Source organism: Alteromonas sp. DYW1, assembly GCF_059752595.1.
In genome coordinates this window covers 1,989,901-2,047,268 of sequence record NZ_CM186038.1, presented here as the reverse complement: position 1 = coordinate 2,047,268, position 57,368 = coordinate 1,989,901, and the positions used below count along the sequence as shown (strand labels likewise).

At 45.0% G+C, this 57,368-nt stretch carries 59 protein-coding genes (2 of these 59 only partly in view); 37 read left to right on the top strand and 22 right to left on the bottom strand.

Annotated elements, in window-relative coordinates; all coding sequences use genetic code 11:
• Positions 1–110 carry the start of a bifunctional ornithine lipid synthase OlsF gene (olsF, locus tag AC121Z_RS09095; protein ID WP_498123720.1) on the bottom strand. 1,627 nt of this gene lie to the left of the window's left edge, so 110 of the gene's 1,737 nt are visible here — the first part of the coding sequence; the start codon lies at positions 108–110; its stop codon lies beyond the left edge, outside the window.
• Between the two features lie 14 nt (positions 111–124).
• Complete coding sequence (locus AC121Z_RS09090) at positions 125–925, bottom strand: UDP-2,3-diacylglucosamine diphosphatase (RefSeq protein ID WP_498123719.1); 801 nt, start codon at positions 923–925, stop codon at positions 125–127.
• Positions 926–1,102: 177 nt separating this feature from the next.
• On the opposite strand from AC121Z_RS09090, the gene lolD reads away from it, so the two are divergent.
• The 9 genes from lolD (at position 1,103) to AC121Z_RS09045 (ending at position 8,541) form a co-directional block, all read left to right on the top strand.
• Positions 1,103–1,783 (top strand): lipoprotein-releasing ABC transporter ATP-binding protein LolD, encoded by a 681-nt coding sequence (lolD, locus tag AC121Z_RS09085; protein ID WP_498123718.1) that lies wholly within the window; start codon positions 1,103–1,105, stop codon positions 1,781–1,783.
• Entirely contained in the window at positions 1,783–3,018 is a 1,236-nt protein-coding gene (locus AC121Z_RS09080) for a lipoprotein-releasing ABC transporter permease subunit (protein WP_498123717.1), read from the top strand. The genes lolD and AC121Z_RS09080 overlap by 1 nt, the downstream gene beginning before the upstream one ends.
• A 165-nt stretch (positions 3,019–3,183) precedes the next feature.
• Positions 3,184–3,462, top strand: a complete 279-nt coding sequence (locus AC121Z_RS09075) for a hypothetical protein (protein WP_498123716.1) — start codon at positions 3,184–3,186, stop codon at positions 3,460–3,462.
• A complete protein-coding gene (locus AC121Z_RS09070) occupies positions 3,459–3,848 on the top strand; it encodes a VOC family protein (protein ID WP_498123714.1) in 390 nt (129 codons plus the stop codon). Before AC121Z_RS09075 ends, AC121Z_RS09070 begins: the two co-directional genes overlap by 4 nt.
• Positions 3,849–3,943: 95 nt before the next feature.
• Complete coding sequence (locus AC121Z_RS09065) at positions 3,944–4,327, top strand: DUF6265 family protein (RefSeq protein WP_498123713.1); 384 nt, start codon at positions 3,944–3,946, stop codon at positions 4,325–4,327.
• 226 nt (positions 4,328–4,553) lie between these two features.
• Positions 4,554–5,870 carry a serine hydrolase domain-containing protein gene (locus AC121Z_RS09060; protein WP_498123712.1) on the top strand — a complete coding sequence of 439 codons (1,317 nt, stop codon included), beginning with the start codon at positions 4,554–4,556 and terminating at the stop codon, positions 5,868–5,870.
• A gap of 216 nt (positions 5,871–6,086) precedes the next feature.
• Positions 6,087–6,581, top strand: coding sequence for a DUF3592 domain-containing protein (locus AC121Z_RS09055; protein ID WP_498123711.1), 495 nt, complete (start codon positions 6,087–6,089; stop codon positions 6,579–6,581).
• A 10-nt stretch (positions 6,582–6,591) separates the two neighbouring features.
• Positions 6,592–7,623 (top strand): S66 family peptidase, encoded by a 1,032-nt coding sequence (locus AC121Z_RS09050; RefSeq protein WP_498123710.1) that lies wholly within the window; start codon positions 6,592–6,594, stop codon positions 7,621–7,623.
• Positions 7,624–7,830: 207 nt separating this feature from the next.
• The gene (locus tag AC121Z_RS09045) at positions 7,831–8,541 is read left to right on the top strand and encodes an SIMPL domain-containing protein (RefSeq protein WP_498123709.1); all 711 of its coding nucleotides are present in this window, start codon (positions 7,831–7,833) and stop codon (positions 8,539–8,541) included.
• Positions 8,542–8,577: 36 nt separating this feature from the next.
• Here AC121Z_RS09045 and AC121Z_RS09040 read toward each other — a convergent pair whose 3' ends face one another.
• Complete coding sequence (locus tag AC121Z_RS09040; RefSeq protein ID WP_498123708.1) at positions 8,578–9,927, bottom strand: dicarboxylate/amino acid:cation symporter; 1,350 nt, start codon at positions 9,925–9,927, stop codon at positions 8,578–8,580.
• 120 nt (positions 9,928–10,047) lie between these two features.
• Between AC121Z_RS09040 and AC121Z_RS09035 the strand changes: the two genes are divergently transcribed.
• Positions 10,048–12,270, top strand: a complete 2,223-nt coding sequence (locus tag AC121Z_RS09035; protein WP_498123707.1) for an Ig-like domain-containing protein — start codon at positions 10,048–10,050, stop codon at positions 12,268–12,270.
• A 326-nt stretch (positions 12,271–12,596) separates the two neighbouring features.
• Here AC121Z_RS09035 and astB read toward each other — a convergent pair whose 3' ends face one another.
• Complete coding sequence (astB, locus tag AC121Z_RS09030; RefSeq protein WP_498123706.1) at positions 12,597–13,937, bottom strand: N-succinylarginine dihydrolase; 1,341 nt, start codon at positions 13,935–13,937, stop codon at positions 12,597–12,599.
• A 385-nt stretch (positions 13,938–14,322) separates the two neighbouring features.
• Between astB and topA the strand changes: the two genes are divergently transcribed.
• Genes topA through AC121Z_RS09015 form a run of 3 tightly spaced genes read left to right on the top strand, consistent with a single transcriptional unit; the run spans position 14,323 to position 17,965 of the window.
• The gene (gene topA, locus AC121Z_RS09025) at positions 14,323–16,959 is read left to right on the top strand and encodes a type I DNA topoisomerase (RefSeq protein ID WP_498123705.1); all 2,637 of its coding nucleotides are present in this window, start codon (positions 14,323–14,325) and stop codon (positions 16,957–16,959) included.
• Between the two features lie 13 nt (positions 16,960–16,972).
• Positions 16,973–17,518, top strand: coding sequence for a DUF2058 domain-containing protein (locus AC121Z_RS09020; RefSeq protein WP_498123704.1), 546 nt, complete (start codon positions 16,973–16,975; stop codon positions 17,516–17,518).
• A 6-nt stretch (positions 17,519–17,524) separates the two neighbouring features.
• A complete protein-coding gene (locus AC121Z_RS09015) occupies positions 17,525–17,965 on the top strand; it encodes an acyl-CoA thioesterase (RefSeq protein WP_498123703.1) in 441 nt (146 codons plus the stop codon).
• A gap of 47 nt (positions 17,966–18,012) precedes the next feature.
• On the opposite strand, the gene AC121Z_RS09010 is transcribed toward AC121Z_RS09015, so the two are convergent.
• Positions 18,013–18,357: a hypothetical protein gene (locus tag AC121Z_RS09010; protein ID WP_498123702.1), complete on the bottom strand. Its 345-nt coding sequence runs from the start codon at positions 18,355–18,357 to the stop codon at positions 18,013–18,015.
• Positions 18,358–18,454: 97 nt separating this feature from the next.
• Between AC121Z_RS09010 and AC121Z_RS09005 the strand changes: the two genes are divergently transcribed.
• From AC121Z_RS09005 to AC121Z_RS08990, 4 genes are read left to right on the top strand one after another with little or no spacing between them, the layout of a single operon-like run.
• Positions 18,455–19,216 (top strand): Nif3-like dinuclear metal center hexameric protein, encoded by a 762-nt coding sequence (locus AC121Z_RS09005; protein WP_498123701.1) that lies wholly within the window; start codon positions 18,455–18,457, stop codon positions 19,214–19,216.
• Between the two features lie 6 nt (positions 19,217–19,222).
• A complete protein-coding gene (locus tag AC121Z_RS09000; RefSeq protein ID WP_498123700.1) occupies positions 19,223–19,984 on the top strand; it encodes a methyltransferase in 762 nt (253 codons plus the stop codon).
• Positions 19,985–20,019: 35 nt separating this feature from the next.
• Complete coding sequence (locus tag AC121Z_RS08995; RefSeq protein ID WP_498123699.1) at positions 20,020–20,883, top strand: peptidylprolyl isomerase; 864 nt, start codon at positions 20,020–20,022, stop codon at positions 20,881–20,883.
• Entirely contained in the window at positions 20,873–21,604 is a 732-nt protein-coding gene (locus AC121Z_RS08990; RefSeq protein WP_498123698.1) for an SDR family NAD(P)-dependent oxidoreductase, read from the top strand. Before AC121Z_RS08995 ends, AC121Z_RS08990 begins: the two co-directional genes overlap by 11 nt.
• 4 nt (positions 21,605–21,608) lie before the next feature.
• Here AC121Z_RS08990 and AC121Z_RS08985 read toward each other — a convergent pair whose 3' ends face one another.
• Positions 21,609–22,607: a 2-hydroxyacid dehydrogenase gene (locus tag AC121Z_RS08985; RefSeq protein WP_498123697.1), complete on the bottom strand. Its 999-nt coding sequence runs from the start codon at positions 22,605–22,607 to the stop codon at positions 21,609–21,611.
• Between the two features lie 12 nt (positions 22,608–22,619).
• Entirely contained in the window at positions 22,620–23,102 is a 483-nt protein-coding gene (locus AC121Z_RS08980; protein ID WP_498123696.1) for a glutathione peroxidase, read from the bottom strand.
• 160 nt (positions 23,103–23,262) lie between these two features.
• On the opposite strand from AC121Z_RS08980, the gene AC121Z_RS08975 reads away from it, so the two are divergent.
• Positions 23,263–24,135: an NAD(P)-dependent oxidoreductase gene (locus AC121Z_RS08975; protein WP_498123695.1), complete on the top strand. Its 873-nt coding sequence runs from the start codon at positions 23,263–23,265 to the stop codon at positions 24,133–24,135.
• On the opposite strand, the gene AC121Z_RS08970 is transcribed toward AC121Z_RS08975, so the two are convergent.
• Positions 24,125–25,810: a tetratricopeptide repeat protein gene (locus AC121Z_RS08970; protein WP_498123694.1), complete on the bottom strand. Its 1,686-nt coding sequence runs from the start codon at positions 25,808–25,810 to the stop codon at positions 24,125–24,127. The genes AC121Z_RS08975 and AC121Z_RS08970 overlap by 11 nt on opposite strands.
• A gap of 310 nt (positions 25,811–26,120) precedes the next feature.
• Between AC121Z_RS08970 and AC121Z_RS08965 the strand changes: the two genes are divergently transcribed.
• Genes AC121Z_RS08965 through AC121Z_RS08945 form a run of 5 tightly spaced genes read left to right on the top strand, consistent with a single transcriptional unit; the run spans position 26,121 to position 31,431 of the window.
• The gene (locus AC121Z_RS08965; protein ID WP_498123693.1) at positions 26,121–27,611 is read left to right on the top strand and encodes a CoA-acylating methylmalonate-semialdehyde dehydrogenase; all 1,491 of its coding nucleotides are present in this window, start codon (positions 26,121–26,123) and stop codon (positions 27,609–27,611) included.
• Between the two features lie 14 nt (positions 27,612–27,625).
• On the top strand, positions 27,626–28,780 hold the full coding sequence (locus tag AC121Z_RS08960) for an acyl-CoA dehydrogenase family protein (RefSeq protein ID WP_498123692.1): 1,155 nt from the start codon (positions 27,626–27,628) through the stop codon (positions 28,778–28,780).
• Between the two features lie 8 nt (positions 28,781–28,788).
• Positions 28,789–29,940 carry an enoyl-CoA hydratase/isomerase family protein gene (locus AC121Z_RS08955; protein ID WP_498123691.1) on the top strand — a complete coding sequence of 384 codons (1,152 nt, stop codon included), beginning with the start codon at positions 28,789–28,791 and terminating at the stop codon, positions 29,938–29,940.
• Positions 29,940–30,827 carry a 3-hydroxyisobutyrate dehydrogenase gene (gene mmsB, locus AC121Z_RS08950; RefSeq protein ID WP_498123690.1) on the top strand — a complete coding sequence of 296 codons (888 nt, stop codon included), beginning with the start codon at positions 29,940–29,942 and terminating at the stop codon, positions 30,825–30,827. Before AC121Z_RS08955 ends, mmsB begins: the two co-directional genes overlap by 1 nt.
• 37 nt (positions 30,828–30,864) lie before the next feature.
• A complete protein-coding gene (locus tag AC121Z_RS08945) occupies positions 30,865–31,431 on the top strand; it encodes a D-glycero-alpha-D-manno-heptose-1,7-bisphosphate 7-phosphatase (protein WP_498123689.1) in 567 nt (188 codons plus the stop codon).
• 2 nt (positions 31,432–31,433) lie between these two features.
• On the opposite strand, the gene AC121Z_RS08940 is transcribed toward AC121Z_RS08945, so the two are convergent.
• Positions 31,434–32,972 (bottom strand): DUF3413 domain-containing protein, encoded by a 1,539-nt coding sequence (locus AC121Z_RS08940; protein WP_498123687.1) that lies wholly within the window; start codon positions 32,970–32,972, stop codon positions 31,434–31,436.
• Complete coding sequence (locus AC121Z_RS08935) at positions 32,969–33,190, bottom strand: YejL family protein (protein ID WP_498123686.1); 222 nt, start codon at positions 33,188–33,190, stop codon at positions 32,969–32,971. The genes AC121Z_RS08940 and AC121Z_RS08935 overlap by 4 nt, the downstream gene beginning before the upstream one ends.
• Positions 33,191–33,378: 188 nt before the next feature.
• Here AC121Z_RS08935 and yejK point away from each other — a divergent pair, with 188 nt between their 5' ends.
• The 3 genes from yejK (at position 33,379) to AC121Z_RS08920 (ending at position 36,196) form a co-directional block, all read left to right on the top strand.
• On the top strand, positions 33,379–34,419 hold the full coding sequence (gene yejK / locus AC121Z_RS08930; RefSeq protein ID WP_498123685.1) for a nucleoid-associated protein YejK: 1,041 nt from the start codon (positions 33,379–33,381) through the stop codon (positions 34,417–34,419).
• Between the two features lie 90 nt (positions 34,420–34,509).
• The gene (locus AC121Z_RS08925) at positions 34,510–35,397 is read left to right on the top strand and encodes a 6-carboxytetrahydropterin synthase (RefSeq protein ID WP_498123684.1); all 888 of its coding nucleotides are present in this window, start codon (positions 34,510–34,512) and stop codon (positions 35,395–35,397) included.
• Positions 35,390–36,196 (top strand): M23 family metallopeptidase, encoded by an 807-nt coding sequence (locus AC121Z_RS08920; RefSeq protein WP_498123683.1) that lies wholly within the window; start codon positions 35,390–35,392, stop codon positions 36,194–36,196. Before AC121Z_RS08925 ends, AC121Z_RS08920 begins: the two co-directional genes overlap by 8 nt.
• Before the next feature lie 4 nt (positions 36,197–36,200).
• Here AC121Z_RS08920 and AC121Z_RS08915 read toward each other — a convergent pair whose 3' ends face one another.
• A complete protein-coding gene (locus AC121Z_RS08915) occupies positions 36,201–38,003 on the bottom strand; it encodes a M61 family metallopeptidase (RefSeq protein ID WP_498123682.1) in 1,803 nt (600 codons plus the stop codon).
• A gap of 104 nt (positions 38,004–38,107) precedes the next feature.
• On the opposite strand from AC121Z_RS08915, the gene AC121Z_RS08910 reads away from it, so the two are divergent.
• The 4 genes from AC121Z_RS08910 to AC121Z_RS08895 all read left to right on the top strand — a co-directional run bounded on the left by AC121Z_RS08910 (position 38,108) and on the right by AC121Z_RS08895 (position 41,382).
• Positions 38,108–38,803 (top strand): flagellar brake domain-containing protein, encoded by a 696-nt coding sequence (locus AC121Z_RS08910; protein WP_498123681.1) that lies wholly within the window; start codon positions 38,108–38,110, stop codon positions 38,801–38,803.
• Positions 38,804–38,820: 17 nt separating this feature from the next.
• A complete protein-coding gene (locus tag AC121Z_RS08905) occupies positions 38,821–39,282 on the top strand; it encodes an Mpo1 family 2-hydroxy fatty acid dioxygenase (RefSeq protein ID WP_498123680.1) in 462 nt (153 codons plus the stop codon).
• A 197-nt stretch (positions 39,283–39,479) separates the two neighbouring features.
• Entirely contained in the window at positions 39,480–40,562 is a 1,083-nt protein-coding gene (locus AC121Z_RS08900) for a sensor histidine kinase (protein ID WP_498123679.1), read from the top strand.
• A complete protein-coding gene (locus AC121Z_RS08895) occupies positions 40,555–41,382 on the top strand; it encodes a LytR/AlgR family response regulator transcription factor (RefSeq protein ID WP_498123678.1) in 828 nt (275 codons plus the stop codon). Before AC121Z_RS08900 ends, AC121Z_RS08895 begins: the two co-directional genes overlap by 8 nt.
• A gap of 6 nt (positions 41,383–41,388) precedes the next feature.
• Here the strand turns inward: AC121Z_RS08895 and AC121Z_RS08890 are convergent, their stop codons facing one another.
• Entirely contained in the window at positions 41,389–42,387 is a 999-nt protein-coding gene (locus tag AC121Z_RS08890; protein ID WP_498123677.1) for an ATP-dependent 6-phosphofructokinase, read from the bottom strand.
• 190 nt (positions 42,388–42,577) lie between these two features.
• Between AC121Z_RS08890 and AC121Z_RS08885 the strand changes: the two genes are divergently transcribed.
• Together AC121Z_RS08885 and AC121Z_RS08880 are read left to right on the top strand one after the other, a co-directional pair.
• Positions 42,578–43,414 carry a DUF6279 family lipoprotein gene (locus tag AC121Z_RS08885; protein ID WP_498123676.1) on the top strand — a complete coding sequence of 279 codons (837 nt, stop codon included), beginning with the start codon at positions 42,578–42,580 and terminating at the stop codon, positions 43,412–43,414.
• Between the two features lie 5 nt (positions 43,415–43,419).
• Positions 43,420–44,379 (top strand): DMT family transporter, encoded by a 960-nt coding sequence (locus AC121Z_RS08880; RefSeq protein ID WP_498123675.1) that lies wholly within the window; start codon positions 43,420–43,422, stop codon positions 44,377–44,379.
• Here AC121Z_RS08880 and AC121Z_RS08875 read toward each other — a convergent pair.
• On the bottom strand, positions 44,376–44,651 hold the full coding sequence (locus AC121Z_RS08875) for a hypothetical protein (RefSeq protein ID WP_498123674.1): 276 nt from the start codon (positions 44,649–44,651) through the stop codon (positions 44,376–44,378). The genes AC121Z_RS08880 and AC121Z_RS08875 overlap by 4 nt on opposite strands.
• A gap of 5 nt (positions 44,652–44,656) precedes the next feature.
• A complete protein-coding gene (locus AC121Z_RS08870) occupies positions 44,657–46,306 on the bottom strand; it encodes a response regulator (protein WP_498123673.1) in 1,650 nt (549 codons plus the stop codon).
• Between the two features lie 120 nt (positions 46,307–46,426).
• Here AC121Z_RS08870 and AC121Z_RS08865 point away from each other — a divergent pair, with 120 nt between their 5' ends.
• The 3 genes from AC121Z_RS08865 to AC121Z_RS08855 all read left to right on the top strand — a co-directional run bounded on the left by AC121Z_RS08865 (position 46,427) and on the right by AC121Z_RS08855 (position 48,404).
• Complete coding sequence (locus AC121Z_RS08865; RefSeq protein ID WP_498123672.1) at positions 46,427–46,912, top strand: VC2046/SO_2500 family protein; 486 nt, start codon at positions 46,427–46,429, stop codon at positions 46,910–46,912.
• An 84-nt stretch (positions 46,913–46,996) separates the two neighbouring features.
• Positions 46,997–47,986: an oxygen-dependent tRNA uridine(34) hydroxylase TrhO gene (gene trhO / locus AC121Z_RS08860; protein WP_498123671.1), complete on the top strand. Its 990-nt coding sequence runs from the start codon at positions 46,997–46,999 to the stop codon at positions 47,984–47,986.
• 172 nt (positions 47,987–48,158) lie between these two features.
• Entirely contained in the window at positions 48,159–48,404 is a 246-nt protein-coding gene (locus AC121Z_RS08855) for an EF-hand domain-containing protein (protein WP_498123670.1), read from the top strand.
• A 172-nt stretch (positions 48,405–48,576) separates the two neighbouring features.
• Here AC121Z_RS08855 and AC121Z_RS08850 read toward each other — a convergent pair whose 3' ends face one another.
• The 5 genes from AC121Z_RS08850 to AC121Z_RS08830 all read right to left on the bottom strand — a co-directional run bounded on the left by AC121Z_RS08850 (position 48,577) and on the right by AC121Z_RS08830 (position 53,266).
• Positions 48,577–49,236 (bottom strand): CPBP family intramembrane glutamic endopeptidase, encoded by a 660-nt coding sequence (locus AC121Z_RS08850; protein ID WP_498123669.1) that lies wholly within the window; start codon positions 49,234–49,236, stop codon positions 48,577–48,579.
• 5 nt (positions 49,237–49,241) lie between these two features.
• Entirely contained in the window at positions 49,242–50,129 is an 888-nt protein-coding gene (locus AC121Z_RS08845; RefSeq protein WP_498123668.1) for a hypothetical protein, read from the bottom strand.
• Between the two features lie 282 nt (positions 50,130–50,411).
• On the bottom strand, positions 50,412–51,752 hold the full coding sequence (locus AC121Z_RS08840; protein WP_498123667.1) for a DEAD/DEAH box helicase: 1,341 nt from the start codon (positions 51,750–51,752) through the stop codon (positions 50,412–50,414).
• A 147-nt stretch (positions 51,753–51,899) separates the two neighbouring features.
• Positions 51,900–52,556, bottom strand: a complete 657-nt coding sequence (locus tag AC121Z_RS08835; RefSeq protein WP_498123666.1) for a CoA transferase subunit B — start codon at positions 52,554–52,556, stop codon at positions 51,900–51,902.
• Positions 52,557–52,567: 11 nt separating this feature from the next.
• Positions 52,568–53,266 carry a CoA transferase subunit A gene (locus AC121Z_RS08830; RefSeq protein ID WP_498123665.1) on the bottom strand — a complete coding sequence of 233 codons (699 nt, stop codon included), beginning with the start codon at positions 53,264–53,266 and terminating at the stop codon, positions 52,568–52,570.
• Positions 53,267–53,522: 256 nt separating this feature from the next.
• On the opposite strand from AC121Z_RS08830, the gene AC121Z_RS08825 reads away from it, so the two are divergent.
• The gene (locus tag AC121Z_RS08825) at positions 53,523–54,410 is read left to right on the top strand and encodes a LysR family transcriptional regulator (protein ID WP_498123664.1); all 888 of its coding nucleotides are present in this window, start codon (positions 53,523–53,525) and stop codon (positions 54,408–54,410) included.
• Between the two features lies 1 nt (position 54,411).
• Here AC121Z_RS08825 and AC121Z_RS08820 read toward each other — a convergent pair whose 3' ends face one another.
• Positions 54,412–55,179 carry a hypothetical protein gene (locus tag AC121Z_RS08820; protein WP_498123663.1) on the bottom strand — a complete coding sequence of 256 codons (768 nt, stop codon included), beginning with the start codon at positions 55,177–55,179 and terminating at the stop codon, positions 54,412–54,414.
• Positions 55,180–55,241: 62 nt separating this feature from the next.
• Positions 55,242–55,925, bottom strand: coding sequence for a sensor histidine kinase (locus tag AC121Z_RS08815; protein ID WP_498123662.1), 684 nt, complete (start codon positions 55,923–55,925; stop codon positions 55,242–55,244).
• Between the two features lie 182 nt (positions 55,926–56,107).
• Here AC121Z_RS08815 and cysB point away from each other — a divergent pair, with 182 nt between their 5' ends.
• A complete protein-coding gene (gene cysB / locus AC121Z_RS08810; protein WP_498123661.1) occupies positions 56,108–57,082 on the top strand; it encodes an HTH-type transcriptional regulator CysB in 975 nt (324 codons plus the stop codon).
• A gap of 44 nt (positions 57,083–57,126) precedes the next feature.
• Here the strand turns inward: cysB and AC121Z_RS08805 are convergent, their stop codons facing one another.
• Positions 57,127–57,368, bottom strand: partial view of an L-serine ammonia-lyase gene (locus AC121Z_RS08805; RefSeq protein WP_498128200.1) — the 3' portion only. 1,132 nt of this gene lie beyond the right edge of the window; only the last 242 of its 1,374 coding nucleotides appear in the window; its start codon lies off the right edge, out of view — the gene reads right to left on this strand; the stop codon is at positions 57,127–57,129.

The window sequence follows — 57,368 nt, the reverse complement described above, 5'->3', positions numbered from 1 at the left end:
TCAGATTCATTGAGTAAATGACGGAGTAAAAAGCTTGATGATTTGTACAGCAGGGGACGCTCAGAGAGCTTTGGGTAATGTTGCTCAATGACTTCAGAAACGGTAAACATAAAGAGTTTCTCCCTTAGGCCGCATGTTGATGTTTAAAGGGAACGACTGCAGCCTGTTGCAATAGTGTCTGAATATAGCTGCTTGTTAGTAGGGTGAGTTCGCCGCTATGGGTTTCAATCAGAGCAGAGCAGCTATCAACCCAGTCACCATCATTTACATAGTGAATGCCAGCCACAGAAACAGACTCAGGGTGATGGATGTGCCCGCAGATGACGCCATCTAAGCCTTGTTCACGAGCGTAATTACACGCGGCATTGCGAAAACGATCGATGGCAAGGTTAGCGCCCTTTATTTTGCGTTTCACATAACTCGCTAGTGACCAGTAGGGTTTATTACGGCGTTGCATGACATGGTTATACCAGCGGTTAAGTAGCAGTAAAGCGTCATACCCTTTATCGCCTATCCAATGGTGAAAACCACCGAGCTTAACATCAGCGTCAAATTGGTCGCCATGCAATACTAAGTAGCGCTTTCCACATACAGTGGTATGCATGGCTTCGCGCTCGATGGTGACGTCACCAAAGGCCATTCCGGTATATTTCTGTAGCGGTGCATCATGATTTCCAGGCAGAAATATTACCTTGGTGCCACTATGGCTTAGCTGCAACAGTCGATGTAATACTTCATTGTGCGCCTGCGGCCAGCGAAACTGTTTACTCATTTGCCACATATCAACGATATCGCCTACCAAATATAAGTTTTCACATTCAACTAGATTAAGAAATTGGAGTAACAATTCTGCTTTGCAGTCGCGGCTACCAAGATGCAAATCGGAAAGAAATACACTGCGTGCTTTTATTCGAGAATTTGTCATTAAGATCCCAAGCTTTTAGAAGTAACTTGGAAGGACAGCCTAGGTAAACCCGTTGACAATATCGTGAACGATTGATGACGTTACAATGACAATCATGAATTAATCGTAACAGGCTCTGTCAGTTCAGCGCTGAACTAGGTATTATTCGAACCGAATCAATTGTGTATAAAGGAAGTTATGTCGTTGTTACTCACCTGCCGAGCTATTTGTAAGTCGTTTAAAGATGGCGAAAAGTCCATTGATGTTTTAACGAATGTTGACTTCAGTGTGCAAGCAGGTGAACAAGTCGCCATTTTGGGTAGTAGCGGTTCAGGTAAGTCAACGTTATTGCATATCTTAGGGGCATTAGATACACCGAGCAGTGGCAGTGTAGAAATAAACGGTCGCGCGTTATTTGAGCTCTCGAGTCAGCAGCAGGCTGATTTTCGTAACCGTACGTTGGGTTTTGTTTATCAATTTCATCATCTTTTACCTGAGTTTTCAGCCTTGGAAAATGTTGCCATGCCTTTACTTATTGCCGGCATGCGTGCGCAACAAGCAGAGTTGAAAGCCAAAGAAATGCTGAGTCGGGTGGGTCTATCACACCGTTTTGAGCATGCACCAGCCCAGCTCTCTGGCGGTGAGCGTCAGCGGGTCGCGATAGCGCGCGCATTGGTCAATGAGCCGCAATTGGTTTTAGCTGACGAACCTACCGGGAATTTGGATAAAACAACCGGTGAGAACATTGCTGCACTGTTAGCCGAGCTGCGAGCATCACTGGATACTGCATTTGTTGTTGTTACGCATGATCACATGTTTGCCCAACAATTTGATCGCATACTTACCCTTTCTGCCGGGAAGCTTGAGGAAGCTTCATAATGGCATTGGTTTGGCAGTTGGCCACTCGATTCAGGCGAGCCAAACAAAGCAATGGCTTTGTATCGTTTATTTCATTTTCTTCCACTTTTGGTGTTGGCTTAGGTTGTTTTGTACTGATTTTGCTATTGTCAGTAATGAATGGTTTCGAACGCGAACTCCAGCAGCGCATCCTGGCGTTTGTGCCGCATGGCGAGCTAATCTCTGTGTCGAATGACGGTATCCAAGACTGGCGCGAGCATATGCATACCTTTTCTCGTGATCCGCGCGTTGTTGCTGTTCAACCCTATGCAAAAGCGACTGGCATGTTACAAGTCGGTGCGAAAATGAAAGCGGTTGAGTTGACGGGTCTAGCAGCAGAAAATATGGCGGATAATCCATTGTTTGCGTTCATAGATGACACTGCTCAACAGGCATTTAGGACGCAACCAGACGGCGTAATTTTGGCAGCCGGCATTATTCAATCATTAGGCTTGGAACTTGGGCAAAAAGTCCAATTGTTACTTCCAACTGTAACCGATGACTTAACGTTTAAAGCTCCACAAACGGCATGGTTAACGCTTGTGGGGAGTTTTTCAATTGGGGGTGAACTAGACAATAAAATTGGATTTTTGCCACTGAATTTAGCCGTCGATAAACTTAATATTAAAAGCGGCGCGCAAGGTCTACGCTTTACATTAAAAGACCCCTTTAGCGCTTTTAATACCATGCGCGATATTGGTTATAGTTTTCCGCAAGCCGTGTATATTTCTGATTGGACGCGGACCCAAGGACACCTGTATCAGGATATTCAATTGGTTCGGTTAATTGTCTACATAGCCTTAACGCTCGTAATTGCCGTAGCATGTTTTAATATCGTTTCCGGATTGGTTATGACGGTAGAGGAAAAGCGCAGCAGTATTGGCATTCTAAAAACGATGGGACTATCGGATGGTCGGATCCGACTAGTGTTCTTGTTGCAAGGGCTAATAAACGGGCTAGTTGGTGTGTTTTTAGGATGTGTACTTGGTGTCATTACTGCGCTTAATCTTAGCGAATGGATCCAGAGTATCGAAACCTGGTTAGGGCTTAAATTACTCTCTGGAGACATCTACTTTGTTAATTTTTTACCAACTGAACTGCATATTCAAGATGTCGTGGTAACCGCCATAATCGCCTGTCTCTTGAGCGTAATATCTACACTCTATCCAGCAGCGAAGGCGGCAAAGTTATCTCCAGCAACAGCATTAAGCCGCTAGCTTTATGAGTCTGTGATTACTGGTAGTGTACTGGGATACTAGTAAAGATAATCGATTAGTGGTTGGATGAATGGTTACTAAAGTCATTAACTAGTTTTGTTTGATGTTGAGGAATGACGAGAGTATTGTGAGGTTTATTGGGTAGCAGTGGTTTGAGAAGCAACAATGTTTAATCTAGTTTCGTCTCGACTAAGGCAGAATATCAATAAAGCGTTACTGATTGCTCTTACCATACTCAGCTTGCCGTTAATCGCTATGCAGTTTACTGCTGAGGTTGTGTGGACGCTTGGCGATTTTTCTGTTGCGGGTATCTTGTTAATGGCAGCCATAATGAGTTGTTTTGCCTTGCGTGAGTTCAGACATCACGCATTTATTGTATGGTTAATTGTGCCGATATTGCTCAGTTTTCTAGGGCTTTGGATTTCGTTGGCTGTAATCATATGAGCAGTACACAACCATTCAGTGTTAGTGGTATTGGTCAAGTAGCGGTTACGGTCAGTGATGTTAAAAAGGCCATCGGATTTTATCGCGATATTCTTGGTCTAACCTTTTTATTTGCGCCTACCGACGACCTGGCATTTTTGCGAGCCGGCGATGTTCGTTTAATGCTTTCAACCCCACAAGGTGCTGGTGAAGTCGGCAAAAATAGCATTGTTTATTTTAAGCTCTCAAATATTGAAGAGTTTCATCGGCAGGCTTTACTCAATGGAGCTAAAAATGAACGCGCACCAACACTGGCTGCGCAAATGTCAGATCATGAGTTATGGACTGCGTTTTTACGCGACCCGGATAATAACTTGGTCGGCTTAATGGAAGAAAAACAACGGTGAATATACGCTGTTGCTGCGCACTTTTACTGGTCCTTTTTAGCCTTTCAATTAGTGCTGAAGAGAATGCATGCTCTGATTTAAGTAGAATAGAGTTTATGCTCGGTGATTGGCAGGTTCAGTCTAACACCCGGCGAACGAATGAAGTATGGCGAAGGGTAAATAGCCAATACTTTGAAGGAGAAGGACTGTCTTTTTTACTTGCGACTCCCGAGCAAATACAGCGCGAGTCTATGCGCATTGTAAGCATGTCTAACCAGGTGTTTTATTTAGCAAAAGTTCCCAGCAATCCCTATCCAGTCGCTTTTAAACTAACGCAATGCACATCGACACGCGCTGTATTTGTTAACCCTCAACATGATTTCCCTAATCAGTTGGTCTACTCTCTGAAGGACAGTGAATCGTTATTTGTCGAAGTTACGGATAATGCCGGAAAGGGGTTTAGTGTTCATTATTTGCAAGCATCATCGCAACAACACTGAACCAGCCTCGTTGCGATGATCCAATGAGTACATAGTTATTAGTCCTCAAGCACTGCGCTCGTTGCATGATTCGGTTTGTGTGACTCAAACGCTCAAGGGGGATTTGTGGGCAAAATCAATAATCGGGGTTGTGCTTTTTTATAAAACAACAATTGCAAGACAAAGATACCTTGTAATGGGTGTGCTATTCTTGCCTTAATACTATGATCGTGCTGCTAAATTACTTATGAGAAACTTTATAATTCATAAACTTATCATTGGTTTTATCGTTTTATACTGCGGCCAAGTCGCAATTCAAGCGCAACCGTTAGATGCGGAACAGTCAGACCCAAGGGCTCTGGGCTGGATGGTCGGTGCACCGCCGCCGGACAGTAAAATAATCATGCAACCCCAAGCAAATTATTTCAGTTTCCCCAAAATGCGTTGGACGGTTTGTCATATGCGCGAACTTTTGCCCACCCAAGTTGTGAGTCGCGGCATTGGAGCGCCAACAAAATTTAACTATCAAATAGACCCTAACATTGAGCAGTTAACGTTCACCCCTCTGGGTAACACGGCAACAATGTCTTGGTCTGAGTCGCTGGCCGCTAACTATACAGATGGTTTGGTGATCTTGCATAATGGCAAAATAATTTACGAATATTACTCAGGTTGTTTAGCTGAAGACGGCAAGCACGCCGCGATGTCAATGACTAAGTCTCTTACCGGGTTAGCTGCAGAAATGTTAATTGCAGAGGGTTATCTTGACCAGAACGCAAAAGTCACGAGTTATGTTCCAGAGTTAGTCAACAGCGCGTTTGGCAATGCCACGGTAAGACAAATTATGGACATGACAACTTCACTGGATTACAGCGAGGACTATACCGACCCAAATGCCGGTATCTGGCAATACTCTGCGGCCGCCAGCCCATTACCTAAAGCTTCTGATTATAGTGGACCGAATGGCTACTACGAATACTTAATGACGGTGAAACAACATGCCGAACATGGAAGTGAATTTGGTTATAAAACGATAAACACGGATGTACTTGGTTGGATTATAGCTAAAGTGACTGGAATGGAACTCCCTGACTTCCTTTCACAGCGGATCTGGCAGCGTATGGGAGCAGAGCAGGACGCTTATATGACTGTGGACGCCAAGGGAGTCGCGTTTGCTGGTGGCGGTTTGAGCGCTGGCTTGCGAGATCTGGCAAGAATTGGACAATTGATGTTAAACCGAGGCGTGTTCAATGGCATTCGATTGTTTCCTGCTGAGGTTGTCGACTCTATTGAGCGCGGCGGCAATCAAGCATTGTTTGCTGCAGCTGGCTATTCAACACTTCCCAATGGCAGTTATCGCAGTATGTGGTGGGTTTTGCATAATCCGAATGGCGCCTATGCGGCGCGCGGTGTCCATGGCCAAACAATCTACGTGGATCCAACTGCGCAAATGGTTATTGTGCGTTATTCGTCACATCCTGAGGCGAAAAATGGTTCCATTGACCCTACGTCTTTGCCGGCCTATCAAGCAGTTGCTGATTACTTAATTCATAAAAATAAGTGAAGATCACGAGCAACGGAGCAAAAAAAATAGACGTGTTGTTTGAGTATAGTCAGGGTCTTTTGATGTGGACGAGGGAAAAGAAGTGCAGCGCTGTCATGAGCGCCTCTTTCTCAGCAGAATGTGGCCTGTAAAGCCTTTATTGTTGATGTCGTTAAACTCGCAAATGTCGCATTTGCAAAAGATCCTTTGTAACTTTGCAATTTACTAGGAAAAATAATGGAATATGTTGTCAGTATGTGGCATCTCGCGCTGAATGGAGAGCGTCAGGGCGTGTTGTTTTTTGTTTGCTTGTATTGTTTAGTGATACTGAGTTTTTCATTTTATAAACAGGTCAAGATGAGTTGCTGGCCCCATACGTGGGGAGTCCTAAGAAAAAAAGGGCTTCGCCAATTTGGTGCGCAAGAAATTCTGCCTTCCGATCGCGATTTTGTCGTTGATGCTTTGTATGATTATCAGGTTGATGGTCAACATTATCAGGGCAAAAAAGTCTCAGCATGGGTGATAGTCGCCTCATACAACGCACGAAAATTACTTGAATTACAACTCCGTGATGTCGTTATCCGTGCTGACGGTAAAGTAAAAGTTTATTATCAACCGAATAAACCTGCCAAGAGTTTACTCATTAAACCCGGTCATTGGGGAATGCTGATTACATTGTTAATAGCGCTACTACCGTTCATTTGGTATATCTACCATTTTCATCTTGGCTAATTATTGCACTATGACGCTTTATCCCACGCCACTCCGAGCCGGCAGCACCATAGCGATTACCGCTGTATCGTCAGGGATCAATGCTGCCCACAAACCTCGCTTTGAGTATGTTCTTGACTTTCTCTCACAGCGCGGATATCAGGTGCATATTGGTGATTGTTTGTGGGTTAATGAGGGGGGAGTTAGTGCAACTGCGCAGGCCCGTGCGCAAGAGCTAATGAGATTGTTACTAGACGACACTATCGATGCGATTGCACCGCCTTGGGGAGGGGAACTGGCCATCGAATTGTTGCCGTTGTTGGATTATGCTGCACTAACCAGAGTTCGCCCTAAATGGTTGTTTGGCTTTTCTGATATCAGTACTTTGGCTGTCGCCTTGCATGCCAAACTAGGCTGGGCAACAGTGCACTGCTCAAACTTAATGGATTTGGTCGCGAGTAATACAGATCCGCTGTTGATCCAAACGTTAGATAGCTTGCATACAGCCGCAGGAGAGTGTTTTTCTCAACATTCTTCGTCTAATCACACGCGTCAGTGGCCAGCCATTTCAGAAGATCCACTCGCAAACATTGTTCCTTCTTTAAGGACTGAATGGCGCTGGTTAAATGCAAGTCCAAGGGAAAAGGTAATCGCGGGACGTTTGGTAGGGGGGTGTTGGGATACACTGCAACATTTGTTTAGCACTGAGTTCCTGCCATTGAATAAGATACGGACGCGCTATACTGAGCCGTTAATTCTATATCTAGAGAATGCAGAGATGACTCCGTTTCAATTAAGTCGAGTACTTATGTCGATGCAATTTCGCGGGGTATTCCAGAGCATCGATGCATTGCTGGTCGGTCGCCATTACCCAACTGTGGCAACTGCAGGGGCGGTGGATTTTGATAGTGTTTTAAGACAACATTTAACCCAGTATGCAATCCCTGTCATTACAGAAATGGATATTGGCCACGTGCCACCGAACTTAACATTAATCAATGGAGCGCGCTGCGAGATCAAGCTGGCTAACGGCAAGGGGCATATCACTCAGTGGTTAGATTAAGATCAGAACCATGGAACTGAGTCAGATTACCCAGCCTCTTTGTAATAGGCCTGAACCACACAGCATAGCTGTGCGAGCGAAACGGGAACACGTGCAAACGCTTTTGGACAGTTGAAAATCGCTTGAGTCCACCTTGTGACGTAACTAAGTGAACCTTTCGTTTATACGACTTTCTTATTCAAAGTATTAATCATAGGACGTTTTGCCATGCAAAGAATAGCTAGCGCGATCCTCGGGGTAAGTTTTATCGTGGGTTGCGGAGTTTTAGCCATGACTATTAAACAGACAGCGTACGAGGTTAAATCATTTGAACGTAGTGTTAACGTGAAAGGCTTATCTGAACGTGAATATCCGGCAGATGTGGTGATCTGGCCTATTCAGTTTAATGCAGCGAGTAATGATTTAAGTGAGCTTTACCAACAAATGGATGTGCATGCTGAAAAAATTAGCGAGTTTCTGATTGCGCGTGACATCGATAGCTCAGAAATAACTGTATCTGCACCAACAATCACCGATAAGTCAGCACAACAATATGGGGCTGCGGCGCGCGCCGAGTTTCGCTATACCGCTCTCCAAACAGTGACGGTTTATTCCACTGCTATTAGTCGTGTGCGTCAGCTACAAACTGAACTGTCGGAATTAGGTAAGCAAGGTATTGTGTTCACAGGTGGAGATTATAATACGCAAACAGAATACCTATTCACGCGCTTGAATGATGTTAAACCCGAGATGATTGAAGAAGCAACCCGCAAAGCGCGAGAAGTAGCGCAAAAATTTGCCAAAGATTCAGAAAGTCAGTTAGGTAAAATCCGCCGCGCCTCACAAGGCCAGTTTTCGATATCAGCTCGTGATCGAAACAATCCGCACATAAAAAAGGTGCGGGTGGTTTCGACGGTTGAGTACTATTTATCGGACTGAAAAGCGGCGCATTGAAATGGATGCGCCGCACTTAGGCTAGGGTTTATTGTGTGAAAAGTCGGTGAAATCCACCGCTTCTTTGCTGTCTCCAGCGTTGGGATCTGCATATATTTCGCGATCTAACTCTTGCTCGCTGTTGGCGACTATGCAGGCTACAGTGCAGTCGCCAGTAATATTGACGACCGTGCGTGTCATATCCAATAAGCGGTCAATACCGATTATTAGGGCAATGCCTTCTACCGGTAGGTTTACCTGTTGTAATACCATTGCCAGCATTATTAAGCCAACGCCTGGCACACCGGCAGTGCCAATAGATGCCAGCGTTGCTGTCACTACAACCATCATTAAATCGGTAGTACTTAAATCAACCCCATACACTTGCGCAATAAACACTGTCGCAACACCCTGCATGATTGCCGTGCCATCCATATTAATGGTTGCACCCAGTGGAATAGTAAATGACGATACGGTGGGCTTTACTCCCAGTTTATAGCGTGCGGTCTCAAGCGTGACCGGTAACGTCGCACTGCTACTTGAGGTACTAAACGCAAATAATGCTGCGTCTCGCATCTTGCGTAGTAAAATCAATGGGTTAAGTCCAGTGAAAGCTTTTAATAACAAGGGGTAGGTAACAAGTCCATGGAGTATGAGCACGAAGAATACGAGGAAAAAGTACTTTGCCAAGCTGCCAAGCATATCGGTACCCACGGTGGCAAATAATTTAGCCATCAAAACAAATACGCCATAGGGTGCGAGATTCATGATAATGGTTACCAGTTTCATAATTACCGTATTGATGTCTTCGAAAAACTGACCGATACGTTTGCCCGCATTACCCGTCATTGCCATCGCAATACCGAAAAGTACAGCGAACACAATGATCTGTAGCATATTCCCTTCGGCCATTGAATTGATCGGATTAGACGGGAACATATTGATAAAAACTTCGGACAACGGAGGCGCTTCGGTAGGGTTAAAAGCGGCATCGGTCGGGCGCTCGACGCCGGAACCCGGTTGCACCATTAGCGCGAAAAGCATAGCTAAACTGATGGCAATACAGGTTGTGAAGATATACATGCCGACGGATTTTGCGCCTAAGCGTCCAAGTTTACTCGGTTCTGACAAACTGCAAGTACCACAGACCAGCGAGACAAACACTAATGGAACCACCAGCATCTTTAAACTGGCAATAAAGATAGTTCCCAAGGTTGAAAATATACCGTCTACTAGAATTGTATACGTGGAAACAGACATCCCAAATAGGCTAAAGGATAAATCTCCGCTATCATCAGCGAGTAGTTGAAGCAAACTACCGATAACGATTCCGGCAATCATGCCGATAAAAATTCGTGCAGTTAGGCTATATTTAGTAGAAGCGTCAGACATGCAATTTCCAAGTGTTATTGTTGTTGTGGTTGATAGCCTAGCAAGTTTGCTGATTAACCTGAACCTTTTTAGACACCAAACTGTGGTCATTGGATGGAAACCATAGCGGGGAAAAACTTAATGAATGTAAAGCTATCATCAATACCTAAAATTATTTTTATGATGTTCAGCCTGCTGTTAGTGGCATGCGGTGGCGGCGGGGAGGTCTCGCGTGAAGGGCCTGATACGCCAGACCCAACACCGCCACCAGCGTCGGTAATGAACATTGCCTTGGAGATTGTTGATGGCAGTGGTCAGCCATCCAATGAACTGACCTCAGGGGCGCCATTAACAGTCATTGCAACGGTGACGTTGGATGGTGCGCCTGTCAACGATGAGTTAGTTACCTTCAGTTTTAATATTGCTGGTTTGGCCGAGTTTGGCAATGACACTGGAACGGCGCTTACGGGCACGGATGGTGTGGCGAGTATAGATATAGTCGTCGGTGAAAATTCTGGTGATGGCTTGGTTTTAGCTGATGCCGGGAATGCCGCCACAGAGAGCATCGGGTTTAGATCAACCGGTGCGGTGGTCATCGGGGGATTACCTGCGTCATTAGAGCTGTTCGCTTCTTCCATTCAACTTGCCTCTAGCGGTTCTGACCAGGTTGAATTAATTGCAGTGGTTAAAAATGAACAGAATATTTTAATGGAAGGTATTCAAGTCGATTTTTCAGCCAATCAAAGTGCTCAATTAGAAATACTTAACGGTCAAGTGCAGCCAAATGGTGCCGTTGTAGCCGTAACTCAGGCTGATGGTACGGCTCGCGCCTTATTAACAACAAGTAATAAATCATTACGTACAATCACTGCGACCGCGGCAACCAGTAACCTTTCAAACACTGTAGATATAGATGTCGTAGGCACCGAAATTAATTTAAATGCACCGTCCAGTGTGATTATTAATGATAGTTCTCCAACCATCACGATAATCGTTGCGGATTCTGATGGAGAAGGAATACCCAATCAAACGGTGCAACTATCTTCTGTCATCGGTACATTGGATAATGAGCCTCGTACAACGAATGCCAATGGCCAGTTAACCGTTCGATATTCGTCAGCAGTATCCGGTACAGATACGATTACCGCTAGCGCTTTGAATACGCAAGCTTCGATTGATATTGCCGTACAGGAAGATGACTTTAGCTTTTTTACCTTACCAAGCGAAGAGGTTGAACTTGGTGATGACGCAACTATTGTGATCCGCTGGTTTAAAGATAGCGCTCCGCTGGTGAACGGAACAGTAACCGTGACAGCCTCACGCGGTGATTTGAATAGTAATACGCAAGTGACTGATGCAAGTGGTTTGGCGACGTTTACGATTAGCTCAAATAATGCCGGCATATCCTCACTTTCTGCGATTGGTACCGATGGCAGTGGCGGCGAAGTCACAGCGCGCGCGTCCGTAGAGTTTATCGCGACGGATGCGCAAGTGATCAACGTTGATGCGTCGCCAGATCTGATTGGTCCAGAGGGCCGCACCAGTACAATTACAGCTATCGTGCGTGATGGTTCAGGAAACTTAGTTAAGGGCAAGTTGATTAACTTTGAGCTAAGCGACACCAGTGGTGGTTTCATTAGTCCAAACAGTGCGACTACAGATAGCAACGGTATCGCATCAACCGTTTACACCAGTAACGCGACCAGTAGTGAAGATGCGGTAATTATTCGCGCACGAGTTGCTGATAATCCAAGTGTTACCGAGTTTACGACGCTAACTGTGGGTGAACGAGCCTTCGATCTCTCGATTGGTACGGGTAAAGATATTGAGATCCCGGATAGTGCCTCTTATTTAAAAGAGATCGCAGTGTTTGTATCGGATTCAGTCGGTCAGGCAGTGGGTAATGTCAATTTAACAGTTTCATCTACGCCAGTGAAGTTTGCACAAGGGGGTGGTTATTTCAAAGGGGATTGGGCGTGGGATCCGGATTTGCGGGTATGGTACACAGTACCTACAATCTTTTGTCCCAACGAAGACATTGACGGCAACGGCTTCCTGGACGCGGGTGAAGACACCAACGGTGATGGCGAGTTAACGCCTGGGATCATTGGTACTGTTGCCTTTAAGGATGGACAAAATAGAACGGATACGAATGGTCAGGCAACGATTGAATTGCGTTATCCAAAACAGTTTGGCCCGTGGACGGATGTTATGATCACCGCGTTCGGTAATTCGTCAGGCAGTGAAGCACAAGATAGTTTGCAGCTAACACTGCCCATTGCAGCGGTCGATGCTACGCAGGAAGCTTCGCCGCCTCCGCCAAATCCATTTGGTCGAGTGGCTGACTGTTCTACCACTGATTAGAACGGTAGATAGTCGAATATATTTATGCAAACCGCTTCTTATGAAGCGGTTTTTTTATACTTCTTAAACAGTGGTTTTGCGGTAAATACTGAATAAACGATCAATAAAGACGGAATGCTTAAAAGCGCTATTTTGTTACTAGCAGTAGTTTGCTATTACGTTTTATCTGGTTACTCGACTAACTACTGCATGGCGGTATAGATAGATAAGTATCAAATGTGCGTCGTAGCCGTTCGGCAAACCATGTGGGTAACGAAGCAAATAAAAAAACCGCTCAATTGAGCGGTTTTTGAAAACCTGAGTGGGCGCAACTGCGCCTTGCTCACTTAGCCTTGTTGGAATGGATAGACTGAGCCCAGTTTCATAATTTGGGTCAGTTCATCAAGTGCAGTGCGTGACTCAATGAGCAGTTGAGGATCACATAAGTCTTTGACTGAAAGCTCATCGCGGTAGTGTTTATCAACCCACTGATTTAAACGTGCAAATTGCGTATCATTCATCAGTGCCTGTTGATTCACTGCGGCTAACTCAACATCATTCATGGCTACGCGTAACCGCAAACAAGCAGGGCCACCGCCATTTTGCATGCTTTGTTTAACGTCAAAATACTTTACCTGCTTGATAGGAGTGCCCAATGTAACCAGCTTGTCTAAGTAGGTTTTGACCGCGTGGCTTTCTTCGCATTCCGTCGGCGCTATGATTGCCATTTCGCCGTTTGGCAGGGTGATTATCTGGGTATTAAACAGATAGGTTTTAACTGCATCCGCAACGCTTACCTCAGCCGTTGGCACTTTGATAAAGTGCACTTGTTGTTCACCAAATTTGCGTTGGATCTCAGCGAGTTTGGCGTCGGTATCGAGAAACGCCTGTTCATGATAAAACAAAACGTTTTGATTACCGACAGAAATGACGTCATTGTGAAATACACCTTGATCAATCACGTCTGGATTTTGTTGAATATACACGACACTGTCTTCACTCAAACCATGTAAGCGCACGACAGCTTCACAGGCCTCATAAGTGTGTCGCGCAGGGAATTTCTGTGGTGCAGGTTTACTTGTATCAAAGGCATACCGGCCGTAAACGAATAGTTCAACGCCTGAATAGCCATAATCTGTGCATAATCGTGTGTGGTTAGCCGCACCTTCATCGCCGAAGTGTTCGTTGTCGGGCAAGTGGGTGTGATGCGCAAAATATTTGTCGTTCGCAAATATCGCTTTAAGGATGTTGCCTGTCACCTGAGGTTCAAGGCTACGATGAAACTTATTGGTTAAATTTGCTGGCGTGAAATGCACTCTACCGTCAGCGGTATCAGCGCTTGGCGATACCGTGGCTGCGTTTGCTGTCCACATACTAGACGCAGAACAGCAGGCTAGGAAAATCTGGGGGGCTTGCTCGAAAGCGTCTTTTAATACGCGCTCATCACTGCCGGTAAAGCCAAGACGTCGTAATGCATAGATATCAGGCCGCTCCTGTGGTGCCAACATGCCTTGGATCATGCCCATATCAGCCAGTGCCTTCATTTTTTGCAGACCTTGCTTGGCTGCTTGCTTAGGGCTGCTTGTCGCATTGGCATTGTTGAGTGAAGCAACGTTACCGTAAGACAAGCCAGCATAATTATGCGTAGGGCCAACCAATCCATCAAAATTCACTTCGAAATGCTGCATAGAGTGCTTTCCTATTTTATTATTTTAGGCAGGTTATCAAGGATATTTGGTAATCCGGATATCTGCTCCAATCCATCAAATACCAATTCACCGGGTGTCTGCAAAAAGCACTCATTAGCGTTCTTTGCAGGCACGTGTTGAATAACCCACAACGTTGAATTTTTCAGCATTATACGCAATAAACAGTAACTGCCAATCGTGCTGCTCAAAATATGAACAGCTTGAATGGTTAAAAAAACATCAATTGTGCTTATCTATGAAGAAGAACTTGTTTTCTATTCACTTTGCCGATATATGTTAAAAAAGCATTTTGCCTCGCATTGCCGGCTGTATGTGCGTGCAAACTATCAAAAACCAATAAAAATCAAAGGTTTAATCTAACTAAATGTCAAAATCACTGGTTATTGTCGAGTCACCTGCTAAGGCAAAAACAATAAATAAATATTTAGGTAAAGATTTTATTGTAAAATCGAGCGTTGGGCATGTACGCGACCTTCCGACCAAAGCGTTGGGTAAAGTTGAGCCGAAAAAACCGGCCAAAGAGCTTAAAAAACTATCTGAGAAAGAGCAGCAGGTCTATCTGCGTAAGCATGAATATTTGAAGCTGGTTGACCGCATGGGCGTAGATCCAGAGGATAACTGGCGTGCGCACTATCAAGTTTTGCAAGGCAAAGAGAAGGTGGTCAACGAGCTTAAAAAACTGGCCAAAAATGCTGATACTATCTATCTGGCGACCGATTTGGATAGAGAAGGAGAGGCTATCGCATGGCATTTGCAAGAGTTGCTCGGTAGTAAGGGTAAAGAATACAAGCGGGTCGTTTTCAACGAAATTACCAAAAACGCTATCCAAGAAGCCTTTGAACATCCCGGTGAGGTTAATACTGCGCGGGTTAACGCGCAACAAGCCCGCCGCTTCTTAGATCGTGTTGTTGGTTTTATGGTTTCGCCACTGCTGTGGAAAAAAATCGCGCGCGGTCTGTCCGCAGGGCGGGTACAGTCCGTTGCTGTGCGTCTTGTGGTAGAGCGTGAACGCGAGATTAAAGCATTTGTACCAGAGGAATTTTGGGATGTTCACGCGGATTTAAATGCACAGCAAGCCAAGTTGAGAATGTTGGTTGCGAAACAAAATGGCGTTGCATTTAAACCTAAAAACAAGCAACAGACTGACGCTGCATTGGCGCTGCTGCAGGCAGCAAACTATGAAGTATTGCAGCGTGAGTCAAAGCCCACGTCAAGTCGGCCCAGTGCGCCGTTTATTACCTCTACATTGCAACAAGCAGCCAGTACACGGCTAGGTTTTGGGGTTAAGAAAACCATGATGATGGCCCAACGCTTATATGAAGCAGGGCATATTACCTACATGCGAACTGACTCAACCAACCTAAGTGCAGAAGCTGTTGCGAGTTGCCGTGATTATATCGCGGATAACTTTGGCGATAACTATTTGCCGGAAAATCCGAACAGGTACGGCAGTAAAGAAGGCGCTCAAGAAGCCCACGAAGCTATCAGGCCCTCAAACGTGAATGTGAAGGCCACTTCCCTTGGAGATATGGAAAGAGACGCTCAGCGGCTGTATGAGCTTATTTGGCGCCAATTTGTCGCGTGTCAGATGTTACCTGCGAAATATGATGCGACCACGATCCGAGTTCAGGCGGGCGAGTTCGAATTAACGGCCAAAGGACGAGTATTAAAATTTGATGGTTGGACCAAGGTTCAGCCGCAAGTGCGTAAAAAAGGTGAAGAAGACTTAATTCTGCCGGATGTTAAAGTGGGTGATAAACTGAGCTTACAAGGATTAGATCCGAAGCAACACTTCACTAAACCGGTGGCTCGATTCAACGAAGCGTCATTAGTCAAAGAATTAGAAAAGCGCGGTATTGGACGACCTTCAACCTATGCCAGTATCATATCGACGATCCAAGACCGTGGTTATGTGCGCCTTGATAATAAGCGGTTTTATGCAGAGAAGATGGGTGAGATCGTCAATGATCGTTTGATGGAAAATTTTGACGATCTGATTGGTTATGATTTCACCGCAAACATGGAACAACAGCTTGACGATATTGCTGAAGGCAAAAAGCAGTGGCAAGCAGTATTAGATGAATTTTATGCTGACTTCTATCAGAAGCTGCTACTTGCGGAAAAAGACGCTGAAGAGGGCGGTATGCGCCCCAATCAGGCAGTCCCAACCAATATCGACTGTACGCGTTGTGGTCGCAAAATGAATATTCGAACCGCCAGCACAGGCGTATTCTTAGGTTGTTCTGGTTATAATCTGCCGCCCAAAGAACGTTGTACCAACACCATGAATCTTACGCCGGGTGAAGAGGTCATCAAAGTCGATGATGAGGAAGAGCTCGAGACCGAAGCGTTACGTTCTAAGCGTCGTTGTGATGAGTGCGGAACGGCGATGGATAGTTATCTGGTAGATGAGGGGCGGAAGTTGCATGTTTGCGGTAACACACCCACCTGTCCAGGTACCTATGTTGAGGCTGGTACTTTTAAAATCAAAGGCTATGAAGGACCAGTCATTGAATGTGATAAGTGCGGCTCAGACATGGAACTTAAAAACGGCCGTTTTGGGAAATATTTCGGCTGTAGCAACGAAGACTGCAAGAATACCCGTAAGCTTCTGCGTAATGGTGAACCGGCACCGCCAAAAGAAGATCCTGTGGATCTACCTGAGTTACCTTGCGAGAAGAGTGATGCCCATTTTGTGTTGCGTGATGGTGCCTCGGGGATTTTCTTAGCCGCACATAATTTCCCTAAATCGCGTGAAACGCGGGCTCCAAAGGTTGAAGAACTCGCGCGCTTCCGCGAGCGCTTGTCACCTAAGTTTCATTACTTAGCGGATGCACCTGCGGCGGATCCTGACGGCAATGCGACGATTGTTCGCTATAGTCGAAAAACCAAACAGCAGTACGTAATGTCGGAAAATGCTGAGGGTAAAGCAACGGGTTGGTCGGCATGGTATGAAGGTGGTCAGTGGAAAGCAGACGACAAGCGTAAGAAATCGAAATAAAGGTCAGAGTGAGATGGCGTTGTCATTACAAGAACAGCTACTTAAAGCCGGTGTGGCCGACAAGCAAAAAGCGAAGCAGGCGCGCGCTGAGAAGCGCAAACAGAAAAAACTCAAACAGCCGCAAGACGACGCAGCTAAAGCAGCTGCTCAGGCGGCTATTGAGGCTAAGAAAGCTAAAGATAGAGAACTTAACGAGTTACAAAACAAGCTAAAGCAAGAGCGCTCTATAGCTGCACAAGTTAAGCAATTAATCGAATTAAATAGGCAGCCGCGCAAAGGGGGAGAGGTCGTTTTAAACTTTACCCACGAGACTAAAATTAAACGAATGTATGTGACTGATGCGCTCCACCGCGGTGTACTTAGCGGCAAGCTTGCCGTGGTTAGTTTAGAGGGTGAATACGAATTAGTGCCCATCAAGGTAGCGAATAAAATTGCGGAGCGCAGCCCAGAAACGATAGTTTATATCGCCGATCTTACTGCAGCCTCGAATACAGACACTAGTGACGAAGCTGAAGACTGGTACGCTGATTTTGAAATTCCAGATGATTTAACTTGGTAGAACAGTATGCGCACCGACGTGCTAATTCGTGTCCGCTATGCTGACTGTGATCCACAAAATGTCGTATTCAATGCGCGCTACGCAGACTACGTTGATGTGGCGAGTACTGAGTATTTACGCAATCTTTGCGGTGGGTATTCGCAACTTGAAAATGCCGGTTTTGCTACTCAAGTCGTCAATTTGAATATTGATTGGCATGCGCCAGCGCGGTTTGATGATATCTTGTTATTGGCTATGGAGTGTGAACATGTGGGCACATCTTCATTCACACTGACATGCTCAATGGTTCAATATGAAACGCAAATACCGGTAGCAACAGCGCGTGTTGTTTATGTTTTTATGGATCAGAAAGTCACGGCTAAGTGTGCCGTTCCTGATAGCTTTCGTGGTGAATTGATGTCAGAAAGAAAATTTGGTCCGATAAATCTAGCCGGCATTGCTCACTAGTCGGTAATAACTGCCAAGCGCCACTATGACGCTCAGCATTTGGTTCTTTAGCGAGGAAGTATCGCGCCAGGGTTATTGGCTTTAATTTGATCGTTCCAATGATCTTTGACCGAGAAACTACCTTTAGCAGGCTTTTTCGCCGCCCTTTTCCCAGCAGGTTTCTTTTCAGCTGGCTTCTTCTCAGCCTTTTTGGCCGCAGGTTTTGCTGCTTTCGCGGGAGCTTGAGCCCCCATGGCATCTGCCATTTCATCCAGTTGTGCAAGACGCACATTTTTACCGCCGTCTACGCTATACCATCCGCCTTTCGCTTCGATAGATGGTGCCTTACCGTTCTGCTGTGTATAGGCAAGGGTAAACTTTTCGATAACTTTATCTTTATCTAACGCTGCCATGATGGATTGATTTCCTTTTAGTTGTTATTAATAAGATAATCGTCAGGTGTTTTTATACCGATATTTGTTAACAAAGTCTAATTTACAAAGGATTTACATGGCAACGTCTCGACAAGCGCTGGTTCAATACCTCGATAACTTTCTGAATGTAGGAAAAATCCGTGATTATTGCCCGAACGGATTACAGGTAGAGGGAACACCCACAGTCCAACGCGTGGTTACCGGTGTAACGGCGTCGCAGGCTCTAATTGATAAAGCAATTGAGCACGATGCTGATGCCTTACTGGTACATCACGGTTATTTTTGGAAAGGTGAAAATCCCTGTGTTCGGGGCATGAAAAAACAGCGTTTAGCGAAACTATTGGCGCATGATATTAATTTGTTAGCTTACCATTTGCCGTTAGATGTCCATCCAGAAGTGGGCAACAATGTGCAATTGGCTAAACGCTTGGATATTGATATTGGCGCCGGGCTAGATGCTAATGACCCCTTTAGCGTGGCGTTGCGAGGCCGCTTTAAAACGCCCGTTACCCATGCTGAGTTATGTCAACGTTTGGCCGTTAATATCGATACGAAAGTACTCAGTGAAGGTGATCCTGAGGCTGTGTTAGAGACCGTTGCGTGGTGCACAGGTGGCGGGCAAAGTTATATCGACGCGGCAGCCGAACAGAGAATAGACGCATTTATCAGCGGAGAAGTATCAGAACAAACCATTCACACTGCGCGTGAAATGGGGATCCACTTCTTTGCCGCAGGTCACCATGCGACAGAACGTTATGGTGCAAAGGCCCTGGGCGAACATCTCGCACAACAGTTTGATTTAGACGTAACCTTTATTGATATCTCCAATCCGGCGTAATTCAGAATGGCTGCAGATAAACCGGATCAAAGCTTTGATGGTATAGCCAGTAAATTCGATAAGAATATTTACGGCACGACCAAGGGGCGGCTGCGCGAGGCTATATTGGCGCATCAACTGTCTCCTTATATAACCCAGCGGACGCCTTTATCTATAATCGATATCGGTGGCGGTACTGGGGAAATGGCAAAGCTGGCTCTAGCTAACGGACACAAGGTTCACATTAACGACATTTCAGCCGACGCAATTGCATTGGCAAGGCGCAAATTAGCAGCCTATGGCGAGCAGGTTGAATTTAGCTGTCAGGATCTACAATCGTTGAGACTCGAACTATTTGATGTGGTTTTTTGTCACGCAGTTCTAGAATGGACGCAACATCCACTGCAAATCATTGACAAGCTATTATCTTTATTGCGACCCGGTGGGTTTTTAAGTCTGACATTTTTTAACTACGATGCGAGCTTGTTTGGTAATGCGTTGTATGGCAACTTTGACTTAATTCGTCGTGGTTTGATCACTAAGAACCGGGTGCGTTTGAATCCGAATAATCCGCAGCGCCCAAATGCGATAATTGATTATCTATCTGCACACGGGCTAAAGATTGAACTCAGCGCGGGTATTCGTTGTTTTCATGATTATATGCGCGACCGCCAGCAGCAAGTTACGCATTATGACGAGTTGCTTGCGTTAGAAATAAAATACGCTGAACAGGAACCGTATAAATGGTTAGGGAAATATTTTCATATCATTGCTCGCAAGAGTGTTTAAGGCATGACTTAGCACGCAGAATCTTAACCGTGGGCATGTTATTAACTTGCTTACTCTCGGCGTGTGTTAGTGCCAATGATGTTGTAGACAATGCTAAAGAAACCCTGATACCGCAAGATCAATTGGTTTATTTAACTACCGACGCGGGGTTAGTCATTATTCAATTGACGGATGCTGTTGCACCGCAAAACGCGCAACGTATGCGTGATCTGGTACGCGAAGGATTTTACGACGGACTGGACTTTTATCGTGTTATTGACGGATTTGTGGCACAAGGCGGCGATTTGAGCGAAACCCAAAAGAGCGATTTTAAAACTCCTGTAAAAGGCGAATTTAGTCGCATAAATAGCCAATATGCACAAGCATTTGAAGTTGTTCAATCACCAGCATTTTTGGCTCAGGAAACTGGATTTATCAATGGTTTTCCAGCAGGGCGAGATATAGACGATGATCGCCAATGGCTATTGCATTGTCCCGGCGCTGTAGCCATGGCACGCGGGAATGACGCTGATTCAGCCACAACCGAATTTTACCTCGTCTTGGGGCATGCGCCACGTCATCTTGATCGTAACATGAGCGTCATAGGGCAAGTCGTTTACGGTATGCACGTGGCGCAGCGTTTCCTGCGCGGAGACGGAGCTATTAATGGCGGTGTCATAGATGATCCTACACAGCGAACTCGGATTCTATCTGCACGGATGGGAACGACTGTTCCACAGCACGAACAGCTAAATTTACTGCGTCAGCAAGTGCAATCTGCTGCATTCCAGCAGCGGCTAAGCAATGCCCGTAAGCTGCCCCATCCATTTTATCATTACGCCGGCACGGGAAATCTTGACGTATGTTATTACCGCCCCAGCATTCGCGTTGACAGACAGGAAGTCTCCGATGGGCAATAACGCTGTACGAAAGGTTATGATCACGGGGGCAGCGCGCCGCTTTGGACTTACCTTAGTCGAACATTTTTTGCATCTTGGGGATCATGTCGTAGCCGTTTCGAGGCAATCCAGTGAAGAGCTGCTTCAGTTGCACAGAGAGTACCCTGAACGATTAACCATTGTGCCGATCCAAGAGTATTCTGCACAGGGATTCACACGATTACACCGTTGTCTGGGCGCCGCTTCTTTTGATGTATTGATTAATAATGCGTCGCTGTTTGAAGATGATGCAAGCGGTCTAGATTTATTTGCTCAACTACATGCGTTAACTGATGTGCATATCGCATTTCCCGCTGCATTATCAGAATGGTTTGCTACGCAATATACAGGAACTACTGACGATCAGACGGGGTTGATCATCAATATTACCGATATTTATACGTTGAACCCGAAACCTGGTCGAGCCTATTATTCGGCGACTAAAGCGGGTTTGGAAAATTTGACGTTAGCATTGGCCAAGAGTCTGGCTCCGTCTATCCGGGTAAACAGTATTCAACCCGGCACTATGCAGTTTTTACCCGAGCATACATCTGCGGCCAAACATGACGTTTTGAGCAATAGCCTAATTCAACGAGAAGCAGGGTTTAAACCCTTGGTGCAAGCGGTTGAATACCTGTTAGACAATACGTTTGTTACCGGAACTGCATTAAAAGTTGATGGTGGTCGCTCGTTGGTACGGTGAATAACTATAGGAATTGCGCGGGATCACATTGACCATTATGGTAGGCAGAAATATTTGCCAGCGTAGTGTGTGCAATTTCATCCAGCGCTTCCCGTGTAAAAAAACCCTGATGGCCGGTGATCAGTACGTTATGAAAGGTCGACAAGCGCTGAAATATGTCATCCTGAATAACTTCGCAACTATGATCACGGAAGAATAGTTCAGATTCCATCTCATAGACATCTAAACCGACATAGCCGATTTGTTTTGACTTAAGGCCCTGGATCAGGGCTTGTGTATCAATTAACCCACCGCGTGACGTATTGATCAGCATAACCCCAGGACGCATCTTGCTGATTGCGGCGGTGTCAATCATATGCTGGTTTTCAGCGGTCAATGGGCAGTGCAGGCTAATAATGTCGCTTTGAGAGAACACATCCGCGAGTGCCACGTATTGGCATTGGGAGTCTTCAAGTGCTGGATCAGGGTAGGGATCGTACGCAAGTACGTTGCAGCCAAAACCGTGCAGTATGCGGATGAAAGCTTGCCCGATGTGTCCGGTACCAATCACGCCAACGGTTTTGTGCTTCATGGTAAAACCCATCAGTCCCTGCAGCGCAAAGTTACCTTCCTTAACGCGATTGTAGGCTTTGTGCATTTTACGATTGAGGGTCAAAATCAGTGCCATCGCGTGCTCAGCCACGGCTTCGGGCGAGTATATGGGGACGTGACTTACGCTAATCCCTTGTATTCTACACCGCGCAATATCGACATTATTGTAGCCAGCACAACGCAGTGCAATGTGTTTAACACCCATGGCAGCAAGCGCATCAATTACATTCGAGTTTAGCTCATCGTTAACAAAGACACATACGGTCGAACAGCCTTTAGCTAAAGCTACTGTCGTTTCATCTAGCCTAGCTTCGAAGTGTTGAAGTGTTACTTTATGCTCAGCACAAAGTGGATCAAACACCGTTTGGTCATAGTGCTTACTGCTAAAAAAAGCGACCGTAATTTGGGCCATTGGCTTACCTTGTTAGAGGAGTTCTTCAATCTTGCGCTTTAATGCTTCAGGCTTGGTTGCAGGGGCAAAGCGTTCTACGGTATTGCCATTACGATCAACTAAAAATTTGGTGAAATTCCATTTAATACCTTTGCTGCCTAATAGACCTGGCGCTTCATCTTTGAGTTGTTTGAATAAAGGCGAAGCATTGTCACCATTGACTTCAATCTTTTTGAATAGTGGAAACGATACATTAAAATTTAACGAGCAGAATTGCTGGATCTCATTGTCGTCACCAGGCTCTTGATGCCCAAACTGATCGCAAGGGAAAGCTAAAATCGTAAAACCGCGATCTTTATATTCCTCATACAGTGCCTGCAATCCGTCATACTGGGGCGTAAAACCGCATTTACTGGCGGTATTAACAATCAAGATCACCTGACCGGCATAATCGTTGAGTGACTTAAGTTCGCCATTATTCAAAGTAACATCGTGTTGATAGATAGGTTGCGACATGAACTATTCCTTATATTTATGCTGGTCTGAAACCTAAGACCTATTTGTCGCAAGTATAAACTAATCTGTGTGTCGGTGGCATTAAAACTAGTTGCATTTGTATTGCATTATGTTGGGGCGTTACACTGTGCGAAAAGTCGACCATGAATGAGAAAAAGTAATGCAGATAAGTGAAGTAGCTTTTATCGGTTTAGGCGTGATGGGATATCCAATGGCGGGCCACCTAGCAAGAGCGGGTTTGAATGTGCGAGTCTTCAATCGTACGGCGGCTAAAGCACAACAATGGTGTACAGAGTACACTGGACGAGCGTTTTCGACACCTTGTGAGGCTGCACAAGGTGCGCAATTAATTCTGCTGTGCGTCGGTAACGACGATGATGTACGGTCGGTCGTGTATGGTGATGATGGTGTGCTTGCAGCAGCAGAAAAGGGTGCAATTTTAGTTGATCACACAACTGCTTCAGCAGCGCTTGCAAGAGAGTTAGAAATGGCCTGTGCGAACCAGTCCATCGGTTTTTTGGATGCGCCGGTGTCCGGTGGCCAAGCGGGCGCAGAAAATGGTCAATTGACCATTATGTTAGGGGGCCAGCAGAGCGTGTTTGACGCTGTTGTAGACACGTTGTCTCACTATGCCAGATGTACACGCTTGATCGGTGCTTGCGGCGCAGGGCAACAAGCCAAAATGATGAACCAGATCTGTATTGCTGGCATTGTGCAAGGATTGGCCGAAGCGCTGCATTTTGGGCAAAGTGCCGGTCTCGACTGTGCTGCCGTTATCGATACCATAAGTCAAGGCGCTGCGCAGTCATGGCAAATGCAAAACCGGGCTGCGACTATGTTGCAAGGCAACTATGATTTTGGTTTTGCCGTTGACTGGATGCGCAAGGATTTGGGGATTGCACTAGCGGAAGCCAACAAGCATGGCGCACGACTACCTTTGACGGCACTAGTCGATCAGTTTTACGCGGATGTGCAGGCGTTGGGCGGTGGCCGTAATGATACCTCGAGTTTATTGCGCCGGTTTAATGGGTGAGCGGCGCAGTGACAGGATCCGCATCTCCGGTGGTTTCTTTTTCCGGCGCATGCTGTGGCATTAAATAATGCTCGTAATCGGCCTGAATGATGTCGCTCAACTCGTCGATACGCTGGCGATTAGTCGCCGATAATGACTGGCGTTGAATTGAATCTAGCAGCGCAAGCGCATGGATCCCACGGTAGTTAGAGCGATGCTCTTTGAGCATGCTCTGGAGCAGGTTGATTGCAAATGCAGGGATGTCTTGGGCCAGTTTATGTGCAGCAAAAAAATGTTCCAGTGCAGTATTGTTTTGATTAGCAACGAAGGCTTCAGTACCCTTTTGATTATGCGTTAATGCCGATTGTTCAGCTAAACCTATCGCTTTCTCACTTTGCCTGCGCTGAGTTTCGACCATGACTCTTTCAATCTGATCATCTAAAGATGCTGATTTTAGCGCACATAACTCAAGGATCTGCCTGGCCCGCTCTTCATCACCTACGCCAAACCAAACCTGCGCCGCAATCATCATGGTTGATACGTCACTGCGTGAAAAATCATGCATCCAGTCATTCTCAAGTAAGCGCTTTGCTTTATCGGTATCACCCTCCAACACGTGGGCAAAACATAACATATAATCGCGCCTTTGCTGTGCCTGTCGATCGGTTGTGTTGCGTCCTGCAGCACCGATCAAGCGCCTCGCTTTATGCAGACTCTCTAGGCGCTCATTGTCATTACTGGTAAGCGCATGACGCATATGACAATCCGCTAATTCAAAGGTTAACTCATCACGTTGTTCGCGCACGCTCATTTGGCTAATACGTTTACGCTCGAGTAATTCAATCGCATCATCTAAGCGTTGCTGCATTTGGTAAGTTAGCGTTTTAAGACGCGTGGCCTGTAACGTTAACTCACTCATTTTAATGTTATCTAACCACTGCTCAGCTTTAGCGAAATTGTTTTCTTCGAAGGCGATACAGGCCAACCATTCATAGGCTTTATTCTGCGTTAGTTGTAAGTCGAGAAGGTCACTGATGGCTTGTTGACATTGATCCCAATCGCCCTGCATGAATAAACAACGGATCCTACCCCAACGTGCCCAAATAACACTGCTTGACCGTTGCAGAACAGACTCATAGAGTTCCATCGCACGCACATAGTCTTTCATTAACATTAAAATACGCGCCCGCATTTTTAATAGATGCATTGAATAGCGTTTGGCTGCTGGATTTTTAATGACTTTATCTAATTGAGTTAGTGCCGTTGAATGCTCATTGTTATCAAGTGCAGTTAATACCCCCCCTGTAAGACTACGAATATTTAAGTACTGCGTAACAATTTGTTTGATAGTACGCATGGTATAGGGCTTCACCAACAGAAAGTCAGGTTGAATATCTAGGATTTGCCCTATGGTTTGGGCGGTTTGATCTGAGGTAATAAAAATAATCCCGGTGGAAGGTTTAAGCATTGCTGCTTTTTGCAGATTCTTAATCCATTCTACGCCATTTTTATTTTGCCCTAAGTGAAAATCACTAACTACAATATCCACAGACTGGGTGCGCAGTGCCGCCTTTAGCTCTTTCCCATTGCTAAAACTGAAGATCTCTAGATTGCCTAGCGCAAGCAGATGACTACGTAGATGAATACGCGCACTGGCATTGTCTTCAACGATGGCTAAACGTAAATTTGGCTGCATAACAGTGGTCATTTATTGAGCATCTGGTGTGAGCATATCAATTCGGCACACAAACATCATTATCAGAATTATGTTTATGTATTGTTAATAATAACCTTAAAACGAATAAGTATACCCCAATGCATACGGGAGAGGGCTTTTGCGTGTGATTAGCGCTAGGACACACAGGGAGCCAATTATTCGGAACTTTACCTAGATTGCGTCACATTTATTTTACATTGAGAGATTGGATGTAAGACCAGTTGACGTTTACGTCAAGGTAAGATGCAGGTATTGTTACACCATCATTTTTGTGAACTAAGGTATGTCCATGCAAACTGTCCCATTATTGATCAACGGCAAATTCGTTGAGTCGCAAACTGAACAATTCATTACCGTCACTAATCCCGCTAACAATAAAGGGATTGCACAAGCGCCGGTTGCTACTGACAGTGAAGTAGAAGCAGCAATCGCTGCCGCGGAAAAGGCCTTTGTTACGTGGCGTAAAGTTCCTACTCCTGAACGTGCGCGTGTCATGATGCGCTACCAACATTTATTGAAGGAGCATCATGACGAATTGGCAACAATATTAGCGAGTGAAACTGGAAAAACTTTTGATGACGCAAAAGGAGATGTCTGGCGCGGTATTGAGGTGGTTGAACAGGCTATGAATATTCCCGCCTTAATGATGGGGGAGACGGTTGAGAATGTTGCGCGCAATATTGATACTTACAGTTACATTCAGCCTTTGGGGGTTTGTGTTGGGATAACACCTTTTAACTTCCCAGCGATGATCCCACTGTGGATGTTCCCGATGGCAATTGCCTGTGGTAACACTTTTGTTCTAAAACCCTCTGAGCAAGATCCATTGACTCCGATGCGCTTAGCTGAGTTATTTATTGAGGCAGGAGCCCCTGAGGGTGTATTGAATATCGTGCACGGGGGTAAAGAGCAGGTAGATATATTATTGAATCATCCAACCGTAAAAGCGGTATCGTTTGTTGGCTCAGTTCCTGTCGGTCAATATATCTATCGGACTGCGACTGCCAACATGAAACGTGCGCAGTGTTTTGCTGGCGCGAAAAACCACACGGTTATTATGCCGGATGCTAACAAAGAGCACGTTCTTAATAACATGGTAGGCGCATCTGTCGGTGCTGCTGGTCAGCGTTGTATGGCCATTTCTGTTGCAGTTTTTGTTGGTGAAAGTCAGCAGTGGGTTGAAGAACTGGCGCAACGTATCGCCAACGTTCGCCCTGGTCTTTGGGATGATATAGAGGCTGGATTCGGTCCTTTGATCAGCCCGCAAGCTAAAGCCCGCGTACTCGAATTAATCGCTTCGGGTAAAGAGCAGGGCGCAACCTGTTTAGTTGATGGCTCAGAGGTTACGGTAGCGGGCTATGAAGACGGTAACTGGGTAGGACCAACGGTATTTACTAATGTTACTACTGATATGCGCATTTATCAGGAAGAAATTTTTGGACCGGTGTTGTGCTGCATGTGTGTGGATACGCTGGAAGAAGCGTTAGCGTTAGTTAATGCAAATCCGTACGGTAACGGCACGTCGATTTTTACCAATAGTGGTGCTGCAGCGCGTAAGTACCAGAGTGAAGTCGAGGTTGGGCAAGTGGGGATCAATATTCCGATCCCAGTACCATTACCTTTCTTCTCATTTACCGGTTGGAAGAACTCCTTTTATGGAGACTTGCATGCGTACGGAAAGCAGGCTATCCGTTTTTATTCTGAGACCAAAACGATTACATCGCGGTGGGTTGAGAATGATATTCCGTCGGGCCCGAACATGACAATTTCATTGCGATAAGCGGAGTTTGAGGTATGAATTTCGAATTAACTGATGATCAAATTGCGTTTGCTGAAACCGCTAAACAATTTGCAGACCAAGCACTAGCCCCTTTTGCTGCAGAATGGGATCGCGAACACATATTTCCGGTAGCAACTTTTCGTCAAGCCGGCGAGTTAGGATTTTGTGGTTTATATACTCCTGAAGACGCAGGTGGCTTGGGATTATCGCGCTTAGATTCGTCGATTATTTTTGAACAGTTGTCGATGGGCTGTACTACCACCACTGCAATGTTAACCATTCACAATATGGCCACTTGGATGATCGCAACATGGGGCACAGAGGCGATTAAAGATGAATGGTGTGAAACACTGGTGAGCGGCGAAAAATTGGCCTCTTATTGTTTAACTGAACCCGGCTCTGGTTCGGACGCAGCTTCATTAAAAACTCATGCGCGTCGCGACGGTGACGATTATGTTTTAAACGGCTCCAAAGTATTTATTTCAGGTGCCGGTTCGACGGATGTGTTGGTAGTTATGGCCCGTACTGGTGGTGATGGCGCAAACGGCGTTTCTGCGTTTGTTGTTCCCGCCAACGCTGAAGGTGTCGGTTACGGTAAAGCTGAGGAAAAAATGGGCTGGAACGCTCAGCCGACGCGCATGGTTACTTTTGATAATGTACGCCTTCCTTCACATGCCTTGCTGGATCAAGAAGGCAATGGATTTAAGTTGGCGATGCAAGGTCTAGATGGCGGTCGGATCAATATTGCGACCTGCTCGATTGGCACGGCGCAACAAGCACTGAACACGGCACGAGAATACATGCTCGAACGTCAACAATTTGGTAAGCCTTTGGCGGCTTTTCAGGCGTTGCAGTTTAAGCTGGCCGATATGAACACTGAATTAGTCGCAGCGCGGCAATTAGTGCGCTTGGCTGCAAGCAAAGTAGATAATAAGCATCCTGATCGCTCGACTTATTGCGCAATGGCGAAGCGCTTCGCAACGGATGTAGGCTTTAAAGTTTGTAATGAAGCTCTGCAGATCCACGGTGGCTACGGTTATATCAAAGAATACCCTTTGGAACGTCACGTCCGTGATGTGCGCGTACATCAGATCTTAGAAGGCACCAATGAAATAATGCGCGTTATTATTGCCCGTCGTCTATTATCTGATGCAGCTGAAATACTATAGGGATCGGTATGTCTGAACAAAGTGTGATTTGTAAAACCATAGCTGCGCAACATGGCGCGCTAATTGGCTACATTCAACTGAATAAACCGCAGGCATTGAATGCTATTGATTTGTCTATGGTGCGTCGGATCGATGCGCAGTTGGTAGAGTGGGACTCAAATCCTGATGTGGTCTGTGTGGTATTGGACTCACAAGGAGATAAAGCATTCTGTGCCGGTGGTGATATCGTTTCTATGTACAATGCCATGCAGCAGGAGCCAGATAAAACGCCTGCATTCTTGGAAGACTTTTTTAATTTTGAGTATCAATTAGATTATCGCATTCATACCTATGAAAAGCCCATTATTGTATGGGGGCAGGGGATCGTAATGGGCGGCGGGCTTGGCCTTTTTAATGGCGCAAGTCATCGCGTAGTTACTGCATCATCACGCATTGCCATGCCAGAAATCACTATTGGTTTGTATCCAGATGTGGGTGGCACTTGGTTCTTAAACCGCATGCCCGGCAAAGTCGGTTTATTCTTAGGGCTTACCGGAGCCAGTATCAATGCCACTGACGCATTATATTCAGGCTTGGCTAATTTCTATGTGGGTGAGTACAGTTGTGAAGATTGCCTGGATGCACTCATCAGACAACCTTGGCCGGAACAGCGTGAAAGCAAAAATGCCTTACGCGAAATGCACAGTATTTCCAGTGATGTACTGCTGACGTTGCACAATATCTCGTACGACAGTAAACCCGAGGGTTTACTCGCTGGAATGCAAGCAACTATCGATAATGTCTGTAGTAAAGAAACGTTAGCGGAAGTTGTTGCAGGCCTGTTGGCATTGGATTCAAGTGATAACAAATGGTTGGCAAAAGCCCAGAAAGGGTTAGCCAATGGCTCGCCGATTACGGCGCACATTGTGTTCCAACAGTTACAGCGTGGTGCCGATATGTCCCTTGCAGACTGCTTCCGTATGGAACTCGATTTATCTTGTCGATGCGGCAGTTACGGAGAATTCGCTGAAGGGGTTAGGGCTTTGTTAATTGATAAAGATATGCAACCGCAGTGGCGTTTTGCATCAGTTTCTGATGTTCCAGTAGAAACCATCGAATGGTTTTTTAGCTCACCTTGGGATGGTAGTAATCATCCTCTTGCGATGTTAGGTAAAGTATAATGACACAAGTAGCGTTTATCGGTTTGGGCAACATGGGTGGCCCAATGGCAGAAAACTTAGTCAAGGCGGGTTTTTCGGTAACTGTTTTTGATCTGGTAGACAGTGCCATGGCTCAGCTACAGTCGGTAGGGGCAAGTGTTGCAGATTCAGCCAATGCAGCAGTTAAAGGCGCGGATATTGTTATCTCAATGCTACCTGCAGGTAATCATGTACGCGCTTTGTACAGTCAAGACTGCGGTGTAGTTGATGAGCTTAAAGCCAACGCGCTTGTGATTGACTGTAGTACGATCGATGCAGATTCAGCCAAGGCCGTTGCACAAACATTGCGTACCCATGGGATCCGTTTCATCGACGCACCGGTATCAGGGGGTGTTGGCGGAGCGAAAGCCGGTACTTTAACCTTCATCGTGGGTGGCGACGCAAGTGATTTAGATCAAGCGCGCGACGTTCTTGATGCCATGGGTAAAAATATTTTTCATGCTGGTGCACATGGGGCCGGACAAATTGCCAAGATTTGTAACAACATGCTGTTGTCGGTATTAATGGCAGGTACTTCAGAAGCCTTACAAATGGGTATCGATAATGGTTTAGATCCCAAAGTTTTGTCAGAAATTATGCTACAAAGTTCAGGCCGTAACTGGACGTTAGAGCTGTATAACCCCTGTCCTGATGTGATGCCTAATGTACCATCATCCAATGGCTATCAAGGCGGTTTTATGGTCGATTTAATGAAGAAAGACCTAATGCTTGCTATGCAATGTGCTGCGCAGTCAAATTCGAACGTACCAATGGGCTCACAGGCACAGAATTTATATAAGCTGCACAGTGGCTTAGGTAATGGTAAGCTGGATTTTTCCAGTATCTTTAAGTTGTTTTCTGCGCAGTAGCTGAGGGCTGCTGTGCCCAGCACTAGGAAGCCTAGGTATGGCAGCTAGCATGACACGTGCGTTACTACTCGACCGTGATGGCGTAATTAACGTTAACCACGGGTACGTATATCGTCCCGAGGATCTGGATTTTATTGAGGGTATCTTTCCCCTTATCCTTCGCTTTCAAGCCGCAGGATTTAAGCCTGTAATCATTACCAATCAATCGGGCATTGCACGCGGTATCTACAGCGAAGATGAGTTTTTCCATTTTATGGACTTAATTCAAGTTGAGTTACGCAAGCGAGGAATTGCTACAGTACCCGTTTACTTTTGCCCTCACCACCCCGATTACGGTCAACAAATATTGTGTGAATGTCGCAAGCCGCAGCCGGGGTTGTTCCGCCTCGCTGCAGATGAAATGCAGTTAGATTTAAGTGCAAGTGTGATGATTGGTGACAAGTTGACCGATGTTCTTGCTGCTTCGCGTGCTGGAGTTAAGCAGATAGTGTTATTTGATCCCAGTGGTAAGGAAGAAGCCAAACTTGCTTCGCACCAAGCACAAGTGCAAAGCTCCCATGTAAGCATTGCACATCATTTAGACGATATAGCTGTACCTACGTAATACTATGGCGTTGAGAACCGACTCAAGTGTTTGATAGCCTGACTGAATAAATCCGTATTAAGATTAGCGTTACTGCGATTACCGCTGGCAATATCCGTGATGGTGTAATTACCGTTGCTTAAAATTTCAGTGCGCAAATTACCGTGTAATAGAATTATTTTGTCTCCACTGGTGCTGACTAACCATTGGCGCTGCGGAGCTAATAAATTTTGCCCCGTCGAATACAGACCGACGCTGGCGCCACACCCCAACATGTTTAGAGCCGTGGGGATCAAGTCCTCCGTGCTCGCAATAGTGTTCGCAATATCAGCAGTAGAGTACAAAGTACCTGAAGTCTCTGGAGCTTCCGGCTCATAACCGGTAGCAATCAATAAGTGTGACTTGCGAATACTGGGTAGTGACAACCAATGTTCTATATCCGCGCCGGTGGCGAATACTATTACTATTTTTCCACCAACAATGGTGTTCACAAAGCGCAGTCCATCTTGACTGACAACCGCCTTACCTTTGTTTGGAACTAACCCTGGATCGGTATCAATCACGAGAGGCATGTCAAAGGCCTCTGCCATATCAAATAATACGGGAGAGCGGTTTTTCAAACTCTGTGAATAGATCTCAGGCACGCCAAAAAGTGTTGTTTCTACCAAGGATTGCATGTCCTTTGATGTAACAAAGAAACGTTCGTTGCGGCGAAGGTCGAAATCTTCCAGAAAAGGCATTGGGCTATCATCTGTTTGCACAAAAAGGGCAAGCGATTGAGATGTATCAATGCTACAAAACAGTGAGGAAAGCGGGTAATTGACGCTTTTGAGTTCTGGGTTAAACTGCAGCTGCTTCCGCTGTTGGTAGCTTTCTAAATCAAGTAATTCATATCTCGACAATAAGGTTTTTGCCGTGGCCGGATAGGAAAGTGGGAACATATTGTCTTGTTTAATAATCGGTTGATATAAGCGCGCATCAGCCCACACGTGCATTGCGTGACTGCTAACAAAACACAAGACAAAAAAACTCGTTACTGGAATACCAATTTTGTGTCGAGTTAAGCGGTCAATCCGCTTCCAGATGGCATTCGCGATGACGAGTTGAAAGCCAAGCCATACAACAAACAAAAGTGCTAAATAACCCCATTGTTGCCAACTAAATAGACTAAGTTGGGTTTGCGTCTCTGAGCGCACTAGCTCTGCGGAATTAAGCGTAATATGAAAACCGGTACGGTTAAAAATAAGCGCATCCAACGCCAACAATGCGAGACCTACCGCAGCAATAACTGAACTACTGCCTTTGACGAGCCTAGGGTTAGTGACCCAGTAACACTGCGGTAAGATAAAAATCACAAAACCACAAAAGGTCAAAAAACCAATATGCCCAAACCAGTTAGCCAGTAAATACACCGATCCAATCGCAGTGCCGGACTGCGGCGAAGAAAATATAAAAATTGATGAAATAATTAGGGCTAGGACGATATTGGCAAGTGCAAACCAATGCCCCCAATTGACAAGTTTGGTAACACGTTGACGGCGAGGTGATTCGGCTAAGATCATTGTGCTTGCTTCACGCTTTTTAACATTACCGCACTGAATTGCTCCGCCACACTTTGGCGTTGCTCAACATCATACTGCTGGGTAAGCACGGTGGTGATAGTATTGCCTAACACCATTAGAGCTAAATCCCGGTCACACTGGTGTTTATTTAGTACGTCGACGAGATCATGCATGATCGATTCAATTTGTTGATTGGAATAACGTGATTGTATAGGCATGCAATTCTCTATTTTTGAAGTAATGCGTCAAAAGGCATGGATTTTTCTTAAGATCGATTATAATCCCTGCTTTCACGATAACAAAGTTTATCGCAAAGTTTACCCAATTTCGCAATAAGGTATTGAAAAACTAATTAGTCTTCATATCTAAATCTGTCGTTTATCGCGACTGAGGATACCGTTTATCAATGAGTGCAGTCATTCATCAATTTATCGTTCATCAATTACTCGTCAATGCAGAAAAAAAACTAACGCTAATTCCGCGTGACAACTGTATAGCGGTAACTCCGTCTATAGAGACTCTGGCAGCTCAAATCAACCATGCATTTAATGGTAAACCGAGTAAAGGGATAGGTAAGTTTGCAGAGTCTGATCACGTGCAGGCCTTTGAATTCAAGCAAGCATTAAATGACTTGTTAAAGGGCGACGAAAATCAATCAGCTGAACAGGTCTTCCAAGCATTTACCCAGCAAAGTGCAGCGCACCTGATCGCGACAATGGCTGACATGCAAATGGTAGAAACTGGATTTTTAGTGTTTTGTCGCTATGAATTTTTGGCCACTGATTATTTAATGGTATGTTTGCTGAATACCCAGCAACATGTTCACGTTGATGATCAATTGGAACTCACAATCAGTGAGCATTTAGATTTAGCTAAAATGCAACTCGCCGCGCGTATTGACCTAACCCAATACTCAGTACAGCCAGAAAAAGAACGTTATGTTAGTTTTATTAAAGGTCGAATGGGCCGCAAGGTTGCTGACTTCTTTATGGCCTTTTTAGGGTGTGAAGAGTTGATGGATGTTAAACAGCAGAATGCGCAACTGATCAATAGTGTTGATGCCTATTTAGCGCAAGAGCAACTTAATGGCGAAGAGAAGCACCAGCATCGTGAGGCGGTGAAAGACTATTATAAAGAGAAAATTGCGAGTGGAGACGACATTCAACTCAGTGAACTAAGCGCACGTTTGCCGGCAGATACAGAGCAAAATTTTGACTTCACCCAATTCGTGCAGGCTTCAGACTCTGTAATAGAAGATACTTTCCAACCGGATAAAACAGTCATCAAGCAATTAGCCAAATTTAGTGGTCAAGGCGGCGGGATCACGTTGAGTTTTGATCGGCATTTATACGGCGACAAAGTGAAATATGATGCGCAGACCGACACCATGGTGATCCGCGGTATTCCGCCGAATTTAAAAGATCAACTTTTGCGCCATGAGAAATAATCGGCATAACGTCGGACATAATCGCTCACGCTGGTTATAATCAGTCTGAGTAGGGGCTAGTTGACCCAATTATTACACTGAAAAGGTACTATGCAGTTATTTGTTAACGATTTAACCGTGATGGATTTTTCCTATTTATGTCCTAAACGTGGGATGGTAGGAGAAAGTTGGATTGTCGATGTTGTGTTAGCCGGTGAGCTAAACGAAGAAAGCATGATCCAAGACTTCGGCAAAGTAAAAAAAGATCTTAAACGACTGATCGATGAATATGTCGATCACAAACTATTGGTGCCAGTAGAATCAAATTGTACCAAGGTCATCCATCATACCGATGTTGGTATGGTACAAGTGAATTTTAATCGTAAGCGGGACACTGGAGAAGAAGGCAGCATCTATTTGTACTGCCCGGATGAAGCCTATGCATTTGTCTATGCCGAAGAAGTTGATATGGCTTCGGTGAGCCAATACTTAAAAGATATCATTGCGACACATCTCCCCGACAATGTGGATGACATCACGCTGCACTTGCGTACTGAAGCAATCCCAACGCCGTTTTATCATTACACTCATGGTCTCAAGAAACATGACGGTAACTGCCAGCGTATAGCGCATGGGCATCGTTCTAAAGTTATTGTGTATGAGCACGGCAAAGAGAATATTGAGGCAGAACAATACTGGGCTGAACGCTGGTGTGATATTTATATTGGTAGTCAGGATGATGTTGTCTCCCCCGGCGATTTACATCTAACTGAGTTGGATCACGCATTGGACTATGCCCATTGCTTTGCGTATGAGGCATCACAAGGTTATTTCGAATTAGTCATTGCGCAGGCTGAGAGTGAAATCATCGCAACCGATTCAACGGTAGAATGTCTTGCTCAATTTATGCTCGCTGAACAGCGCCGCCTGTGTGGGCATAATGAAGTTAAAGTGATAGCTTTTGAAGGTGTAGGCAAGGGGGCAATCGCCCATGCGTAAGGTGTGTACCTTTTTATTCTGCTGGCTGTTTATTGGTCTCACATATGCAGCGCCATTTACATTAATTGATAAGCCGCAGCCAGGTGCATTAGTTCGTGGGCAAGTGACACACGCTGATGCGATTTTTTATCAGGGTGAAGCGCTCAAGATTAGCCCAGACGGATGGTTCGTATTTGGTATTAGCCGCGATGCTAGCGGAGAAATAGCACTGAGTTGGGAAGCACAGGGCGAACGTTTTGAAAAGCGTTACGCGTTACCAAGTCGAGAGTATAAAATTCAACACATAGATGGGCTACCAGAGAAAATGGTCAGTCCACCGCAAGAGGTATTAGCGCGGATCAAGAATGATAATCAACAAGTTGCCAAAGCACGTGCTGGCAATACTGATTTTGTGTTTTTCTCACAGTCATTTATTTGGCCCGCTGAAGGTCCTATTAGCGGCGTTTACGGCAGTCAACGTGTGTTAAATGGCCAACCTAAACGACCACATTATGGTGTTGATGTCGCAGCGCCTGTTGGTACACCTGTGGTCGCGCCAGCGGATGGTGTTGTTACCTTGTTTGTGCCGGATATGTATTATTCTGGTGGCACTTTAATCATTGATCATGGACATCAGGTGACATCGACCTTTATTCATTTAAATAAGGCGCATGTGAGTGCAGGTGATAAAGTAGAGCAAGGCCAACTAATCGCTGAAATCGGTGACACAGGGCGAGTCACTGGCGCGCATTTGGATTGGCGAATCAATTGGGGCCGTGTAAGAGTCGACCCGCAACTGTTGGTGCCAGAACGCGATTAACCCGTTATTTCGTATGACCCAGCCACTGAGCGAAGCGCACAGGATCCTTCAGTTCAATATATGCCGTATCAGGTGCTGTTTCTTTTAGTTGGCAATTCAGGGCTATTAATCGTCCATCGCGTATTATGGTTAGTGTGACCTTGCGTTTACTCTGCTGAAGAAGCCTATTTAATGTGGTTTTATTCACCACCCACTGGTCCAACGCGATCAGGCGATCGCCCACTTGCAGCCCAGCCTGACACGCGTTGCTGCCTTCCCGTACTTGTTGAATAGTGAGGCCCGTTTCGGCTGGTTTTACGCTAATTCCGAGTCCGTTGTGCATGGCGGATTCTGACTTTTTACCACCAAGATCATCGAAATCCTGAGCATGGGAGAGATGCAGCGTAGCGCCAATTTCTGCTAGTGACTCTGTCAGTGGCAACTCACCCGCTTGATAAACCCACTCATGGAGTTGTTTATCGGGTGATTCTCCGAGCAAAGACTCAACTATTTTATGGATAACATTGTCGGGTGTACCAATGGATTTCTTTCCAAATGAATGCCAAAGATGACGCATCACATCATCTAAACTGATTTGGTCTCGGGATTCCTTGCGCAGGTACACATCAAGGCATAAAGCAATCAATCCCCCTTTAGTGTAATAACTCACGATGTGGTTGATTGAATTTGCGTCCTGTTGATAAAAGCGAGTCCAGGCATCGTAACTTGATTCGGCCGCACTTTGTTTTAAGCGACCGGGATTGCGCAATAGTCGAGTGATATTTTTAGCGATCATCGCTAAATACTGCTCTGCTGTGATGGCGTTAGCCCGAACTAATGCAAGGTCATCATAAAAACTCGTGAAACCCTCATAGATCCACAATTGATTGGTATAAGACTCTTTATCTAGTTGGTAGGTGCTAAAAACGGCTGGTCTAATGCGTTTAACGTGCCAAGTATGTAAAAATTCATGGCTACATAGCGCAAGAAAATCACGGTAACTTTCTGACTTTGCGTCAGATACTTGCTCTTCCCCCGTGAGGGGTAGATCCCAACGCGGAAACATCAATACCGAACTATTGCTGTGCTCTAAGCCACCATAGCCTTGTTCTGTGAGTAGAGTGATAAACCAATACTTTCCGACTGGCGGCGTATCTGCGAACATTTGCATGTGCTGACGTAGGACCGGGGCTAAATCGTTCCCCATGCGAGTTAGATCCAATGGCAAGTCGCCGGTGAACACCAATACGACCTCTAAATCATCGATACGAAACGACGCTTGAATAAACTTACCAAATAAAATGGGGTAGTCGATTAATTGTTGATAGTTGGGTGCGAAGTAAGTACCGTTGCCAATCTCATCAGCCTGTTCGCAAGGCATACCGGTAACAATTCGCCAATCAGTCGAGCGTGGATTGTCCAGTTTAAGATGCACACGACAAGCAAACGCTTCTGCGCCATGTACCATCATGAAAGCGCTTGTGCCGTTAATGAAGCCATATTCATCATTCAGGTAAGCGCTGCGGACAGATAAATCAAAAGCGTAAACGTTATACGTGATAATACAGCCTTTTCCCTGCGTACCAATCCGCCAGGTTTGCTTATCTGTTTTGTGCCACTCCAAGCGGTGACCTTGTGTATCAACGACTTTGAATTCACCAATGTTTTTATTGAAGTCACGGATCATGTAGCTACCAGGGATCCATGCGGGCATGCTCAATGTAAGTGTGGTTTGCGGTTGAGCTGGTATTGCAATACACACGGAAAACAAATGCTGGCTGATTGAAGCGGGTGTAAGGTGGTATTCAATGACGGCAATATCAGACATTTTAGTAGTTACTCTGTGAGGATTAGGGTTGAGTCACAATCGCCATTGCTTTGTGGCAACAGGGCGATTATGATTTTGCTATTAAAGGTTACCAATAATTTGTCGTGACAAAAAATAAAAACTCCAAGGTAACGGGTATTTCAGCAGATGATCTGGCGAGCTTGCGCGCATTGCAACCGGGCTCAATAGTTGATCTTCAAGTTTCTACTCCCACCAGTCCGAAACGGGTTAAGACCACATATGTTGGTATGGACTATCCGCGCTCACTTATTTTTCAATTTCCAAGTTTAAAAAAATACGGCGTGATGAAAGATGTTCTGTATCCGGAAAATACGGTGATTATACGCTATGTGCTGGAAGGGCAAAATGGGCAAGTTATCGCCTTTAAAGCCAAGATTAATCATATACAATCACAACCTGGTGCACTGTTTTTTACTACCTTCCCACGCAATTTACAAAGTCTTGGCCTGCGGTCTGAAAAGCGCGCATCACCAGGAATAGCAGCAGAGTTGACCTTGGCAGAGCACAGCAGTGCGCTGAATAGCCTAATCGTTGATGTATCGCAAAGCGGTTGCCGGATTGCTGTTGCACAATCGCTACTTGATGAGATGCCAGCAGATGCAATCGACCCTGAGCAACCAGTCACATTGTGTGTGGATTTGAGTGAAAAGACCGTGATCCTAGAAGGGGTTATCCGCAATAGTAAAGCGGAAGATGGATATTTGTTTTTAGGGATCCAATTTGCGACGGCGAACAACGACGTCGATATTCTATTAAAGCGTCACATAATAAACCTATAAATACGACGGAGAATGACATGCGCCAGATTGAAGCCTTGTTGAATAAATACGGTGAAAGCCATCAAAATAAAACCAATATTGCAATCCATGCGATTGCTGTACCAGCGATTTATCTGGTAACCATTGGTCTGATATGGTCAATTCCTGTTCCCGATTTTATTGCCCAGTTTAATGTTAATTTTGCTCATATTGCAGCTATTCCTGTGCTGTATTACTACTTTAAGTTATCGGGTCCAATTGGGGCAGCGATGACCTTATTGACCCTCGCAGCCTTTGGCTGTATTCGTTTATTAGTCCACTTTGATATTGAAGTGTTGTACTTTTCTATCAGCCTGTTTGTCGTAATGTGGATATTGCAGTTCGTCGGGCATAAAGTAGAAGGTAAAAAGCCCTCATTTTTTGAAGATTTACGGTTTTTATTAGTGGGTCCTGCTTGGTGGTGGGTACATTGGTTGAAGCGTTTAAATATAAGCTACTAGTCCACTCTGCTCGACATAGTCACGCGTATAACTTTTTATGCCCGATTTTTCGGGCAGTTATCCGGTGGCATTCATGTTGTTATGGCCTCTTCTAATTCAACAATCTGCGACCAGTCGATGCGTTGATACGACCAGCGCATCTTTTCTCTATTCAATAACTCTTATAATCGACTTATGTTTTTCAAGAAGTTTCCGTTGTGAGCCGCTGGCAAAAAGTATTTGATAATAACGAGCGTCTGTTCTGGGCTCTGCATTCAGCAGGATGGGCAGGGTTTGCCATTGTTTATTACATTGGCTCATTTCTGCATGACATGCGCGCGATCTGGCTATTCATTATCGTGCTGAATGCCTACGCTGGCTGGTTGTTAACTATTCCGCTACGCTATGTCTTTCGCTGGGCGCGGCAGCAATCTATCGTCAAAATGCTGACTGCAGTCACGTTGTCGAGTTATGTGGTTGCTCTGGTGTGGGCCGTCGTTAAAAACATCAATTATTGGGAAATATATAAGCACGGTTATCGTCCTGAAGAGTGGTATATGTATACTGCGAATACCATCAACTCCCTGATTATGATTGTGTGTTGGGGCGGTTTGTATTTTGGTATTAAAAACTTTCAAATGCTGCAAAAAGAAAAGCAGCTCGCATTGAAAGCCACGACTATGGCGCACCAAGCGCATATCCGCATGTTGCGTTATCAGCTCAATCCTCACTTTTTATTTAATACTTTAAACGCAATCTCAACATTGATCCTGATGAAAGAGAACTCAACTGCGGAAACTATGGTTACGCGGTTGAGTAATTTTTTACGTTATTCGCTCGACAACGACCCGATTAAACGCGTGCCGTTGGCGCAAGAGATCCAAGCGTTGCGCTTATATTTAGATATTGAGAAAGTACGCTTTGATGAACGGTTAACCGTGAATTGGGAAATTGAACCGCGATGTGAAATGGCTTTGGTTCCGAGTATGATATTGCAGCCGCTGATTGAAAATGCCATTAAATACGCGATCTCAAAAATGAGTAAAGACGGTACGATTACCATCCATGCGCGTGTGTTTGGCAGTGATTTATTGCTAGATGTAGCCGACAATGGTCCGGGTGCAGAAATCAAACAAGGTAAATTGGCCCGAGAAAATGGTGTTGGCCTACCCAATATTCGTGAGAGATTGCATTCGCTGTATGGCAAGAATTTTTCATTTGTTATTGCTAATAATCAACCAAAGGGTCTGCGTGTCAGTATTCGTATACCCTTTGAGGTAAAGGAAGCTGATAATGAGTAATCAAGCATTACAGGTAATGATCGTCGATGACGAGCCACTCGCTCGACAGGGGTTAAAATTGCGGTTGCAAGCACATGATGATGTGGAAATAGTGGGCGAATGCAGCAACGGCTTGGATGCGGTAACTATGATCCCCCAGCAACGCCCGGACTTGGTGTTTCTGGATATTCAAATGCCTGAACTTAACGGCTTTCAAGTCATCCAGAAACTGCGCGACCTGCGCCAACCGATGCCACTGATCATATTTGTAACAGCCTACGACAGTTATGCGATTAAGGCCTTTGATATTCATGCATTGGATTATGTGCTAAAGCCTATTGATGATGTGCGTTTAGAGCAAGCACTGCGCAAAGTCCGTGACGTTTTAACCCGAGAGCAGAGTCAAAATAACACTGAAAAATTGGTCAGTTTAGTGGCCGATCTGACTGGTGATGATTGTGAAGAAATTTTACGCAAGTTAGCCGCGGGTGAGCCAGTAGAGGCATCTCCTTATCCTGATGTTATGTCGATAAAGGATGGTTCTGAAGTCACGCGCGTGCCGGTGTCTGATATCCAATGGGTAGATGCTGCAGGCGATTATATGTGTGTGCATGCAAGAGATGGTATGCACATCATGCGTAAAACAATGAAAGAATTAGAGCAATCGTTAAATCCCAAAATGTTTATTCGGGTGCACCGTTCAGCTATTGTAAATATCAATTTTGTCAAAAAGTTGGTTAGTCATGTCAGCGGTGAGTATCACCTGATCTTGCATAACGACACCGAATTGAAAGTGAGCCGAAGTCATCGCGACCGAGTTAAAGCCGCGATGGATTTATAACGCTATTTAGTCAGTAGTTGCATTCACTAACTGACGCATGGTCTGCACGCAAAAGTCTTCTAAGGGCTTTTGTTGTTGCCAGGTTTGCTCTAGCTGCACTGCGACCGGTGCCCCGTTGACCTCACCAATCATGACCCCACTTTGGCCTAAACTAATGGCTTGAATCGCTTGGGCGCCCAGTTTGCTGGCTAGGATCCGGTCCTGCGGAACGGGAGAACCACCGCGCTGGACGTGTCCCAGTATAACTGGGCGCACCTCACTTCCAGTGCGAGTTTCCAGCGCTTTAACAAGATTACTTATACCGCCCGGCCAGACGTTTTCAGCCACAACTACAATGTAACTGATACTGCCGTGGGTTTTGCGGCGGTAATCTAATTCAGTGATCATGGCGTCTAAAGCGATATCTTCTGACTGAAATAATTCTGGCACGATGACATGATCAGAAGCAGAGGCCAAAGCAGCGTTTAAGGCAATAAAGCCGGCGTGACGACCCATTACTTCGACGAGGAAAATGCGTTCGAATGCATCAGCAGTGTCGCGAACTTTATCAATGGAACTGACCGCGGTCTCGATAGCTGTGTAATAGCCTATGGTTGCATCAGTGCCGTAAATATCATTATCGATAGTACCGGGTAACCCGATTATTTGGCCGGTCCAAAATTGGCTCAGGTGATGGGCACCGCGAAATGAACCATCACCGCCAATGACGACGAGTGCATCGATATTCGCTGCACGGAGATTTTCAGCGGCTAATTTGCCTGCTTCAACGGTTTTGAACTCCAAACAACGAGCGCTATGCAGGACTGTACCTCCGCGTTGGATAAGGTTATGCATATCCTGCGTTTTTAATGGTTTTAGTTGTTGCTGCAGTAAACCGTTGTAACCATGCAGATATCCCATTGCTTGATAGCCATGTTGTTCACAAGCTAATACTACCGCTCGAATACATGCATTCATGCCTGGCGCATCGCCACCCGATGTCAACACTGCAACTTTTTTCGTCAAGACGGGAATCCTTTTACTGATTATTGGTCGTATCAAGCATATACGCTACTCAAGCATTTTCCATTTGGCAAGTTACATTCGCTTACATTGTGGGCAAGTGAATATGGCACAAAGTTTTGTAAACTGTAACCTGCTGTAGTTACCTTGACGATTGATTGTCTCGGTGTTTTCTTAGAGGAGTTTTGAATTCATGCGCCACTGGCTTTTAATTGGCATTCTTTTAGTTTTTATTAGTGGTTGTTCATCTAAGTTTGCCTATAACAATTTAGATTGGTTGGTTTATTGGTACGTTGATGACTACATTGAATTTACTGACCAACAGGAGAGGGACTTCGATGACAAATTGCATAATTGGCTGAAGTGGCATCGACAACAGGAACTAGCACTTTATGTTGAGCATCTGCAGCAAGTGAAACAAGCGGCTTTGGGCAGTGAATTAACCCCCGACCAGATCACAGCGCAATTCGACATGGCGCAGCAACATTGGGAACGCCTACGCGACAGGTTAGTTCCTGAATTAGCGAATATGGCAACATCCTTAAGTGACGAACAAGTAGTTTACTTGTTTGCAGCATTAGAAAAAGAAAATCAAGAACGTGAAGAAAAACGCGCCGAATTATCCACTGAAGAGCGGCTTGAGCAGCGCCAAGAAGACTTAATCGAAGACGTAGAAGAAATGATTGGCCGTCTCACGGATGAGCAGGAACAGATCGTAACGCTATACGTACCCAGCTTTCAATCTAGCTATGACGATTGGATTGCTTATCGTCGAACGGTTCAGCAGGCAGCCCGCTCTCTTTTTGCTAGCAGAAATGAGAACCCTAACTTTGTGCGTGAGTTGCAGGCATTGATGCTGGCCCCTGAAAAGTTCCGTAGTGCTCGACAGTTAGAAGTCCAAGAGCATAATCGTCGATTGTACTCGACCATGATCGCAGAGATCCACAGTACTTTAACTGATAAGCAAAAACGCAAGCTTGCAAAAGAAATTAGCGCTATTATTGCCGACCTTGAGGACTTAATGAGCTAATTTGCTTGAGCAATACAACACTCGGTCATTCGGCTGCTGCAATACCGTCCCAGGTGAGCCGACCTGGGCTAGGCTTCCTTCTCGCATTTACTACCGCAGTGCTGTGGGGAGTTTTACCGATTTTTCTTAAGCTTTGTTTAATGGTAATGGACAGCGCGACAATTACGGCATATCGATTTTACTCGGCAGCATTTGTGGTACTGGTGATTTTGGTATTGCGTCGACAAGTGCCAACACGCGCCATGCTGTCAGCAAAAGGGTGGTGGATGGTTTTTGCTGCCACCATTTTACTGGTATTAAATTATGTAACCAGTGCCCATGCGCTTAATTTTTTAAACCCTGAATCGGCGCAGGTATTGATGCAGATAGCGCCTTTCATGCTCATGTTGGGTGGCGTTTACCTTTACAAAGAGATATTCACGCGGCAGCAAAAAATCGGCGCAATCCTACTATTTGTTGGTTTGTTATTGTTTTTTAACCAGCGTTTACCGCAAATTGTTAATTCTTCGCATGAGAGTCCATATGGTTTATTTTTGATTATCTTTGCAGCCGCATGTTGGGCTGCCTACGCATTGTTTCAAAAACCATTATTGACATCAGTTACGGCACGTCAGCTAACTTTTCTTATTTATATTCTTGGGGGCACGCTGCTGTTACCAATAACGACGCCCACAAGCCTTTTTGAAATGTCAGCATTGCAAATTTGGGCACTGGTATTCTGTTGCGCAAATACGTTAATTGCCTATGGTGCATTTACCTATGCTATGGGAATTTGGGAAGCGTCCAAAGTCAGTGCGGTCATCGCAATTGCGCCACTGTTTACGATTATTTCGTCTGAAATCGCGATCCAACTGTGGCCGCAGGTGTTTGTAAGCAGTGAATTAGATACTTTGGCCTACGTAGGCGCATTTTGTGTAATCAGTGGCAGTATGCTTGCCTCACTAGGCCGGCGCACTAAACGTTAATTCTCACGATTACCAATGGGCTTTTGTTCGCCCTTACAAATTGTATCGTAGCCATCGCGATAGTAGCGTAAATCAACACACTCACTATCGTAGCGTTTGCGTGCGGTTAATGCTTGTTGTGGATGTTTCTCATCGCGCATGATACGAGCCAGCTCTTGACAGGTTGCTTCTTGTCGTTGAACTTCGAGAATATCCTCACATGGCTGCGTGGAACTGCACCCTACAACAAGAAGGGTACTTAAAAGACTGCTTAACGTGGCGCCAAAACGCATAATCATCATCCGTTTTCAACATAGGGTTTGAGGTCCGCTGATAACGCATCCAGTTTTTGCTGATGCATGTCGCGTAATGGAATACTATTGACTAACTTATAGACATCTTTCAGCTCTTTTACCAACTTACCGTCGGGTTTTCGTTGCATGTCTAATAATTTAATCAGGCTTTGGATAAGATTTAACGCCACGCCAATATTGACTGGAGCGAGTAACTGAGCTGCGCGAAAACTAGCTGCAGCAGTCTCATATTTACCATCGCGATAGGCGTCGATACCGGTTTTATTGTGTACTTTATAAGCTTCTCGACGCTCACTATCTCGTGCCTGCTCGTCAAGCATTGACTGTATATTGGGGTCGATATCGATATCTGACTCTTCAAGCAAACGGGTCAACTTTTCCGCTTCCTCAAAATCACCAATGTCAGCCATAACAACAATACTATCGGCCGCTAACTTAAGCGGGAAATCAGTAAAATTTTCTTCAATCTTTATTTGTGCTTCTTCAATTAATTGCTTGGCTTGAATACTTTTACCGTCTATTGCACTGATCCGAGCATTAATGATGGTTTCGAATAGACCATAATCAAATTGGTCATCACCGCGCGTGAACACATCGTCGCGTTTACTTCGTTGCAGAGTGAGTAATGCCTCTTGCTGATAACGGTTTTTTATTTTTTTTTCTTCAGCATACTCTGCAATGTCTAACAAGCTACGCACATAATTGCTGAAATGGGCTACATCGCGATGCATCGACCGCTTACTTATTTGCCAAAGAGTAAGGCAACATTCTTTAGCAAACTCGCGATCACCATTTGTACGCGCTATTCGAGCAGCCAGATATTGCCGTTGCATGGATAAAGGCGCGATTGCAATTGCCTGTTTAATATCAATTAATGCCTGTTCATGTGCCGCTTGCAACGTGTGTGCGAGTGCTAAAATGTCAAATGCTTCAACATAAAACCGATTCTCCTCAATCAGTTGTTCAGCGAGGGCAATTGCTGGCTCAGGTTTCTCCAGGCCAATCAAACCGCGTGCCAATGCGACTTGTGCCCACTTTACTGGACGCGCGGCATTAACACTCTCTGCTAGTGCAACTGCTTCTGCAAACTGTTCATTGCGCAAATATAGATTACACAACAGTTTTAGACAGTTATTGCGATAATGCAGTTTGCCCTTGAGCAAATCTTGACATTGTTCTATCGCTTGCGCGATGTTGTCTTCATCAATCAGGTTATAGACTTCGGCGAGTTCCATGCGTTTATGAAACGCGCGATTAAGTCGGGTTTTTAACTGAATTTGAGAAAATGGCTTGACTAAATAGTCGTCTGGCTCTTTCTCAATGGTGCCCAACACCTTATGACGGGTGCTATCTGAACTAATGACGAGCATAACGGATGAAGGTTTTACCCACTTACGGCCACGCAGTTCTTCAATCAGTTCATAGCCATTTTTCTTGTCTTGGCCGAGATGGATATCACTAACAATAAAGTCAAACTTTTCTTTTCGACATAGTGCCAGGGCAGTTTCTGCATTTTGCGCAATAGCCACTGACTTTGCACCGAGTGAATTTAATAACCCGCGCAACATGATCAGGAAAGGTCGCTGATCTTCGACAACTAGAAAGCGTTTCTTAGTGTAATTGATGATATCCATAAACCAACGTATACCGCCCGTATCAACTTGAATAGTTAATCAAAGCGATGCTAAAGGCAAGCTGAAGAATGCATTTCTCTTGCCGATAACCAACTTGAAAGCTAATCAGTTGTGAGCCCTATGTTGTCGTCTGCCATTGAATCCATTATTCAGCGTGATCCGGAATTTAACGGACAGATAAACCGTGCACTCCACAATGGACATGATTTTAGTTTTTATTTGGCGCAGTTAAACACTCAGCTGACTGAGCGTCTACGCATAGAGTCAGCAACCGATGCAGAGAAAAATCTTGCGGCGAGTACACCAACAGTTACGCATTACTACCGCAATCCATCATGCAGTGCTAATGACAAAGATTTTCAAGTATTGACTCAATATTCGCAGTTCTTGCAAGCACAAAATCAAGCAAGCTTGTTACTCTGGATGTGCATGCATCCGGAACCTCTGGCATTGCACAACGACGCGAATCGAATTGATCCGGAAGTTATTGCTAACTGTGAATTACACGCCCAGCGGCGCCAGAAAACAGAGCAAGTTAGCAAGTTTGAGCAATTTGCACCCGACTTAGTTGATCTTATCCCAGCCAGTCAAACAGCCCTCGTCTAATTTGATTTTTGCAGTGTATTTGCGTATAGTCCGCGCCGCATTTTGCCCTGGTTTTACGTTCCATATCGCAAAAGGAAAACTTAGATGTCTATTACTGTATGTGCGTTATACAAGTTTGTAACGCTGGATAATTATAAAGAACTTCGTCAACCACTGCTTGATGTGATGCTTAAGCATGACATTAAAGGCACCTTGTTATTGGCATTAGAAGGGATCAACGGCACCGTTTCGGGTTCTGCAGATAACATTGATGCGTTACTTGATTGGCTCAACAGCGACCCACGTTTAGCTCCAATTTCATACAAAACAAGTCTTCATTCCGATCAGCCTTTCTATCGAACCAAAGTTAAATTAAAGAAAGAAATCGTTACTTTGGGAGTTGAAGGTATTGATCCGCGGAAAACCGTAGGTACTTATGTTAAACCTACTGATTGGAATGCACTGATTTCTGATCCTGAAGTTACCGTGATTGATACTCGTAACGATTATGAAATTGAGATCGGTACGTTCAAAAATGCAATCAATCCAAACACGGAGTCATTTCGGGAGTTTCCTCAATATGTAAAGGAAAACCTTGACCCACAAAAACATAAAAAAGTTGCGATGTTTTGTACCGGTGGGATCCGCTGCGAAAAGTCTACCGCTTATTTAAAAGAGCAGGGGTTTGAAGAGGTTTATCACCTTGAAGGTGGTATTCTGCAGTACTTAGAAGATGTACCGCAACAGGACTCGCTGTGGGAAGGTGACTGTTTCGTTTTTGATAACCGCGTTGCCGTTAATCATCAATTAGAAAAAAGCGTTTATGATCAATGTTATGCGTGCCGTTTGCCGATAACGGAAGCCGATAAGCAGAGTGAGCAATTTGAAGCTGGTGTCAGTTGTCCTAAGTGTTTCGGCACGCACAGCGAAGAGCAAATTCAGCGTTTTCGAGAGCGTGAGAAGCAAGTCCAATTAGCGCTTGAGCGCAATGAAGCCCATGTGGGTAGCGATGCTCGTATTGCCACTAAGCAGCGGAGACAAAAGAAAGCTGCAGAGCGGCGAGCGCAAAAACAAGCGTTGGGTAAAGCGTACTAAGAAAAGTTATACGTCGTTGGTGCTGCCGCATTGATGTTAACACGTTGATGTGGCCATTAATGTATCGACTTTTGACGACATTTGCATAGCGTATCTGTCAGGTAAACGTAGACAACTTATATTGATCAACGATACACTCGTTAAAGAAATGTCAAATCGCCAAAGTAGTAGTATGTCAGAAAAACAATTGTCCCCAGAACAAGTTGAAGAAATTCGCAAAGAGTTTGATTTTTTCGATAAAGATAAAAATGGTCAGATAGATTTACCTGAATTTATTGAGTTACTGACAGTCATATCACCCAAAACCAAAGCTAGTCACGTGAAAGAAGGTTTCGACCTGATTGATGACAACCATGATGGCTTTATTGACTTTGCTGAATTCTTAGATTGGTGGCAAGAAGGTTGGTGGGAATACTAAAAAGGGCGCATAAGCGCCTTTTTTATTGTCGAATAGCGACAAAGTCACCTAACAAATAGCATCTAAAAATCGCTCGACCGTTAACGACTTAATAGTAATTCTGCAGGTTGTTTAGCTTTTTCCCATACGCTGGAAAGCTTAACATCTCGGTTCAAATATCTATCACCCGCAACTACGCAAACACGGCTAGCCATGTAATAGCATTACCCACGCCGTGGACAATCCCAGGAACGATCACGCTGCCTGTTTTTTCACGTAGATACTGAAATAAAACACTGACACCGGCATAAATTGCAATAAGTAGCACTACGACGACGTATTCACCTTGGACAATATATGCAAGCAGTCGCTCTGAATGGAGAGGAGCCAGAATAAATACGACGGTTGTTATCCAACGGGCTGTCGCGATAGTCAGGTATCTTCGTAGTACACCAAACAGTATTCCACGATAAAGACATTCCTGTCCTAGCCCAATACAAAAGCCCGTGCCAGCCCAGAGCAAAATATTACTAACCGGTGTTTGTAAACTTGATAAAAGTTGTTCGTATTCTAATGCGCTAAAAAGGCCAGCACTAACTAATACTGACAGAACCAACAGCTTGTGTTGCTTTGGGAAACTTAATAGAGGACGCTGCGTAAACCAGATAACACTGAGTAACGTTATGACCAACCCAGCCTCTAGCATAAGTCGCAGTGGCTGTGAAAAATACCAGTGGGTGGGGGCAAGTAGCCATGGATCTGGTTGCAACCATATACGAACCGGTAACTCCATGATTAAAAAAATTAACAACAACATCAGCGACTGTTCTTTATTCAAAGTCAAGGTTTTCATGTCAGTTAGTCATCCAAATTGCGCAGTTTACGATGCAGGTCTCTGTCACTACTCGCTTTTGCCATTGCAGTATACCGTTTTACTTTATTGGGCTGGTTGCTGAGTTGGTAAAGCTGTGCGAGGCGCAGAAAAGCCCATTCAAGTGGAGGAACGGCGTTTGCAGATGCGTATTGCTCAACAAATACAAGCAGGCTTTCTATTCCTGTGTCCACATGCTTCTCGCTAAACACTGCATTTCGTCCAAGCTGGTAAAGGCTATTGTAATAATCATCATTTTTCGCTGAGGATTGGGCGGCAGCTAAAAATGCATGATAAGCTCGCTCGTATTCATTCTGATCTTGCAAGTACAAGCCATGACTTAGTTGAATGCCCGCCGCATTGGGGAATTGTTCTCGATAGCGCTGATATTTTTCTCCCAGCAGCGCTATCTGGTCAAATTCGCGTAATAATTTAATCTCGGCTTTTGCACCTCTTAGGGGATCCAGATTACGAATAATATCAACTTGTTGCCGGGCCTTTTCATTATCTCCGCCAGCAATGCCCGGGGCACCAAGATAAAAATTAAATAGTCCGAGTTGATAATCAACGTTATTGGGGGCTAGCGATACAGCTTTTTTCAGACACGTCAGTGACTTTTCAGCGTAACTTAGAGCGCTAAAGAAACTTTTGCCCGCCTGTTGCCCCATGATGCGCCCACATAAAAAGTTAATTTCCGGGTGATCGGGCTCAATCTCAAGTGCCTCCTCAATATAAGACTGGGCATTGTCTAAGTCGATTTCTATGTTGTCCCGGGCAAGAATAATCAGGGTTTCAATATCACTCGCCATAGTATTTTGGCTGTGAAATACGACGATAAACATTAAATAAAGTAACAGGCATTTCAAAAAATTCATTCACTAATATTTCGTTGATTACTACATGTGACAATTATGTCCACCTGTAGCAACACCTGTTAGTGCCAAAAGTCATAAAGTAGGGAAAATAAGCAAATTGGCGATAACGTTGCCCCTATAGCGTCGATCATTCTGATTATTGTGACGTTGTTGCATAAGGACTTAATGGTGACCAAGTTTCTCTAATCTTAATGTGATCTCGCACGTAAATCGCTTTACATATAGCGATACTAGACTATCTATTTGATCTGAAAAGGGCCGTATTGCGCAAGAGTGCAGGTGTTATTCGTTTGGTTCATTGTCTATCGGCGGTGTAGGCTTGGGTTTGCGTTTTAGCGGTGCATCACCAATATCCCGACCTAACATGCTATTCACTCTTTTGGTCTTGCGAGTAATGTTGTTTGGGTTTGGCTTGGTAGATACTCTTTTATGTTTTTTGTTACTGTCGTTTGGAAGTGACTGTTGTAAATCAAAGCCCTTAAATTTAGCCGCTAACTCAGCGTATTCAAGGTTAGCTACTTCATAATCTAACATGGCGCGGATTGCAGTAAAGCTGCGCCAATCTCTCGGGCCCACAAATGAAAGGCTTGTACCTGCACGCCCAGCTCTGCCAGTGCGGCCTATGCGATGGATGTATTCTTCTGGGTGTTTGGGCAAGTCAAAGTTGATAACCAACTCGACACGCGGCAAATCCAAACCACGGCTGGCAACATCTGTACAAACCAATACCGTATGTTGTCCACGAGCAAAGGCATTCATAACATTCGCTCGCTGATTCTGTGCAAGTTCGGCATGCAAGGCTACAGCGTCAAACCCCTGTGCATTCAATTCTTTGGCCAGACGTTCAGTATCTTCACGGGTTGCAACAAACGTTATCGCTTGGTCATGTGTATGTTGATTTAATGCGTGTTTGAGTAATTCTTCTTTGTGTTCAACAGAGTCGGCAAAGATGTAATGTTGTTGAATGTCTGCGTGTTGTTCTGTTGCATTACCCACCACTATCTTGGTTGGCGTATTGAGTAATTTTTGCGCTAGCTTGTCGACAGCAAGTTCACCGATAGTGGCTGAAAACATCATGGTTTGACGCTTGCGATGATCAGCAAACTGGTTGATTAACAGTAATTGTTGATGGAACCCTAGATCGAGCATACGGTCTGCTTCATCAAGGATCAAAAGTTCCAAACCATTGATAAAGAATGAGCGACTCTCTAAATGATCGGCAATACGTCCAGCAGTCCCAACAATAATATGCGGTGACTTGCGTAATGTTTTGATTTGGTCATTGTAATTTTCACCGCCCACTATGAGTTGGCAATTAATGGGTAAACCAGCAGTTAACCATTTGGCTTCGCTAAACACCTGTTTGGCGAGTTCGCGCGTGGGAGCAAGGATCAAAACTCGCGGGTCTTGTTTGCTAAGCGCTTTGTTACGCAATAACCGCTGAACTGTTGGGACTAAAAAGGCGAGTGTTTTTCCTGAACCGGTTTTCGATGACGCAATAATGTCATTACCTTTGAGGGCAGGGGCGATAACCCGACTTTGGATCTCAGTTAACTCGGTTAGCTTTTTATTATCGAGTGATTTTAATAATCGGTGATCTAAAGGTAGGTCTGAAAATAACAAATGAATGCCCTCATGTTTATGCTGGCATTATCGCTGATTGTGACTCAAAACGATAGTAAATACGTGTTATTGGTATGTGTTAAAGGCGATACAAGCGCATAAACCACGTATTCGCTAACGTGGTCTATGCTATGGGTGTTAAGGCGTTTAAAACTGCATTTCAGGCACGTGATCTGGCACCACTAATTTACCTGCGGTTTTCGCTTTGATTTCATCTATACTCACTCCTGGCGCTCGCTCAGTCAGATGGAATGCGCCGTCTGCTACTTTGAGCACTGCCAAATCAGTGATGATCCGAGTGATGCAATTTACGCCAGTTAATGGCAGGGTGCACTCGCTCAACAGTTTCGAATTCCCGTGTTTATCAGCATGAGTCATCGTAACGATAATATTCTTGGCGCCGGCTACTAAGTCCATTGCACCGCCCATACCTTTGACCAATTTATTCGGGATCATCCATGAAGCGATATTGCCATGCACATCGACTTCAAAGGCGCCAAGTACGGTAAAGTCAACGTGACCGCCTCGGATCATAGCAAAACTCTCTGCTGAGCTAAAAATAGATGCCCCTTGGATCGCTGTCACCGTTTCCTTACCTGCGTTAATCATATCCGCATCGACTTGATCTTCCGTGGGGTAAGGGCCCATGCCGAGCAAACCGTTTTCAGACTGCAACATTACCGCAATGTCTTTAGGAACATAGTTGGCAGCAAGTGTAGGTATACCAATACCGAGATTGACATAGTCGCCATCTTTAAATTCACTGGCAACGCGCATAGCAATTTGGTCTCTTGTTAATGCCATTGTGGATTCTCCTATTTCGCTAATACGCGACGTTCAATGCGTTTCTCAAAGTCACCTTTGATCACGCGCTGGACATAAATGCCAGGGGTATGAATATGGGCGGGCTCTAATTCACCTGGCTCGACAATTTCTTCCGCTTCAACGACCGTAATTTTGCCGGCAGTTGCTGCCATTGGGTTAAAGTTCTGGGCGGTATGTCGATAGATACAATTACCATACTTGTCGGCCTTCCAGGCGCGGACGATGGCAAAGTCACCAGTAATCGATTCTTCCAAAATATACGGTCGACCATGAAACTCTTTCACTTCTTTGCCTTCGCCGACAGGTGTACCGTACCCTGTTGCGGTATAAAAAGCGGGAATACCCGCACCGCCAGCACGCATTTTTTCTGCCAGTGTACCTTGTGGGGTTAATTCGACCTCTAACTCTCCATTGAGTAACTGCTGTTCGAACAGAGCATTTTCACCAACATATGAAGACACCATTTTTTTTATCTGTTTGTCTTCTAGTAAAATACCTAAACCAAAATCATCAACACCACAGTTATTCGATACAACGGTAAGGCCTTTAACACCTAAACGCTTGATTTCTGCAATTAGACCTTCTGGGATGCCGCACAAACCAAACCCACCAGCGATAACTGTCATATCATCAGTGAGGCCTTGCATCGCTTCGGCGTAGCTTGACACTACTTTATTAAATCCTGCCATGGGGAACTCATGAGTTGTTAATAAGGACGCTAGTATTAAACAGCTTGTTAACAAAGTGAAATTACATTAATGTGTTAATTGATAAAAATAATTTATCAATAGGTGTGATTTTACTGGCCAGGTGACGAATGCCTTACGCCGTCGTACTCAACTTCACAATAGCGTACTGCGCGAAAAATCTTGATGACGAACATACAGTTGGTCTACAGGTAACAAACAAACATCCGTTTAGAATTACTTTGTTAGTGAGGAATTAATGCTTAACATAAAAACCCTGCAGGCTTTTATTACTTTGGCTGATTCTAAAACTTTCGCAGAGGCCGCGGATAAGTTACACATTACTCAACCGGCACTATCCAGTAGTATTAAAAAACTAGAGGAATCACTCGGCGGTCGGTTATTTGCTCGAACCACTCGTAGCGTCAGTTTAACCAATGAAGGCAAAACCTTTTTACCTGCCGCTAAACGGCTTTGTATTGACTGTGATAATGCGCTGTTGGACATGCAGCGCTTATTTGCAGTAAAGCAGGGGAGTTTGAGCGTAGCGGCAATGCCGTCGTTCGCGGAAGGAGCTCTGCCGTCGTTGATCAAACAGTTTAACACTGATTTTCCTAATATACGGTTTCGCATATTAGATGTCGTTATGGAAGCAGTGATTGAGTGTGTGCTTTCGGGCCGCACTGAAATCGGATTTAGCTTTAAACCTGAGCATGAGGAGGGGCTCATATTTGAGCCAATGTTTAATGATCGGTTTATTGCTATCGTTTCCGCTGAGCATTCACTTGCACAATCTAAACGTCTTAGCTGGAGAACTATTTTACAGCAGCCCTTTATCGCCATGAATAGAGACTCAAGTGTTCGTTTGTGGCTGCAACAGGTAGCAGATAAGCTGGAACTGTCGCTAAATTTGATTGCTGAGGCGAATCAACTGAGCACGGTAGGTCAGCTCGTAACAACCGGGATGGGAGTGTCGGTGGTACCTATGTTGTGTCGTCCACAAATGCTGGCCAAAGGGTTAGTGTGCATTGAATTGGAAGAAGATTTTTTGGTTAAACCTGTTGGTATGTTAAAAGCTAAGCGCAGTACCTTGTCAGTGCCTGCGCAGACTTTTTGGTTAGCCGTGAAGACTCAGGTTAACAATTAACTTACCATTTTTTCTTAGGCGCGAATAATTCATCTAAATCATCACGTTCTTGTTCTTTCTTCTTCGCTCGGTCCTGTGCGTTGGCGTTTTTCAGATTATCTTGGATTTCGCGCAACATTTCAGTCAGCTCCGCATGCCGACTTTGCATGTATTCATCGGGCTGGGTTTGCGCCTCTAATGCGGCAATTGCTTTTTCAAAATATTGTCGCGCCGATCCCAGCATATTTGAGGACAATGCTGCTTTACCACGTCGAGCCAGAGTTTCAACGTTGACTCGCAATTGTAATCGCTCCAACGTGCGATCTTCATGCATGTACATTTGCGTATCAACTTTACCTTTACTATGCTCGCTACGTAACAACACGCGTAGCTTCTTGATCGCCTGGATCATTTGAATAATTAATTTATCGTTGTCGGGTAGGCTAAATGCACTTTGATCGGGTGCAGAGGCATTCAGGTCGATAGCTTGCACGCGGGATTCTGCGTCTTTAACGCGTTGACGAATTTCCGGCATACTTGGATTCAACTGCAGCATGATGCGCAACGCATTTTGAATTCGCTGCTGCATGACCCACACTAGTTTTGGTGAGATGGGGAACTGGCCTGCCGCCATGAGTACGTTTTCAGTCTCGTCGATAATGGCTTTTTGTTTAGCAATCTCAGTGCGCTTTTCTGCCTCAATTTTGGCTTTGTGTTGCTGGAATGCATTAATCACTATCGCAACAACGACCAGTGTTACTATCAATCCAACTATTATTCCGAACGTCATAGGCTCTCGTACTTCATCTATTTAGTGCGCTTATTTGCGCTTTGTTATTCTCATTTGACAGTTTAGGGCAATTTAACTTGAAATACACTACCCCCGAAGCGCCCACCATTACTTAACTTTACTTCACCGCGCAGCCCCTGGTTGGTGTGCGCATGCGCTATAAGACGTGCAAAGAAAATACCCAAACCAGTGCGCCCCTGACTTACATTTACTTCTGCTAGGTCAGAATGGCTCTGTTGCAGCATACCTTCAGGGTATCCCTGACCATCATCTTCAATAGTTACTACAAGTCTTTTATCGACCACCGCTGCTGATAAATGAATTTGTTTCTTGCCGTAGCGCATAGCGTTAATTAATACATCATTCAACAGTAGATAAATTAGGTCTTTGTCAAAAAACCAACAAAGCGTGTTATCGAACTCTGCAGTAATTTCAATCCCACGCTGTTTGCTATAAGAGTGATTAGCCCCCATCAATTCAGTAATGACATCGTCGACAATATGTTCATCAACGTTGATAGGTAAGCCGTTTAATTCAGCCCTGTAAAGAGAGAGCATTTGTACTAAACCAGTATTCAAACGCGCTGATTCGTAGTGCACTTGGGACAAGTACTCACGGGCAGCGGGGTTGTCCGCAGGAATAACATCATCCAATGATTCCAAGGTTTGGATCAATAGATTCAGTGAGTTTTTCATATCGTGTACAGCGGCTGCGAGTACTGAAGAAAAGTCGATTTCTTTTGTCATGATTAGCCCTTGTAGCAACCTTTGCTTATTCTAGTATCTTTGATCTTGAACTGTTTGCCTAATTTTTTTGCATAAAGCGGTCTTTTTTATCTACAATCAAAATCTGCGTTGTTTTATTGATACCTAAAAGTGTCGCCAGCAATGCTCTCCAACATAAACATTCGAATTAATGGATACCGCTAATGAAGCTGCAGCAGCTCCGCTATATCGTTGAAGTACAAAATAATAATTTAAACGTTTCAGCAACGGCTGAAAGTCTGTTTACCTCTCAACCAGGGATCAGTAAACAGGTGCGTATGTTGGAGGACGAGTTAGGTGTACAGATTTTCGGCCGCAGTGGGAAACATTTGACCCATGTCACTGATGCCGGGCAAGACGTGATCAATATTGCGCGGCAGATATTAGCAAAGGTAGAGAGCATCAAATCTGTGGCGCGTGAACATACATTACCAGACCAAGGTAAACTTAATATCGCGACTACCCACACACAAGCTCGTTATGCGTTGCCTGAAGTGATCCAAGGGTTTATGCACAAATTTCCCAAAGTTTCCTTGCATATGCATCAAGGTACGCCCTCACAAATCAGTGATTTGGCGGCCAAGGGCGAAGCCGATTTCGCTATAGCGACTGAAGCACTGCACCTTTACAACGATTTGGTTATGCTACCGTGTTACCACTGGAACCGGTCCGTCATTGTCAATAAATCCCACCCATTGGCGAAAAAAGGTAGTATCGAGATTGAGGATATAGCCCAATACCCACTGGTTACGTACGTGTTTGGATTTACCGGGCGATCTGAACTTGATCAAGCCTTTGAGCGCGCTGGGCTAACACCAAAAATAGTATTCACAGCGACCGATGCTGACGTAATCAAGACGTATGTTCGACTTGGAGTGGGCATTGGTGTTATCGCTTCTATGGCGGTCAATGAAGAATTAGATGAAGACTTAGTTAAAATTGATGCGAGCCATTTATTTCAATACAGCACGACCAAGATAGGCTTCCGCAAAGGCTCATTTTTGCGTAGTTACATGTATGATTTTATCGAGCGTTTTGCGCCTCACTTAACTAAAACTATGGTTGAGAAGGCTATGATGCAGAAAAATAACGACGACGTGGAGAAGTTATTTAAAGATATCACGCTACCAGTCAAATGAGCGTTGTCATTGTGACTCAACGCTCATGCTGTGCTGCTGTCCAACTAACACTCGATAATATTAACCGCTAAGCCGCCCCGTGCGGTTTCTTTATATTTGGTTTTCATATCATTGCCGGTGTCGCGCATAGTTTTAATGACTTTGTCTAAAGACACTTTGTGTTCACCGGAGCCACGCACGGCCAAGCGAGAGGCATTGATAGCTTTTATTGCCCCCATGGCATTGCGCTCAATGCAGGGCACCTGCACTAGACCGCCCACCGGGTCACAGGTTAAACCGAGATTGT

Coding starts and splice junctions, on each gene's coding strand:
- AC121Z_RS09090 (WP_498123719.1), bottom strand. CDS start 925: ATGACAAATTCTCGAATAAAAGCACGCAGTGTATTTCTTTCCGATTTG.
- lolD (WP_498123718.1), top strand. CDS start 1,103: ATGTCGTTGTTACTCACCTGCCGAGCTATTTGTAAGTCGTTTAAAGAT.
- AC121Z_RS09080 (WP_498123717.1), top strand. CDS start 1,783: ATGGCATTGGTTTGGCAGTTGGCCACTCGATTCAGGCGAGCCAAACAA.
- AC121Z_RS09075 (WP_498123716.1), top strand. CDS start 3,184: ATGTTTAATCTAGTTTCGTCTCGACTAAGGCAGAATATCAATAAAGCG.
- AC121Z_RS09070 (WP_498123714.1), top strand. CDS start 3,459: ATGAGCAGTACACAACCATTCAGTGTTAGTGGTATTGGTCAAGTAGCG.
- AC121Z_RS09065 (WP_498123713.1), top strand. CDS start 3,944: ATGCTCGGTGATTGGCAGGTTCAGTCTAACACCCGGCGAACGAATGAA.
- AC121Z_RS09060 (WP_498123712.1), top strand. CDS start 4,554: ATGAGAAACTTTATAATTCATAAACTTATCATTGGTTTTATCGTTTTA.
- AC121Z_RS09055 (WP_498123711.1), top strand. CDS start 6,087: ATGGAATATGTTGTCAGTATGTGGCATCTCGCGCTGAATGGAGAGCGT.
- AC121Z_RS09050 (WP_498123710.1), top strand. CDS start 6,592: ATGACGCTTTATCCCACGCCACTCCGAGCCGGCAGCACCATAGCGATT.
- AC121Z_RS09045 (WP_498123709.1), top strand. CDS start 7,831: ATGCAAAGAATAGCTAGCGCGATCCTCGGGGTAAGTTTTATCGTGGGT.
- AC121Z_RS09040 (WP_498123708.1), bottom strand. CDS start 9,927: ATGTCTGACGCTTCTACTAAATATAGCCTAACTGCACGAATTTTTATC.
- AC121Z_RS09035 (WP_498123707.1), top strand. CDS start 10,048: ATGAATGTAAAGCTATCATCAATACCTAAAATTATTTTTATGATGTTC.
- astB (WP_498123706.1), bottom strand. CDS start 13,937: ATGCAGCATTTCGAAGTGAATTTTGATGGATTGGTTGGCCCTACGCAT.
- topA (WP_498123705.1), top strand. CDS start 14,323: ATGTCAAAATCACTGGTTATTGTCGAGTCACCTGCTAAGGCAAAAACA.
- AC121Z_RS09020 (WP_498123704.1), top strand. CDS start 16,973: ATGGCGTTGTCATTACAAGAACAGCTACTTAAAGCCGGTGTGGCCGAC.
- AC121Z_RS09015 (WP_498123703.1), top strand. CDS start 17,525: ATGCGCACCGACGTGCTAATTCGTGTCCGCTATGCTGACTGTGATCCA.
- AC121Z_RS09010 (WP_498123702.1), bottom strand. CDS start 18,357: ATGGCAGCGTTAGATAAAGATAAAGTTATCGAAAAGTTTACCCTTGCC.
- AC121Z_RS09005 (WP_498123701.1), top strand. CDS start 18,455: ATGGCAACGTCTCGACAAGCGCTGGTTCAATACCTCGATAACTTTCTG.
- AC121Z_RS09000 (WP_498123700.1), top strand. CDS start 19,223: ATGGCTGCAGATAAACCGGATCAAAGCTTTGATGGTATAGCCAGTAAA.
- AC121Z_RS08995 (WP_498123699.1), top strand. CDS start 20,020: ATGTTATTAACTTGCTTACTCTCGGCGTGTGTTAGTGCCAATGATGTT.
- AC121Z_RS08990 (WP_498123698.1), top strand. CDS start 20,873: ATGGGCAATAACGCTGTACGAAAGGTTATGATCACGGGGGCAGCGCGC.
- AC121Z_RS08985 (WP_498123697.1), bottom strand. CDS start 22,607: ATGGCCCAAATTACGGTCGCTTTTTTTAGCAGTAAGCACTATGACCAA.
- AC121Z_RS08980 (WP_498123696.1), bottom strand. CDS start 23,102: ATGTCGCAACCTATCTATCAACACGATGTTACTTTGAATAATGGCGAA.
- AC121Z_RS08975 (WP_498123695.1), top strand. CDS start 23,263: ATGCAGATAAGTGAAGTAGCTTTTATCGGTTTAGGCGTGATGGGATAT.
- AC121Z_RS08970 (WP_498123694.1), bottom strand. CDS start 25,810: ATGCAGCCAAATTTACGTTTAGCCATCGTTGAAGACAATGCCAGTGCG.
- AC121Z_RS08965 (WP_498123693.1), top strand. CDS start 26,121: ATGCAAACTGTCCCATTATTGATCAACGGCAAATTCGTTGAGTCGCAA.
- AC121Z_RS08960 (WP_498123692.1), top strand. CDS start 27,626: ATGAATTTCGAATTAACTGATGATCAAATTGCGTTTGCTGAAACCGCT.
- AC121Z_RS08955 (WP_498123691.1), top strand. CDS start 28,789: ATGTCTGAACAAAGTGTGATTTGTAAAACCATAGCTGCGCAACATGGC.
- mmsB (WP_498123690.1), top strand. CDS start 29,940: ATGACACAAGTAGCGTTTATCGGTTTGGGCAACATGGGTGGCCCAATG.
- AC121Z_RS08945 (WP_498123689.1), top strand. CDS start 30,865: ATGGCAGCTAGCATGACACGTGCGTTACTACTCGACCGTGATGGCGTA.
- AC121Z_RS08940 (WP_498123687.1), bottom strand. CDS start 32,972: ATGATCTTAGCCGAATCACCTCGCCGTCAACGTGTTACCAAACTTGTC.
- AC121Z_RS08935 (WP_498123686.1), bottom strand. CDS start 33,190: ATGCCTATACAATCACGTTATTCCAATCAACAAATTGAATCGATCATG.
- yejK (WP_498123685.1), top strand. CDS start 33,379: ATGAGTGCAGTCATTCATCAATTTATCGTTCATCAATTACTCGTCAAT.
- AC121Z_RS08925 (WP_498123684.1), top strand. CDS start 34,510: ATGCAGTTATTTGTTAACGATTTAACCGTGATGGATTTTTCCTATTTA.
- AC121Z_RS08920 (WP_498123683.1), top strand. CDS start 35,390: ATGCGTAAGGTGTGTACCTTTTTATTCTGCTGGCTGTTTATTGGTCTC.
- AC121Z_RS08915 (WP_498123682.1), bottom strand. CDS start 38,003: ATGTCTGATATTGCCGTCATTGAATACCACCTTACACCCGCTTCAATC.
- AC121Z_RS08905 (WP_498123680.1), top strand. CDS start 38,821: ATGCGCCAGATTGAAGCCTTGTTGAATAAATACGGTGAAAGCCATCAA.
- AC121Z_RS08895 (WP_498123678.1), top strand. CDS start 40,555: ATGAGTAATCAAGCATTACAGGTAATGATCGTCGATGACGAGCCACTC.
- AC121Z_RS08885 (WP_498123676.1), top strand. CDS start 42,578: ATGCGCCACTGGCTTTTAATTGGCATTCTTTTAGTTTTTATTAGTGGT.
- AC121Z_RS08875 (WP_498123674.1), bottom strand. CDS start 44,651: ATGCGTTTTGGCGCCACGTTAAGCAGTCTTTTAAGTACCCTTCTTGTT.
- AC121Z_RS08870 (WP_498123673.1), bottom strand. CDS start 46,306: ATGGATATCATCAATTACACTAAGAAACGCTTTCTAGTTGTCGAAGAT.
- AC121Z_RS08865 (WP_498123672.1), top strand. CDS start 46,427: ATGTTGTCGTCTGCCATTGAATCCATTATTCAGCGTGATCCGGAATTT.
- trhO (WP_498123671.1), top strand. CDS start 46,997: ATGTCTATTACTGTATGTGCGTTATACAAGTTTGTAACGCTGGATAAT.
- AC121Z_RS08855 (WP_498123670.1), top strand. CDS start 48,159: ATGTCAGAAAAACAATTGTCCCCAGAACAAGTTGAAGAAATTCGCAAA.
- AC121Z_RS08850 (WP_498123669.1), bottom strand. CDS start 49,236: ATGAAAACCTTGACTTTGAATAAAGAACAGTCGCTGATGTTGTTGTTA.
- AC121Z_RS08845 (WP_498123668.1), bottom strand. CDS start 50,129: ATGAATTTTTTGAAATGCCTGTTACTTTATTTAATGTTTATCGTCGTA.
- AC121Z_RS08835 (WP_498123666.1), bottom strand. CDS start 52,556: ATGGCATTAACAAGAGACCAAATTGCTATGCGCGTTGCCAGTGAATTT.
- AC121Z_RS08830 (WP_498123665.1), bottom strand. CDS start 53,266: ATGGCAGGATTTAATAAAGTAGTGTCAAGCTACGCCGAAGCGATGCAA.
- AC121Z_RS08825 (WP_498123664.1), top strand. CDS start 53,523: ATGCTTAACATAAAAACCCTGCAGGCTTTTATTACTTTGGCTGATTCT.
- AC121Z_RS08820 (WP_498123663.1), bottom strand. CDS start 55,179: ATGACGTTCGGAATAATAGTTGGATTGATAGTAACACTGGTCGTTGTT.
- AC121Z_RS08815 (WP_498123662.1), bottom strand. CDS start 55,925: ATGACAAAAGAAATCGACTTTTCTTCAGTACTCGCAGCCGCTGTACAC.
- cysB (WP_498123661.1), top strand. CDS start 56,108: ATGAAGCTGCAGCAGCTCCGCTATATCGTTGAAGTACAAAATAATAAT.